General features: G+C 67.4%; 63 protein-coding genes and 1 tRNA gene (1 of these 64 running past the window's edge). 44 read left to right on the top strand and 20 right to left on the bottom strand.

Translation table 11 applies throughout. The annotated features are described in order from the left end of the window. Positions 1-1,196, top strand: the 3' portion of a protein-coding gene (locus HPS01S_RS14255) for an FAD-dependent oxidoreductase (RefSeq protein WP_157576322.1). 379 nt of this gene lie to the left of the window's left edge; only the last 1,196 of its 1,575 coding nucleotides appear in the window; its start codon lies off the left edge, out of view; the stop codon is at positions 1,194-1,196. A 15-nt stretch (positions 1,197-1,211) separates the two neighbouring features. On the opposite strand, the gene HPS01S_RS14250 is transcribed toward HPS01S_RS14255, so the two are convergent. Genes HPS01S_RS14250 through HPS01S_RS14235 form a run of 4 tightly spaced genes read right to left on the bottom strand, consistent with a single transcriptional unit; the run spans position 1,212 to position 2,850 of the window. Then, positions 1,212-1,595, bottom strand: a complete 384-nt coding sequence (locus HPS01S_RS14250; RefSeq protein WP_066157345.1) for an S-adenosylmethionine decarboxylase family protein — start codon at positions 1,593-1,595, stop codon at positions 1,212-1,214. A gap of 5 nt (positions 1,596-1,600) precedes the next feature. Further along, positions 1,601-2,035, bottom strand: a complete 435-nt coding sequence (locus HPS01S_RS14245; RefSeq protein WP_066157342.1) for a VOC family protein — start codon at positions 2,033-2,035, stop codon at positions 1,601-1,603. Between the two features lie 12 nt (positions 2,036-2,047). Then, entirely contained in the window at positions 2,048-2,425 is a 378-nt protein-coding gene (locus HPS01S_RS14240; protein WP_066157339.1) for a hypothetical protein, read from the bottom strand. Between the two features lie 38 nt (positions 2,426-2,463). Further along, positions 2,464-2,850 (bottom strand): TraR/DksA family transcriptional regulator, encoded by a 387-nt coding sequence (locus HPS01S_RS14235; RefSeq protein ID WP_066157336.1) that lies wholly within the window; start codon positions 2,848-2,850, stop codon positions 2,464-2,466. A gap of 205 nt (positions 2,851-3,055) precedes the next feature. Between HPS01S_RS14235 and HPS01S_RS14230 the strand changes: the two genes are divergently transcribed. Genes HPS01S_RS14230 through HPS01S_RS14220 form a run of 3 tightly spaced genes read left to right on the top strand, consistent with a single transcriptional unit; the run spans position 3,056 to position 6,279 of the window. Next, positions 3,056-3,895 carry an enoyl-CoA hydratase/isomerase family protein gene (locus tag HPS01S_RS14230; protein ID WP_066157332.1) on the top strand — a complete coding sequence of 280 codons (840 nt, stop codon included), beginning with the start codon at positions 3,056-3,058 and terminating at the stop codon, positions 3,893-3,895. A gap of 23 nt (positions 3,896-3,918) precedes the next feature. Further along, the gene (locus HPS01S_RS14225) at positions 3,919-4,971 is read left to right on the top strand and encodes a PhaM family polyhydroxyalkanoate granule multifunctional regulatory protein (protein WP_079364293.1); all 1,053 of its coding nucleotides are present in this window, start codon (positions 3,919-3,921) and stop codon (positions 4,969-4,971) included. A gap of 24 nt (positions 4,972-4,995) precedes the next feature. After that, positions 4,996-6,279, top strand: a complete 1,284-nt coding sequence (locus tag HPS01S_RS14220) for an FIST signal transduction protein (protein ID WP_066157328.1) — start codon at positions 4,996-4,998, stop codon at positions 6,277-6,279. Here the strand turns inward: HPS01S_RS14220 and HPS01S_RS14215 are convergent. Both HPS01S_RS14215 and HPS01S_RS14210 read right to left on the bottom strand, forming a co-directional pair. Continuing rightward, entirely contained in the window at positions 6,260-7,087 is an 828-nt protein-coding gene (locus HPS01S_RS14215) for a ProQ/FINO family protein (protein WP_066157325.1), read from the bottom strand. The two genes, HPS01S_RS14220 and HPS01S_RS14215, sit on opposite strands and share 20 nt — an antisense overlap. A gap of 72 nt (positions 7,088-7,159) precedes the next feature. Continuing rightward, positions 7,160-7,891 carry a helix-turn-helix domain-containing protein gene (locus HPS01S_RS14210; RefSeq protein WP_066157731.1) on the bottom strand — a complete coding sequence of 244 codons (732 nt, stop codon included), beginning with the start codon at positions 7,889-7,891 and terminating at the stop codon, positions 7,160-7,162. 129 nt (positions 7,892-8,020) lie between these two features. On the opposite strand from HPS01S_RS14210, the gene HPS01S_RS21835 reads away from it, so the two are divergent. Together HPS01S_RS21835 and HPS01S_RS14200 are read left to right on the top strand one after the other, a co-directional pair. Further along, positions 8,021-8,863 carry a hypothetical protein gene (locus HPS01S_RS21835; RefSeq protein WP_066157323.1) on the top strand — a complete coding sequence of 281 codons (843 nt, stop codon included), beginning with the start codon at positions 8,021-8,023 and terminating at the stop codon, positions 8,861-8,863. Between the two features lie 35 nt (positions 8,864-8,898). Further along, positions 8,899-10,857 carry an MFS transporter gene (locus HPS01S_RS14200; RefSeq protein WP_066157320.1) on the top strand — a complete coding sequence of 653 codons (1,959 nt, stop codon included), beginning with the start codon at positions 8,899-8,901 and terminating at the stop codon, positions 10,855-10,857. A 32-nt stretch (positions 10,858-10,889) separates the two neighbouring features. On the opposite strand, the gene HPS01S_RS14195 is transcribed toward HPS01S_RS14200, so the two are convergent. Beyond that, positions 10,890-11,339 carry a hypothetical protein gene (locus tag HPS01S_RS14195; protein WP_066157317.1) on the bottom strand — a complete coding sequence of 150 codons (450 nt, stop codon included), beginning with the start codon at positions 11,337-11,339 and terminating at the stop codon, positions 10,890-10,892. A gap of 189 nt (positions 11,340-11,528) precedes the next feature. On the opposite strand from HPS01S_RS14195, the gene HPS01S_RS14190 reads away from it, so the two are divergent. The 4 genes from HPS01S_RS14190 to HPS01S_RS14175 are packed head-to-tail and all read left to right on the top strand — an operon-like array spanning position 11,529 to position 14,461. Beyond that, positions 11,529-11,966 (top strand): YiaA/YiaB family inner membrane protein, encoded by a 438-nt coding sequence (locus tag HPS01S_RS14190; protein WP_307174025.1) that lies wholly within the window; start codon positions 11,529-11,531, stop codon positions 11,964-11,966. Between the two features lies 1 nt (position 11,967). After that, on the top strand, positions 11,968-12,438 hold the full coding sequence (locus HPS01S_RS14185) for a hypothetical protein (protein ID WP_066157311.1): 471 nt from the start codon (positions 11,968-11,970) through the stop codon (positions 12,436-12,438). A 9-nt stretch (positions 12,439-12,447) separates the two neighbouring features. Further along, on the top strand, positions 12,448-13,257 hold the full coding sequence (locus tag HPS01S_RS14180) for a DUF2145 domain-containing protein (protein WP_066157308.1): 810 nt from the start codon (positions 12,448-12,450) through the stop codon (positions 13,255-13,257). A 46-nt stretch (positions 13,258-13,303) separates the two neighbouring features. After that, a complete protein-coding gene (locus tag HPS01S_RS14175) occupies positions 13,304-14,461 on the top strand; it encodes a zinc ribbon domain-containing protein (protein WP_066157305.1) in 1,158 nt (385 codons plus the stop codon). Here the strand turns inward: HPS01S_RS14175 and HPS01S_RS14170 are convergent. After that, a complete protein-coding gene (locus HPS01S_RS14170) occupies positions 14,361-15,536 on the bottom strand; it encodes an MFS transporter (RefSeq protein ID WP_066157302.1) in 1,176 nt (391 codons plus the stop codon). The two genes, HPS01S_RS14175 and HPS01S_RS14170, sit on opposite strands and share 101 nt — an antisense overlap. 111 nt (positions 15,537-15,647) lie before the next feature. Between HPS01S_RS14170 and HPS01S_RS14165 the strand changes: the two genes are divergently transcribed. Further along, complete coding sequence (locus HPS01S_RS14165; RefSeq protein ID WP_255284217.1) at positions 15,648-16,115, top strand: hypothetical protein; 468 nt, start codon at positions 15,648-15,650, stop codon at positions 16,113-16,115. Positions 16,116-16,215: 100 nt separating this feature from the next. Here HPS01S_RS14165 and HPS01S_RS14160 read toward each other — a convergent pair whose 3' ends face one another. From HPS01S_RS14160 to HPS01S_RS14140, 6 genes are all read right to left on the bottom strand, one after another. Further along, the gene (locus HPS01S_RS14160) at positions 16,216-17,007 is read right to left on the bottom strand and encodes a YiiX/YebB-like N1pC/P60 family cysteine hydrolase (protein WP_066157298.1); all 792 of its coding nucleotides are present in this window, start codon (positions 17,005-17,007) and stop codon (positions 16,216-16,218) included. A gap of 13 nt (positions 17,008-17,020) precedes the next feature. Beyond that, positions 17,021-18,187 (bottom strand): tRNA guanosine(34) transglycosylase Tgt, encoded by a 1,167-nt coding sequence (tgt, locus tag HPS01S_RS14155; protein ID WP_066157295.1) that lies wholly within the window; start codon positions 18,185-18,187, stop codon positions 17,021-17,023. A 32-nt stretch (positions 18,188-18,219) separates the two neighbouring features. Next, entirely contained in the window at positions 18,220-18,600 is a 381-nt protein-coding gene (locus tag HPS01S_RS14150; protein WP_066157293.1) for a c-type cytochrome, read from the bottom strand. Positions 18,601-18,740: 140 nt separating this feature from the next. Beyond that, positions 18,741-20,009 carry a PQQ-dependent sugar dehydrogenase gene (locus HPS01S_RS14145; RefSeq protein ID WP_066157289.1) on the bottom strand — a complete coding sequence of 423 codons (1,269 nt, stop codon included), beginning with the start codon at positions 20,007-20,009 and terminating at the stop codon, positions 18,741-18,743. A 46-nt stretch (positions 20,010-20,055) separates the two neighbouring features. Next, on the bottom strand, positions 20,056-20,211 hold the full coding sequence (locus HPS01S_RS21830; RefSeq protein WP_157576319.1) for a hypothetical protein: 156 nt from the start codon (positions 20,209-20,211) through the stop codon (positions 20,056-20,058). A 161-nt stretch (positions 20,212-20,372) separates the two neighbouring features. Continuing rightward, a complete protein-coding gene (locus HPS01S_RS14140; RefSeq protein ID WP_066157286.1) occupies positions 20,373-21,305 on the bottom strand; it encodes a LysR family transcriptional regulator in 933 nt (310 codons plus the stop codon). A gap of 107 nt (positions 21,306-21,412) precedes the next feature. Here HPS01S_RS14140 and HPS01S_RS14135 point away from each other — a divergent pair, with 107 nt between their 5' ends. From HPS01S_RS14135 to HPS01S_RS14125, 3 genes are all read left to right on the top strand, one after another. Further along, positions 21,413-22,711: an aromatic ring-hydroxylating dioxygenase subunit alpha gene (locus HPS01S_RS14135; RefSeq protein ID WP_066157281.1), complete on the top strand. Its 1,299-nt coding sequence runs from the start codon at positions 21,413-21,415 to the stop codon at positions 22,709-22,711. Next, complete coding sequence (locus HPS01S_RS14130; protein ID WP_066157278.1) at positions 22,708-23,190, top strand: aromatic-ring-hydroxylating dioxygenase subunit beta; 483 nt, start codon at positions 22,708-22,710, stop codon at positions 23,188-23,190. The genes HPS01S_RS14135 and HPS01S_RS14130 overlap by 4 nt, the downstream gene beginning before the upstream one ends. Positions 23,191-23,322: 132 nt before the next feature. Next, a complete protein-coding gene (locus HPS01S_RS14125) occupies positions 23,323-23,637 on the top strand; it encodes a non-heme iron oxygenase ferredoxin subunit (protein ID WP_066157727.1) in 315 nt (104 codons plus the stop codon). Between the two features lie 3 nt (positions 23,638-23,640). Here HPS01S_RS14125 and queA read toward each other — a convergent pair whose 3' ends face one another. Then, on the bottom strand, positions 23,641-24,747 hold the full coding sequence (gene queA / locus HPS01S_RS14120; protein WP_066157274.1) for a tRNA preQ1(34) S-adenosylmethionine ribosyltransferase-isomerase QueA: 1,107 nt from the start codon (positions 24,745-24,747) through the stop codon (positions 23,641-23,643). Between the two features lie 69 nt (positions 24,748-24,816). Here queA and recG point away from each other — a divergent pair, with 69 nt between their 5' ends. After that, on the top strand, positions 24,817-26,928 hold the full coding sequence (gene recG, locus HPS01S_RS14115; protein WP_066157271.1) for an ATP-dependent DNA helicase RecG: 2,112 nt from the start codon (positions 24,817-24,819) through the stop codon (positions 26,926-26,928). On the opposite strand, the gene HPS01S_RS14110 is transcribed toward recG, so the two are convergent. Continuing rightward, the gene (locus HPS01S_RS14110; protein WP_066157268.1) at positions 26,917-28,152 is read right to left on the bottom strand and encodes an MFS transporter; all 1,236 of its coding nucleotides are present in this window, start codon (positions 28,150-28,152) and stop codon (positions 26,917-26,919) included. The two genes, recG and HPS01S_RS14110, sit on opposite strands and share 12 nt — an antisense overlap. Positions 28,153-28,291: 139 nt before the next feature. Between HPS01S_RS14110 and HPS01S_RS14105 the strand changes: the two genes are divergently transcribed. Genes HPS01S_RS14105 through ubiA form a run of 3 tightly spaced genes read left to right on the top strand, consistent with a single transcriptional unit; the run spans position 28,292 to position 31,121 of the window. Beyond that, the gene (locus HPS01S_RS14105) at positions 28,292-29,290 is read left to right on the top strand and encodes a LysR family transcriptional regulator (protein ID WP_084397400.1); all 999 of its coding nucleotides are present in this window, start codon (positions 28,292-28,294) and stop codon (positions 29,288-29,290) included. Beyond that, positions 29,287-30,246, top strand: a complete 960-nt coding sequence (locus HPS01S_RS14100; RefSeq protein ID WP_066157265.1) for a hydrogen peroxide-inducible genes activator — start codon at positions 29,287-29,289, stop codon at positions 30,244-30,246. The genes HPS01S_RS14105 and HPS01S_RS14100 overlap by 4 nt, the downstream gene beginning before the upstream one ends. Further along, the gene (ubiA, locus tag HPS01S_RS14095) at positions 30,243-31,121 is read left to right on the top strand and encodes a 4-hydroxybenzoate octaprenyltransferase (protein ID WP_066157262.1); all 879 of its coding nucleotides are present in this window, start codon (positions 30,243-30,245) and stop codon (positions 31,119-31,121) included. Before HPS01S_RS14100 ends, ubiA begins: the two co-directional genes overlap by 4 nt. Before the next feature lie 756 nt (positions 31,122-31,877). On the opposite strand, the gene proC is transcribed toward ubiA, so the two are convergent. Genes proC through HPS01S_RS14080 form a run of 3 tightly spaced genes read right to left on the bottom strand, consistent with a single transcriptional unit; the run spans position 31,878 to position 35,036 of the window. Next, positions 31,878-32,705 (bottom strand): pyrroline-5-carboxylate reductase, encoded by an 828-nt coding sequence (proC, locus tag HPS01S_RS14090; protein ID WP_066157260.1) that lies wholly within the window; start codon positions 32,703-32,705, stop codon positions 31,878-31,880. A gap of 29 nt (positions 32,706-32,734) precedes the next feature. Beyond that, the gene (glpK, locus tag HPS01S_RS14085; RefSeq protein ID WP_066157257.1) at positions 32,735-34,228 is read right to left on the bottom strand and encodes a glycerol kinase GlpK; all 1,494 of its coding nucleotides are present in this window, start codon (positions 34,226-34,228) and stop codon (positions 32,735-32,737) included. Positions 34,229-34,259: 31 nt separating this feature from the next. Further along, a complete protein-coding gene (locus tag HPS01S_RS14080; RefSeq protein WP_066157256.1) occupies positions 34,260-35,036 on the bottom strand; it encodes a DeoR/GlpR family DNA-binding transcription regulator in 777 nt (258 codons plus the stop codon). A 159-nt stretch (positions 35,037-35,195) separates the two neighbouring features. Here HPS01S_RS14080 and HPS01S_RS14075 point away from each other — a divergent pair, with 159 nt between their 5' ends. The 26 genes from HPS01S_RS14075 (at position 35,196) to HPS01S_RS13950 (ending at position 52,103) form a co-directional block, all read left to right on the top strand. Then, entirely contained in the window at positions 35,196-36,275 is a 1,080-nt protein-coding gene (locus HPS01S_RS14075; RefSeq protein WP_066157254.1) for an ABC transporter ATP-binding protein, read from the top strand. Between the two features lies 1 nt (position 36,276). Next, on the top strand, positions 36,277-37,347 hold the full coding sequence (locus HPS01S_RS14070) for an ABC transporter ATP-binding protein (protein WP_066157251.1): 1,071 nt from the start codon (positions 36,277-36,279) through the stop codon (positions 37,345-37,347). Continuing rightward, entirely contained in the window at positions 37,344-38,234 is an 891-nt protein-coding gene (locus HPS01S_RS14065) for a carbohydrate ABC transporter permease (protein ID WP_066157248.1), read from the top strand. Before HPS01S_RS14070 ends, HPS01S_RS14065 begins: the two co-directional genes overlap by 4 nt. Next, positions 38,231-39,043 (top strand): carbohydrate ABC transporter permease, encoded by an 813-nt coding sequence (locus HPS01S_RS14060; protein WP_066157245.1) that lies wholly within the window; start codon positions 38,231-38,233, stop codon positions 39,041-39,043. The genes HPS01S_RS14065 and HPS01S_RS14060 overlap by 4 nt, the downstream gene beginning before the upstream one ends. Further along, positions 39,043-39,351, top strand: coding sequence for a DUF2160 domain-containing protein (locus HPS01S_RS14055; protein ID WP_066157242.1), 309 nt, complete (start codon positions 39,043-39,045; stop codon positions 39,349-39,351). Before HPS01S_RS14060 ends, HPS01S_RS14055 begins: the two co-directional genes overlap by 1 nt. A 98-nt stretch (positions 39,352-39,449) precedes the next feature. Next, complete coding sequence (locus HPS01S_RS14050; protein WP_066157238.1) at positions 39,450-41,183, top strand: ABC transporter substrate-binding protein; 1,734 nt, start codon at positions 39,450-39,452, stop codon at positions 41,181-41,183. 76 nt (positions 41,184-41,259) lie between these two features. After that, the gene (locus HPS01S_RS14045) at positions 41,260-42,831 is read left to right on the top strand and encodes a glycerol-3-phosphate dehydrogenase/oxidase (protein ID WP_066157236.1); all 1,572 of its coding nucleotides are present in this window, start codon (positions 41,260-41,262) and stop codon (positions 42,829-42,831) included. Between the two features lie 191 nt (positions 42,832-43,022). Then, positions 43,023-43,391 carry a 50S ribosomal protein L14 gene (gene rplN / locus HPS01S_RS14040; RefSeq protein ID WP_009514936.1) on the top strand — a complete coding sequence of 123 codons (369 nt, stop codon included), beginning with the start codon at positions 43,023-43,025 and terminating at the stop codon, positions 43,389-43,391. Between the two features lie 9 nt (positions 43,392-43,400). Then, positions 43,401-43,721 carry a 50S ribosomal protein L24 gene (gene rplX / locus HPS01S_RS14035; RefSeq protein ID WP_066157232.1) on the top strand — a complete coding sequence of 107 codons (321 nt, stop codon included), beginning with the start codon at positions 43,401-43,403 and terminating at the stop codon, positions 43,719-43,721. 2 nt (positions 43,722-43,723) lie between these two features. Beyond that, entirely contained in the window at positions 43,724-44,263 is a 540-nt protein-coding gene (gene rplE / locus HPS01S_RS14030; protein ID WP_066157723.1) for a 50S ribosomal protein L5, read from the top strand. An 8-nt stretch (positions 44,264-44,271) separates the two neighbouring features. After that, a complete protein-coding gene (gene rpsN / locus HPS01S_RS14025; RefSeq protein WP_066157231.1) occupies positions 44,272-44,577 on the top strand; it encodes a 30S ribosomal protein S14 in 306 nt (101 codons plus the stop codon). Positions 44,578-44,595: 18 nt separating this feature from the next. Then, positions 44,596-44,991 (top strand): 30S ribosomal protein S8, encoded by a 396-nt coding sequence (gene rpsH, locus HPS01S_RS14020; RefSeq protein ID WP_066157229.1) that lies wholly within the window; start codon positions 44,596-44,598, stop codon positions 44,989-44,991. Positions 44,992-45,015: 24 nt separating this feature from the next. Continuing rightward, the gene (gene rplF / locus HPS01S_RS14015; protein WP_066157226.1) at positions 45,016-45,549 is read left to right on the top strand and encodes a 50S ribosomal protein L6; all 534 of its coding nucleotides are present in this window, start codon (positions 45,016-45,018) and stop codon (positions 45,547-45,549) included. An 11-nt stretch (positions 45,550-45,560) separates the two neighbouring features. Continuing rightward, positions 45,561-45,926, top strand: coding sequence for a 50S ribosomal protein L18 (gene rplR, locus HPS01S_RS14010; RefSeq protein WP_066157223.1), 366 nt, complete (start codon positions 45,561-45,563; stop codon positions 45,924-45,926). An 18-nt stretch (positions 45,927-45,944) separates the two neighbouring features. After that, on the top strand, positions 45,945-46,463 hold the full coding sequence (gene rpsE, locus HPS01S_RS14005; RefSeq protein ID WP_066157220.1) for a 30S ribosomal protein S5: 519 nt from the start codon (positions 45,945-45,947) through the stop codon (positions 46,461-46,463). Positions 46,464-46,474: 11 nt separating this feature from the next. Further along, complete coding sequence (gene rpmD, locus HPS01S_RS14000) at positions 46,475-46,657, top strand: 50S ribosomal protein L30 (RefSeq protein ID WP_066157720.1); 183 nt, start codon at positions 46,475-46,477, stop codon at positions 46,655-46,657. Positions 46,658-46,685: 28 nt separating this feature from the next. Continuing rightward, on the top strand, positions 46,686-47,117 hold the full coding sequence (rplO, locus tag HPS01S_RS13995) for a 50S ribosomal protein L15 (RefSeq protein ID WP_066157216.1): 432 nt from the start codon (positions 46,686-46,688) through the stop codon (positions 47,115-47,117). A 26-nt stretch (positions 47,118-47,143) separates the two neighbouring features. Next, positions 47,144-48,451, top strand: coding sequence for a preprotein translocase subunit SecY (secY, locus tag HPS01S_RS13990; protein WP_066157213.1), 1,308 nt, complete (start codon positions 47,144-47,146; stop codon positions 48,449-48,451). A gap of 15 nt (positions 48,452-48,466) precedes the next feature. Beyond that, positions 48,467-48,685 (top strand): translation initiation factor IF-1, encoded by a 219-nt coding sequence (gene infA, locus HPS01S_RS13985; protein WP_009514918.1) that lies wholly within the window; start codon positions 48,467-48,469, stop codon positions 48,683-48,685. 41 nt (positions 48,686-48,726) lie between these two features. Then, on the top strand, positions 48,727-48,840 hold the full coding sequence (gene rpmJ, locus HPS01S_RS13980) for a 50S ribosomal protein L36 (protein ID WP_066157211.1): 114 nt from the start codon (positions 48,727-48,729) through the stop codon (positions 48,838-48,840). Positions 48,841-48,863: 23 nt separating this feature from the next. Then, positions 48,864-49,229 carry a 30S ribosomal protein S13 gene (gene rpsM, locus HPS01S_RS13975; RefSeq protein WP_066157205.1) on the top strand — a complete coding sequence of 122 codons (366 nt, stop codon included), beginning with the start codon at positions 48,864-48,866 and terminating at the stop codon, positions 49,227-49,229. 17 nt (positions 49,230-49,246) lie between these two features. Next, the gene (gene rpsK / locus HPS01S_RS13970; RefSeq protein WP_066157204.1) at positions 49,247-49,651 is read left to right on the top strand and encodes a 30S ribosomal protein S11; all 405 of its coding nucleotides are present in this window, start codon (positions 49,247-49,249) and stop codon (positions 49,649-49,651) included. 186 nt (positions 49,652-49,837) lie between these two features. After that, positions 49,838-50,461, top strand: coding sequence for a 30S ribosomal protein S4 (gene rpsD / locus HPS01S_RS13965; RefSeq protein WP_066157718.1), 624 nt, complete (start codon positions 49,838-49,840; stop codon positions 50,459-50,461). A gap of 94 nt (positions 50,462-50,555) precedes the next feature. Continuing rightward, positions 50,556-51,542, top strand: coding sequence for a DNA-directed RNA polymerase subunit alpha (locus tag HPS01S_RS13960; RefSeq protein WP_066157201.1), 987 nt, complete (start codon positions 50,556-50,558; stop codon positions 51,540-51,542). Between the two features lie 71 nt (positions 51,543-51,613). Continuing rightward, positions 51,614-52,009, top strand: a complete 396-nt coding sequence (gene rplQ, locus HPS01S_RS13955; protein ID WP_066157198.1) for a 50S ribosomal protein L17 — start codon at positions 51,614-51,616, stop codon at positions 52,007-52,009. Between the two features lie 17 nt (positions 52,010-52,026). Then, positions 52,027-52,103, top strand: a tRNA-Met gene (locus HPS01S_RS13950). 229 nt (positions 52,104-52,332) lie between these two features. Here the strand turns inward: HPS01S_RS13950 and HPS01S_RS13945 are convergent. Next, positions 52,333-52,547: DUF4113 domain-containing protein (locus HPS01S_RS13945; RefSeq protein ID WP_157576316.1), on the bottom strand; the 215-nt coding region annotated here is incomplete at its 5' end.

Below are 52,547 nucleotides of genomic sequence, written 5' to 3'. Positions count from 1 at the left end.
GCTGGCTGGAGCAGATCGGCCTGCGCCAGCGCGTGGCTGGCCGCTGGGTCTACGACGAGCGCCACCTCTGCCACAGCCCGCAGGAGCGTCTGTACTGGAACGGCGCCTGGCACGACGGCCTGCTGCCGCTGGACGGCGTGGCGGCGTCCACGCTGGAGCAGTACCGGCGCCTGAGCCGCCTGATCGACGAGGCCCGGCGCGCGCAGCGCTACGCCATGCCGGCCGTGCGCCTGCCCGTGACCGACGCCGTGCGCGCGCTCTGGGCGCAGAGCTTTGCGCAGTGGCTCGACGGTCATGGCCTGAACGACCCGCACCTGCGCTGGTACCTCGACTACGCCTGCCGCGACGACTACGGCGCCGGCGCCTCGGCGGTGTCGGCCTGGGCCGGCATCCACTACTTCGCCAGCCGCCACGGCTTTCCCGCGCCGGGCGAGGAGGGCGGGGCCGAGCCGCTGCTGACCTGGCCCGAGGGCAACGCCTGGCTGGTGCAGCGGCTGGCCGCGGAGCTGGGGGAACGTCTGCATGCAGGGCAGGGCGTGCTGCGCGTGCGCCCGGGGCGCGAGGGCGTGACGGTCGACAGCCTGTCGATGGCCGACGGGCGGATCACCCGCTGGCAGTCGCGCGCCGTGGTGGTGGCGCTGCCGGTGTTCATCGCCCGACGCGTGATCGATCCGCTGCCGCCGGTGGTGGCGGCGCGCGCGGCGGGTCTGCAGCTCGCGCCCTGGGCCGTGGTCAACCTGCTGCTCCAGGAGGCGCCGAAGGACCGCGGCGGCGCGCACCCGGGCTGGGACAACGTGACCTACGGCAGCGCCGGTCTGGGCTACGTCGACGCCAGCCACCAGTCGCTGCAACGCGTGGCTGGGCCGCGCGTGTGGACCTGGTACCTGCCCCTGGGTGACGAGCCGCAGGCGCGACAGGCGCTGCTGGACCTGCCCTGGACCCACTGGCGCGACCGCGCGCTGGCCGAGCTGTCGCAGCCGCACCCGGACCTGCCGGCGCTGGTGCGCGAGGTGGCGGTGACGCGCTATGGCCACGCCATGGCCATGCCGGCGCCAGGCTCGCTGTACGAGGGGCCGTGGCACGACGACCGGCTGGCGTTCGCCCACGCCGACTGGGCGGGCTATTCGGTGTTTGAAGAGGCCTTCACGCGCGGCCACCTGGCCGGGCAACACATCGCACGCCGCCTGCGCGGCTGATCGGTCCTGGGCGGGTCAGGCCGGGGGCGCCGCGCCGCGTTCGACCGCACGCCGCAGCGCCTCGTCCGGCTCGAACAGCGCCAGCAGCGCATCCATCAGCTGCTGCGCACGCGCCGAGTGGTCGGCGCCGAAGTTGCAGACGTACACGTCCAGGCTCACGCTGCGCGACTCGGGCCAGGTGTGCACGCACAGGTGCGACTCGGCCAGCAGCACGGTGGCGGTGACGCCGCCCGGGCCCTGTAGCGTGTCAGGAAAGCGGTGGCCCAGCTGCGCCACGGCCTGCAGGCCGCTGGCCTGCACCCGCTGCACACAGGCGGCCAGCAGCCGGTCGGCGTCGGTCAGCCAGGCTTGTTCACAGCGGCAGCCGCGCAGATCGGCGGTCAGGTGCAGGCCGTTCACGTCGCTCAGGCGGCGAAGATGGCCTCGGTGCAGGCGAAGCCCTTGACTTCGATCGGGTTGCCGAAGGGGTCGCAGAAGAACATGGTCCACTGCTCGCCGGGCTGGCCCTCGAAGCGCACCTGCGGCGGCAGCACGAAGTCCACGCCGGCGGCGGTCAGGCGCTCGGCCAGCGCGCGCCACTCGGGCAGCAGCAGCACCAGGCCGAAGTGCGGCATGGGCACCAGGTGCTCACCCACCCGGCCGGTGCGCGTGGTCTTGAAGGGCTCGCCCAGGTGCAGCGAGATCTGGTGGCTGAAGAAGTCGAAGTCGACCCAGGTATCGGTGCTGCGCCCTTCGGTGCAGCCGAGCACGCCGCCGTAGAAGCGCCGGGCCTCGTCCAGGTCGGTGACGTGGAAGGCGAAGTGGAACAGGCTTCGGGCGGGCAGCGTGCTGGAGGTCATCCGCGCAGGATATCAGCGCTGTGTCGGGTCGGCGGCCTTCTGGTCGAACTTCAGGAAATACTGGCGCGCCATCGCGACGAGCTGGGCATCGCTGGGGTGGTCGCTGTTGACCACATCGACCACGGCCTTGTCCGTCGCGTGCGCGTTGTGCTTGCACCAGTCGCGGAACTCGATCTTGGCGCTGGCCGGACCGGTCAGCAGCACCTCGGACACACCCTCCAGCGAGTCCGCGATGGCCTTGAAGAAGTCCTTGTCGGCGCCGACGTGCCCGTGCTTGGGCGTGTGCTGCTGGCGCGCCTTGACGCGCTGCGCCTCGATGTGCTCCTTGTCGAACATCAGCACGTGGGCCTGGCTGTGGTCCATCCAGACGACGGCGTGGAATGTGGTCATGCAAAGTTCTCCTGAAAAAAGTGAGGAAAGAAAAAAGATCAGTAGCCGGCCGGCTTGGTGGCGCCGCTGGCCTGTTCGGCCTTGTCCTGGCAGGCCACACAGCGCAGGGCCACCGGGTTGGCGTGCAGGCGGGCGGTGGCGATCGCATCGCCGCAGTCCACGCACAGGCCGTAGCTGCCGTCGGCCACGCGCTGCAGCGCCTCGTCGATGGCGACCAGCTCGGCCGACTCGCGCTCTTCCATGGCAAACGCCAGGTCGCGTTCGGCATCGGCCTGCGCCCAGTCGTCGCTTTCGGTCTCGCGCGCGTTGGCCGCGGCCTCGGCGCGGCCGATCTTGCCGCCACGCTGCGCCCGCAACTGCGCCAGCACGTCGGCGCGCATGGCCTGCAGCTGCTGCCGGAAGGTGTCGGAAATGGGGGTGTTCATGGGTTCTCCTCGTGTGTGGGTTCTGGGTCGAGTGGGTCCTGCGACCACGGTTTCATGGTGCGCCCGACTGTGTGTGACTGCCTTGATCGACGTCAAGCCCGCCACCGTTCGGGCCGGTTGCCAAAGGGAAATCCCCGGCGGAAAACGCCGCGTTCCCCCGCAGAATCGACGCTTTCATTCTCAAAAATCTGCAGGAGAAAGAACGATGTCCGCTGTCGACTACAGCCGCTACCAGACCCTCGACATCACGCGCCGCGGCCCGACCGTGGACGGCGTGCCCTCGGTGCTGGACATCCGCATGAAGGCCGACGGCCCCGGCGGCAACGGCAAGCTGCCCACCGCCGGCCACGAGGGTCACTGGGAACTGAGCGAGATCTGGCGCGACGTGGGCCGCGACGACAGCGTGCGCTGCGCCGTACTGCGCGGCAGTGGCATGGGCTTCTCGGGCGGTGGCGACCTCGCGCTGGTGCAGGACATGGCGACCGACTTCGAGGTCCGCACGCGGGTCTGGAAGGAGGCGCGCGACCTGGTCTACAACGTCATCAACTGCGACAAGCCCATCGTCAGCGCCATGCACGGCCCGGCCGTGGGCGCCGGCCTGGTGGCGGGCCTGCTGGCGGACATCTCGATTGCCGCGAAAAGCGCGAAGATCGTCGACGGCCACACCCGCCTGGGCGTGGCAGCGGGCGACCACGCCGCCATCGTCTGGCCGCTGCTGTGCGGCCTGGCCAAGGCCAAGTACTACCTGATGCTGTGCGACCCGATCAGCGGCGAGGAGGCCGAGCGCATCGGCCTGGTGTCGCTGGCCGTCGACGACGACGCGCTGCTGGACAAGGCCTGGGAGGTCGCGGATCGCCTCGCCTCGGGCAGCCAGACCGCCATCCGCTGGACCAAGTACTCGCTGAACAACTGGCTGCGCCAGGCCGGCCCGGCCTTCGACACCTCGCTGGCGCTCGAATTCATGGGTTTTGCCGGACCGGATGTGCGCGAAGGTGTGGCATCCTTGCGCGAGCGCCGTGCGCCGCGTTACGGTGCCGACACCTGACCATGTTCCACCAGGAGACCGCCATGAGCGACACCAGCGGATTCGGCAAGTTCGTCCCCGGTTTCGAGTTCCTGCAGAACCTCGCGGGGCAGGCCGCCGGCGGCGTCGCGGAGGGCCTGGGCAAGAGCCTGCCGCAGATGCCCAACCTGGGCCACTGGGTGGCGCCGACCTTCAACGTCGAGGACCTGGAAAAGCGCATCGAGGAATTGAAGGCGGTGCAGTTCTGGCTGGACCAGAACGCCAAGGCCCTGGGCGCGACCGTCCAGGCGCTGGAGGTGCAGAAGATGTCGCTGGCCACGCTCAAGGCGATGAACTTCAACCTCGGCGATGTGGCCAACGCGCTCAAGCTCAAGGCGGCCGACACGGTGTCGGGCCTTACCGGCAAGGTGCCGACACAGTTCGCGGGGCTTGAGATTCCCGAGCGCACCTACGGTAACCCCGGCGCCCCGTCCGAGGCGGCCGAACCGGCTCCGGGGCCCGCCGCGCAGCCCAAACCCCGCAAACCCGCCGCCAAGGCTGCGCCGCCAGCCGATGCTGCGCCGGGCGTGGTCGATCCCATGGCCTGGTGGGGCGCGCTGTCGCAGCAGTTCCAGCAGATCGCCAGCACCGCGATGAAGGACATGGCCAAGCAGGGCGCACTGGACGCCACGCGCAACGTGGCCAGCGGGTTGACCGAGCAGGCGGTCAAGACCGCCACGGGCATGGCCGCCAAGGCGGGCCGCTCGGTGGGCGACACCGTCGGCCGCGCGGCCGGCATGGGCTCGGCGGCGGTGCGCGCCGTCACTGGTGGCTCGTCGGCGGCGGACAAACCGGCGGCCGCCAGAAAGCCCGCACCGAAGGCCCGCCGCGCCGCACCCAAGAAGGTTGCCGCGAAGAAACCAGCCACGAAGGCTGCACCTGCCGCGCCCACACAGCCCCTGGGTGCGGGCGACTGGCCCATGCCCACCGCGTTCTTCCCTGGCTTCCTGCCGGCGTCCGGTGCGGCCGCGAAAAAATCGCCCGCCGCCAAGGCCCCTGCGACCAAGAAGACCGCTGTCCGCAAGACCGCGGCCAAGAAGGCCCCGCGCCGTCGCTGAACTCCGGGAAGGTCTGCCACCGCCATGAAGCTGTTTCCCTACGCCCACGCGACCCACCCGCAGTGGCGCATGGCCGCGGCCCTGGTGCTGGCCCAGCTGCGCGCGCAGATGGCCCTGCCAGCCTACGCCGCCACGCCGTCGCTCGGTCTGCTCTACATCACCGACCACTACGCCGGCCAGGCGCAGGCCATCCTCGACCACCTGAGTGCCGAGCTGCCAGAAGTCACCGACTGGTCCGGCACCGTGGGGGTCGGCATCGCGGCCAACAACGTCGAGTACTTCGACGAGCCTGCGCTGGCGGTCATGCTGTGCGACCTCAGCCCCGACCAGTACCGCGTCTTCAGCGGTGTCGCGCCGCTGCCGGCCAGCGGCAGCGAGCCGTCGGGCTTCGTCGCACACACGGCGCTGCTGCACGCCGACCCGGGCGCGCACGACCTGGGTGAGCTGGTGGCCGAGGTCGCCGACCGCACGCAGTCGGGTTACGTCTTCGGTGGCCTGGTGGGCAGCCGCTCGGCCAGCGTGCAGTTCGCCGCCAGCAGCGCCGGCCACCTGCGGGGGCAGGGGGCGGTGGGCGGGGTGTTCAGCGGCGGCATCAGCGGTGTGGCTTTCGGTCCGGAGGTGGAGCTGATCTCGCGCGTGACCCAGGGCGCGCAGCCGATCGACCGCGAACGCACGATCACCGCGGTCGAGGGCAACCTGGTGCTGGAACTCGACGGCGAACCCGCGCTGGACGTGCTGCTGCGCGAGCTGGGAGTGTCGCTGGCGCAGCCGCAGCAGGCGATGGAGCGGCTGCGCCGCACCCTGGTCGGTCTCACGCTGCCGCAGCACCTGCTGGCCGATGCGCCCGCGCAGCGCCATGCGCGCGGCCAGTTCGGCCCGGAGGTCATGGTGCGCCACATCATCGGGCTGGACCCGGCCCGCCACGGCGTGGCGGTGGCCGAGCACCCGCCGCTGGGCGCGCGGCTGGCCTTCTGTGAGCGCCACATGCAGGCAGCGCGCGCCGACCTGATCCGCGTCTGCAGCGAGATCCGCGAAGAACTGGAGCCCGAGACCCTGGGCATGGGCTCCAGCATGGTGGCGGCCGACCCCGAACCGGTGGCGGCGCGCCACATCGTCGGCGCCCTCTACGTCAGCTGCTCGGGCCGTGGGGGGCTGCACTTCGGGGCGCCCAGCGCCGAGCTGCAGATCGTGCGCCGCGCGCTGGGCGACGTGCCGCTGGTGGGCTTCTTCGCCGGCGGCGAGATCGCACACCAGCAGCTCTACGGTTACACCGGTGTGCTGACGGTGTTCACGGCGCCGGCGGTTTAGCGGCTGCCTGACGCGCCCGCGCGCGTTCGAGCGAGCGGTTGGCATCCAGCACGTGCAGGCCGTACATGTCGGCAAACTCGTTGATGCCCTTGCCACTGGCCTCGAAGGCGCGCAGCAGGGCGTCTTCGCGGGCAGCGCGGGCGCTGACCTCGGCCAGCGCGTCGCGGCTGATCTGGTTCACCTCTTCGTCGCGGCCATGCACGCGCTGCAGGTACTCGTCGGGTGAGAGGCCCGAGGCCTCGTAGGCCTTGAGGATGCGCTGGCGCAGCTTGGGGCGCAGGTCCTCGCGACTGCGCGCGCCGCGGCGGCGGAACACCTCGATCAGCGCGTGGTGCACCTGCTCGGGCGTCAGCGCCTCCACCGGCTGGCCGCTGAGATCGTGGCGCTGCTGGCCCGAGGCGATCACCGTGAGGTAGCGGGTGGAGCGCGCGTGCAGCGCCAGCGCGGCCTTCAGGCTGTCCTTCTCCAGCACCCCGGGGTGGGCGGCCAGCAGGTCTTCAAAGATGCCGCGCTTGAGGGGCAGCGGTGTCTCGCCGAACAGCACCGGGCAGAGCGAGGCCAGCTGGTCCAGCACGGGGTGCTGGCGCGCAGGTGCCGCCTGGGCGGGACGCTCGGCACTGGCCGCTCCTGGGGCCTGCGGGCGCCGGCCACCGCCGTTGCGGCCGCCTTGATTGCCACCATTGCGGCCGCCGCGTGGCCGATCGTTGCGGCGCGGCGGGCGGGCGTCACTGGGGGGCTGGGTGGCAGGGCTTTCTGCGGGCGCCGCAGCGGCGTTGTCGGGCGTGTCGTGGTCGGCGGAAGCGGTCATGTCGAAGCAGAAATGAAACAGCCCGGGTTCCGGGCAAGCCCGACATCATGCCAGCACGGGCAAAGACAGCCTTCACCGTCGCAGCCGACTGAAGGCCTCGAACTCCCAGCTGCGCATCGCCAGCACCAGCGTGTAGCCCTCGCGGTCCTTCTGCGCCAGCTTCTGGTCGGTCTGGTGCTGCTGCGCGAAGTCCTGCGCCACCTTCTGCAGTCTTTCAAGGAACACCGGCGCCAGTGCGCGGCTGACCGAGCCGTGCACCAGCATCACGCCCTCGCCCGCGCCGTCGAAGCCGCCTGCGAAATAGTCCAGCAGGGCATGCTCGCGGAAGTAGTTCATCACCGGGCCGTGCGGGCGCCAGCGGAAGGTCTTGGCCAGCTTGAGGCGGTAGCGGTTGAGCGGGCGCAGCTCGATGATGCCGATGCGGTCCAGCTGCGCGAGGTACTTCACGCACTCGGCCTCGCTCAGCCGGTAGGCCGCGGTGATCTGCTCCAGCGTCCACTGGCTGAGCACGCAGATCGCCACCAGCAGCAGCTTCTTGTCGGCCACCACGGCGCGCTCCTGCTCGGCCGTCATCTCCTTGAGCAGCGGCTGCGCATCGGCCACGCGGCGCGCCAGTTCGGCGAAGTCGATCTTGAGCGCGCGGCAGATCTCGTCCACCCGCGAGAGCGACATGTCGCCCTTGGCCAGCATGCGCTTGACGCTCGACTCGGCCATGCCGAGGGCCTGCGCCAGGTCGGCGTAGGTCATCTGCGCGGCCTTGAGTTCCTTCTTGATGGTGGCGACGAGGTCGAGGGTGGTGCTCATGCGGTGCGGGTACCGCATGGCGATACCGGTGGTGAAGAGGACGGCCACTGTATCGCACGGTGCGCCCTGATCTGAGGGGTCGGCCGGGACACTGCGCCCGCCGTTCCACCGACCCACGAGTGTCCTTCCATGCGCCTTCCCGCCGTTGCTCCCTCTCCCGCCTTCGGGCGCTGGGCCGCCGCCCTGCTGCTGCTCTGGCTGATTGCGCTGACCGCCGGCCCTGCGCTGGCCGAGGCGCTGGGCCTCGCGCTCAACGCCCACGGCCATGCGCAGCTGCACGCACACGGCCACCCCTTCGTCGATGCGCGCATCCTGCTGGGTGTTCCGAACGCGATGGACGTGCTGACCAACGCCCCGCTGGCGCTGGCGGGCCTCTGGGGCCTGCTGGTCATGCGGCGCCGCGCGCGGCCCGCCGCAACGCGGCAGGCAGCCCGGGTGTTCTTCGTGGGTCTGCTGGTCACCGGCCTTGGCTCGGCTTGGTACCACTGGGCGCCCGACCCCGCTGGCCTGGTCTGGGACCGCCTCGGCATGGCGGTGACCTTTGCCGGTGCGCTCGCGATGGCGGTGGCCGAACGCGTGGGCCAGGTGCCGGCGCGGCAGGCGCTGCGCGTGCTGCTGCCGCTGGCGCTGCTCTCGGCCATCCTGCCAGCGTCCAACGGCAACGTCCTGCCCTGGGCCGTGCTGCAGTTCGGCGGCATGGCGCTCATCGTCCGGCTGGCGCTGCTCACGCCGGTCGCGGGCGCCATCGGCATCCGCCTGGGCGCCCTGATCGGCCTGTACGCGCTGGCCAAGCTGCTGGAGCTGGGCGACGAAGCCATGTTCCGTGCGACCGCCGGCGCGGTTTCTGGCCACAGCCTCAAGCACCTGGTCGCGGCCCTGGCGGCCTGGCCCGTCATCGCCGCGCTGGTGCCTGGACGCGAGGGCGGATCTCCGGACGGCCTGCGGCAGAATGCAGCGGGCCGCGCCGCGTGAACCCCACCCGCAGGACCCCACAGGAGGAGACCCGAATGTCCACCCCGCAAGCGGCGATGAGCGCCGACACCGGCGCACACGCCGCACACAGCAACCAGTTCGCCCTGCTCACGCAACGCCGATTCGGCCCCTTCTTCTGGGTGCAGTTCCTGGGCGCGGGCAACGACAACGTCTTCAAGTTCGCCTTCACCGTGCTGGTGACCTACCAGCTGCAGGTGCAGTGGCTGCCGGCCTCGATGGCCGGCCTGGTCATCGGCGCACTCTTCATCCTGCCCTTCCTGCTGTTCTCCGCCACCAGCGGCCAGCTGGCGGACAAGTACCCCAAGGAGGTGCTGATCCGCTTCGTGAAGAACCTGGAGATCGCCATCATGCTGCTGGCCGGCTGGGGCTTCATGCAGCAGAACGTGCCGGTGCTGCTGGGCTGCGTCTTCCTCATGGGCCTGCACTCCACGCTGTTCGGTCCGGTCAAGTTCGCCTACCTGCCGCAGCACCTGAACGAGCGCGAACTCACGGGCGGCAACGGCATGGTCGAGATGGGCACCTTCGTCGCCATCCTGCTGGGCAACGTCGCGGGCGGCCTGCTGATCGCGCTGCCCCTGGTCGGCCCGAGCTATGTGGCCGCGGCCTGCCTGCTGCTGGCCCTGCTGGGGCGTGTGCTGGCGCAGGCCGTGCCGGTCTCGCCCGCCACCGACCCGGCGCTGCGGATCAACTGGAACCCGTTCACCGAAACCTGGCGCAACCTCAAGCTCGCGCACGGCAACGTGGTCGTGTTCCGTTCGCTGCTGGGCATCAGCTGGATGTGGTTCTTTGGCGCGGTGTTCCTGGCCAACTTCCCGGCCTTCGCGCGCGACACGCTGCACGGCAACGAACAGGTCGCCTCGCTGCTGCTGGTGGTGTTCTCGGTGGGCATCGGCGTGGGCGCACTGCTGTGCGAGATCCTGAGCCGCCGCCATGTGGAGATCGGCCTGGTGCCGATGGGCGCGATCGGCATGACCGTGTTCTCGGTCGACCTCTACTTCGCCTCGCGCGGCCTGCCACCGCACACCGTGTCGCTCACGCTCGGCCAGTTCCTGGGCGAAGCGGCGCACTGGCGCGTGCTGGCCGACCTGGCGCTGCTCTCGCTGTTCGCGGGCATCTACAGCGTGCCGATGTACGCGCTGATCCAGATGCGCAGCCAGCCCACGCACCGCGCCCGCATCATCGCGGCCAACAACATCCTCAACGCGCTGTTCATGATCGCCAGCTCGCTGCTGGCCGGCGCGCTGCTGAGCGCGGGCTTTTCCATCAGCGAGCTGTTCCTCATCATCGGCCTGGCCAACGCGGTGGTGGCGTTCTACATCTTCATGCTGGTGCCCGAGTACCTGCTGCGCTTCGTGGCCTGGATCGCCTCGCGCTTCGTCTACCGCTTCAAGGTCACCGGCGACCTGAACATCCCGACCGAAGGCGCTGCGGTGCTGGTGTGCAACCACGTCAGCTTCGTCGACGCCGTGCTGCTCATGGCCGCCAGCCCGCGCCCGATCCGCTTCGTGATGGACCACCGCATCTTCAAGGTGCCGGTGCTGGGCTGGCTGTTCAAGCTGGCCAAGGCCATCCCCGTCGCGCCGCAGAAGGAGGACCCGGCTGCCTACGAAGCCGCGTTCCGAGAGTCGGCCCAGGTGCTGCGCGAAGGCGACCTGCTGGGCATCTTCCCCGAAGGCGCGATCACCAAAGACGGCACGCTGCAACCCTTCAAGGGCGGGATCATGAAGATCCTCGAAACGGCGCAGGCGGATGGCGTGCAGGACGTGAAGGTGATCCCCATGGCGCTCACCAACCTATGGGGCTCCTACTTCAGCCGCATCGAACTCAGCGGCGGCCAGCCGACCGCGATGGTCAAACCGTTCCGGCGCGGGCTGTTCAACCGGGTGGGGCTGAACGTGGGGGATGCGGTGCCGGCGGAGCGGGTGACGCCGGAGGGGTTGCGGGAGCGGGTGGCGGGGTTGATGCGGGTTTGAGACGAACGCGGGTTAGCCCAGACCTACTCTGGCTACCCGCTCGTTGCTGCCTCGATCTCGATGACCACAGGTCCGAGCCTTGAGAAGATGGAAACGCACTCCTGGTAGCCAGCGATCAGAAACTCCCGAGTCGGGGCTTCATGCTTTGTGTAGAAGTCGTCGCGCTGAGCCTCCAGATCAAACCAGCCACCCGCTCGCACTTCAAACAGCCAGGTGGTTTTCAGCGTGGCAGGGTCAGTACCCAACCAAAATCCGGCCAGATCGAGCTCTCCAAGAATCCGGACGCCCTCCGCGTCCTGAAACTCGACCGTTGCCTGGCGACCGGATCGTCGCGAATGCACTGCGATGTGCGTAGGAGCGTTGTCGCACCAATGAACGCCAGTGACTTTCACAGCGTCGTCCCGAAAGGGGACTGGGAGGGGAATCAGTTCGATGGCGCGCATCGGCAAGGCATTCGTCGTTGATCGGTAGAGGATACCCATCTCTTCACCATTCTTTGCGTGGCACTCACAGGTCCACGGGTATCGATGGGCAGTACCCACAGGACCTTGCATTGATGCCGCGGATCAAATGCAGAGCCCAACCCAGAAGCCCGCCCCACCATCCGCCCCGTGTTCAACAACCCACCGAGGTTTCACATGGTCAGCGGTTCCCGTTCTCCCCTCATCGTGATGCGCGACACCCGCGCCTGGCAGCTCCAGGTCTGGGTCTCGTTCGGGCTGGCAGTCTTTCTCTGCGCCACGGGTCTGGCGTACCTGCCGGGCCAGGCGCTGGACCGGGCGTTCATGGTGATGGGCTATGTGTTCTGCCTGTCGACTGTGTTCGTGCTGGCCAAGGCCGTGCGCGACCAGCAGAAGGCCCAGCGGACCGGTGAGGCCGAGACGCCGATGTGGCGCTTCGTGGTCTGGGGCGGTTTTGCCGTGGCGATGGGCCTGACGCTCTGGGGCCTGCTGCGCATGCAGATCGACGAGACCTACAAGGCCTACCTGGGCGTGAGCTGGCTCTACCTGGTGACCTCGGCGTTCACGCTGGCCAAGACGCTGCGCGACCGCCACGAGGCCGACCTGATCGAAACCCGCCGTGTCACGGCCGCTGCCGAGGAGCAATGAGATGAGCCGCGTTTTCTTCAAACAGTTGCTGCTGGCCGCCAGCCTGAGCGCGGCCCTGGTGAGCGCCCCGGCGCGGGCGCAGAGCGAGGCCTCGCTGGTGCTGTCGGCCCTGCCGGTGGCGTCGGTGGTGGGTGCCGGGGCGGCGGTCGCGGGCAGTGCGGTGGCCGGTGCGGCGGCGGTGAGTGCCGTGCCGGCGGCGCTGGCCGTCAGTGGCGCGGTGCTGGTGGTGAAGGCGGTCGAGGTGTCGGCGCGCGGTACGGTGATCGTGCTGGAGCGGGCGTCCGACGGTGCGCGGGTCAGTCTGGAGCTGAGCGGGCGAGCGGCCTCGGGTGTGGTGGCTGGTGTGGGCGCGGCGGTGGCCGTGAGCGTGATCGGCGCGGGCGTGGTGCTGTCGGCAGCGGGTGAGGTGCTGTGCTTCATCCCGAACGAGCTGGGCCGCGCGTTGTTGCACAACGAACGGCTGACTTACTGAGGCCCGACCATGAAGAAGACACTGAATGTGGCTCCCCATGCGCTGGCCATCGCCGTGCTGCTGCTCGGCGCCACCACCGCCCACGCCGGCCGCTCCTGCGAGCAGCGCCCGCTGACGCCGCAGACGCTGACCCAGGGTCTGGAGCTGGCCCAGCGCACGGCGCAGGCGCTGGACGCAGAGTTCGCGCGCAGTGGCGCGCGGGTCGTGGTGCTGGGCCGCGCGGGGCAGGACCTCTCCAAGTACCAGCTGCGCTACTCGCACCTGGGCTGGGCCTACAAGACACCGGAGGGGCCGTGGCGGGTGCTGCACAGGCTCAACCAGTGCGGCACGGCCACCGGCTCGATCTACCGCCAGGGCCTGGGCGAGTTCTTCCTGGACGACCTCTGGCGCCACGAGGCGGTGTGGTCGGTGCCGGCGCCCCAGCTGCAGGCGCCGCTGTACGCGCTGCTGAACGACCGAGGCCGCAGCCTGCGCCTGCACGAGCGCGACTACAACATGGTGGCCTACGCCTGGGGCACGCGCTACCAGCAGTCCAACCAGTGGGCGATTGAAACCATGGCCATGGCCGCCGAGCCGGGTGTCACCACCCGTGCGCAGGCGCAGGCCTGGCTGGGCTTCAAGGGCTACCAGCCGAGCACGCTGCGCCTGGGGCCGCTGAAGCGGCTGGGCGCGAGCGCCGGTTCGGCCCACATCCGCTTCGACGACCACCCGAACGAGAAGCGCTTTTCTGACCGCATCGAGACCGTGACGGTGGACTCGGTGCTCGACTGGCTGGCGCGCAGCGGCCTGGGCTCGGCGCCGCAGCGGCTCGCGCTGTGAGCGGGTCCACAATCACCTTCAACACAAAACCATCGAGGGAAACACCATGAGCAAATCCTTGCGCCTGTCCGAAAAATGGTTCCGCCGCGGCCTCTGGCTGGTGGCCTTCCTGTTCGCCTGGTTCCTCACCGGCCTGGGCAGCACCATCGTCGGCGACCTGCCGCAGGTGGAGCAGACGCGCTCGCTGGAAGACTTCATGGACCCGCAGCGCACGCCTGTGCTCAAGGAGTCCATCAAGACCGCCGAGAAGGCCGCCGAAGAGGCGCAGGCCGCGCTGGAGCAGGCGCAGCTGAAGCTGCAGACCGCGCGTGCCGACAACCGCGCCGCGCGCGAGACCTTTGACAACTGGCTGGCCACGCGCAGCGTGACGCAGCGCGCCGAACAGGACGAGGAGGTGCTGCAGCGCACGCGCGAGCTCGATGGCCTGCGCAAGGCCGAGCGCGATGCGTTCGCGGCGGTGGAGAAGCAGCAGCAGGTGGCGCTGGACGCGCGCCAGGCGCAGCAGCGTGCGCAGGCCGAGCTGAGCAGCCTGGAAGATGCGGCGCGGGACACCTACATGGAGGAACAGCGCGCGCAGGAGCTGCGCGTGTTCGGCTACCGGTTGGCGCTCACGCTGCCGCTGCTGGCGGTGGCCGGCTGGCTGTTCAAGAAGCACCGCAAGGGATCGTCCTGGCCCTTCGTCTGGGGCTTCATCTTCTTCGCGCTGTTCGCGTTCTTCGTCGAGCTGGTGCCCTACCTGCCGAGCTACGGCGGCTATGTGCGCTACATCGTGGGCATCGTGCTCACGGTGATCGGCGGGCGCTACGCCATCGCTGCGCTGCAGCGTTACCTGGAGCGGCAGAAGGCGGTGGAGGCGCTGCCGGACACGCAGCGCCGCAAGGAGATGGACTACGACCTGGCACAGGCGCGGCTGGCCAAGAACGTCTGCCCCGGCTGCGAGCGCGCGGTCGACCTCAAGGACGGCAAGACCGACTTCTGTCCGCACTGCGGCCTGTGCCTGTTCGACCGCTGCGGCCACTGCAGCACGCGCAAGAGCGCGTTCGCGCGCTACTGCTTCGCCTGCGGCACCGAGGCCCGCCGGGGCGACGCGCCGGATGCCGGTCTCACGCCCGCTCCCGCAGCAGCGGCCGCAGCGCCCACAGGCCCAGCGCCGGACCCAGCGCCAGCCCTGTCAGCAGCCAGCCCAGCGGCACCGTCCGCGTGAGTTCGACGAACAGCAGGATGCTGGCGATGCTGATGGCAAAACCGATGCTGTTGGTCAGCGTCAGCACGCTGCCCACCGCCTGCGGCGGCGCGTTGCGCGCGGTCAGTGTGGAGAACTGCGGCGAGTCGCCCGAGACGGTGATGCCCCAGACCAGCAGCCAGCCGTAGAACAGCGCATCGGGCGCGCCGATCAGCACCGGCGCCAGGACACAGCACAGGCCGCTGATGGCCAGTTGCACGCCGGCCACGCGGGCGCTGCCGAAGCGCGGCGCCAGCCAGCCGCCACCGACGCAGCCCAGCACGCCGGCGCCCAGCATGGCGAAGGCGGTCCACGACAGCGTGGTGCCTTGCAGCCGCGTCGCGAGGATCAACGGCATCAGCACCCACAGCGTGTACAGCTCCCACATGTGGCCGAAATAGCCGAGCACCGAACTGCGCACCCGCGCGTCGGTGACGATGGTGGCGAGCGCGCGCCACTGCAGCGTGGTCACACGCGCCACCGCGCCGGGCGGGTCGGGCAGCAGCGTGTAGAGCGACACCCCACCCGCGGCCGCCAGCGCCGCCACGCCCAGCATCAGCGTGGGCCAGGGCAGCGTGTCGCCGAGCGCGCGCAGCGCGTGGGCGCTGGCCGAGCCGAGCACAAGCGCGCCGATCAGCAGGCCCAGCGCCGGCCCGAGGCCGCGCGTGTACCACTGCGCGGCGATCTTCATGCCGACCGGGTAGATGCCCGCGAGGAAGAAGCCGGTGGCAAAGCGCCAGGCCAGCAGCGCGCCGAAGTCCGAGACCATGGCCCACGCGCCGACGGTGCAGCCCGCGCCGGCCAGCGCGCAGACCAGGAACACGCGGCGCGGCGGAAAGCGGTCGGCAATCGCCAGCAGCGCGAACACCAGGGTGCCGGCGATGAAGCCGGCCTGCAGCGCCGATGTCAGGGTGCCGACGGCGGTGGCGGGCCAGCCGAAGGCGCGCTGCAGGTCGGGCATGACCGCATTGACCGCGAACCAGAGCGAGGTGCCGGCGAATTGCGCCAGCACCAGCACGGGCAGGACGTGACGGGGAACGAAGGACTGGGTATTCATGGGTGATGCCGCCGGTGCCGGTTCACGGTTCTTCACCGGAAGACAGTGGTTTCTTGACAGTGGTCACGCAGGATCGCCGCACAAGCATGTGCTTGGGCCTGAAGGATCCACATGGATATCTCCTCTGTTGTTCGTTCGTGGCGCCGCCCGGCCGGTTGGCTGGGCGCCGTTGCCGCCGTGTCCACACTCGCCGCCTGCTACGTGGTGCCCATCGATCCGCGCACCGGGCAAGCGGTGCCGCCACCCCAGGCGGCCGCCGCGGTGGCGCCCGCGTTGCCCCTTAGCTTCCAGGCCCGACTCTATCCGGCCAACGAGCTGGCCAGCGGTCACGGGGTCATCAGCGCGACCGTCACCAACGATCTGCAGGGCCGTGGCACCTTTTCCACGGTGATCGGCGGTGAGTCGTTCTCGGGCGAGGCCACCCGCAAGGCTGGCTCCAGCCGCGAAGGGCTGGCGAACGGTGCCGGTAACCGTGGCGGCTACATCACCTGCGCCTACACCATGAACTCGGCCACGCTGGGCTCAGGCACCTGTCGCCTGTCCAGCGGCGCACTTTTCAGCATGCATATTGGTTCGTGAGCCCTCACGCTCCACCGCTTCGCGGGTCGCTGCCCCCCGAGGGGGCTGATCCGCCTTGGGGCGGCCCGGCGGCGGCTCGCCACTGACCGCCTGGAGGCGCTCAGTCGGCCAGGCCGACGGCCATCTCATCGGACGGCATGGGCGCTGTCTTGAGGTGGCCGACGTATTGCAGCGCCTGCTCGGTGCGCACCGAGGGCACGTCGCCCTCGCGCATGTGCAGCAGGTCGGCCGGGCTGATCAGGCGCGGGTCGGCGGTGGTCAGCGGCAGCCTGGCGTGGCGGTAGGCTTCGAGCACGAACTGCGAGCAGAAGAAGCGGTCGTTCTTGACGGCGCCGAGCTGGATCGCCGCCAGCCCGCGGATGCAGTAGTCGCGCACCAGGCCGGGAATCAGCGGCAGTTCGCAGTACTGCCGTCCGATGCTGAAGGGCGCCTGCAGCACGATGCCGGCGGTGTTGTACTTCTTGCCGGCGTGCTGCCGGGCGAAGGCGTTGAGGGCAGCGACCTGTTCGTCGCCAACGCCTGGATGGCGGAAGGCGACGATGGTCGATTCGCCGTCCATGTACTCCTGGGTGCTGCGCAGTCGCACGCCCGAGCCGACCGCCTCGACGAACTGGCCGTCGCCCAGATAGAGCGCGGCGTGGCTGACCGGCGCCACGGTGATCAGGCGCACGCCCATCGAGACGATGCTGTGGGTCGAGCTGAGCACGATGTCGCCCGCGCGCAGGTCGTCGGGCGTGATCTGCAGGCCGCCGTTGCTGGGTGTGAGCGCCAGCCGCTGCTGCACGCGCAGCGCGGGCTGGCCTTCGTCGGGCGCCAGGTCGACGTGGGTGGCGCAGCCGGCCAGGACCAGGGCCAGCGCAGTGGAGAGGACCCGAAGCAGACGGTGCGTCATGGATGGCGACGGGTCAGACGCCGCGCGCGCGGTCGGACTTGAACTGCTGGCGGAAGGCCTCGAAGCGGCCGGCGTCCAGCGAGGCGCGCACCTCCTGCATCAGGTTCAGGTAGTAGTGCAGGTTGTGGATGGTGGAGAGCATGGGGCCCAGCATCTCGCCGCAGCGGTCGAGGTGGTGCAGGTAGGCGCGGCTGAAGCCGTCGCGCCCGCCGTCGGCCCAGCTCACGCCGGCCTTGCCGGCGCAGGCGTAGCAGGTGCAGGTCGCGTCCAGCGGCTGGTGGTCGGTCTTGTGGCGCGCGTTGCGGATCTTCAGGTCGCCGTAGCGGGTGAACAGGGTGCCGTTGCGCGCGTTGCGCGTGGGCATGACGCAGTCGAACATGTCGACGCCGCAGGCCACGCCTTCGACCAGGTCCTCCGGCGTGCCCACGCCCATCAGGTAGCGCGGCTTGTTGGCCGGCAGGCGGTGCGGCGTGTGCGCCATGATCTGCAGCATCTGCTCCTTGGGCTCGCCCACGCTCACGCCACCGATGGCGTAGCCGGGGAAGTCCATCTCCACCAGCGCTTCGAGCGACTCCTGGCGCAGGTGTTCGAACATGCCGCCCTGCACGATGCCGAACAGCGCGTTGGGGTTCTCCAGCCGCGCGAATTCATCCTTGGAGCGCACGGCCCAGCGCCGGCTCATCTCCATGCTCTTGCGGGCTTCGGCCTCGGTGGTCAGGTGGCCGTTGGTCTCGTAGGGCGTGCATTCGTCGAGCTGCATGACGATGTCGCTGTTCAGCCCGGTCTGGATCTGCATGCTGACCTCGGGCGACATGAACAGCTTGTCACCGTTCACAGGGCTGGCGAAATGCACGCCTTCTTCGGTGATCTTGCGCATCGCGCCCAGGCTCCAGACCTGGAAGCCGCCCGAGTCGGTGAGGATGGGCTTGTGCCACTTCTCGAACGCGTGCAGGCCGCCGAAGCTGGCCATGACCTCGCGGCCGGGGCGCATCCAGAGGTGGAAGGTGTTGCCCAGGATGATCTGGGCGCCCATGTCTTCCAGGCTCGCGGGCGTGACACCCTTGACGGTGCCATAGGTGCCCACGGGCATGAAGATGGGGGTCTCAACCACGCCGTGGTTGAGGCTGAGGCGGCCACGGCGCGCGTGGCCCTCGGTCTTGAGAACGTCGAACTGGAGCATCCGGCGATTGTCGCCGAGCGTTCCAGAAGTCTTTACTTCTTCACCTCGAGAGCAAGGATCCAGGACACCAGCTTGGCCGCGTCGGCTTCGGCGATCGCGACCTTGTTGGGCGGCATCGCCAGGCCGGACACCTTGTCCTTCCAGTGGCTCTCGTAGGGGCTGGAGCCGGCCATCACGGTGGCGGTCAGCTGCTGCTGGGCGCCTTTGACGCTCTTGTACTTGGCGGCGACATCGCGCCAGGCCGGGCCGATGGGCGCCATGCCGTTCGGGCCCTTGGCTCCGGGCTCGATGTTGTGGCAGGTCATGCAGCCGGCGCCGGTGGCGAGCTTGAGGGCGGCCTGGTCTTCGGCCGGGCCGGCCCAGGCGGTGGCGGCCAGCAGGGTGGCCGAGAGGGCGATCAGGGTGCGTTTCATGGGAGGACTCCGTGGGTTTCTGGGGGGAACGTCCTCAGGCTATCAGCGCTCCCGGGCCGCGGATTGATCCTTGTCAAGGCGCCGGGGCTCCGTCTCAGGATGAGACGGGCGGTGGCTGCGGCGCCACAGGTGTTGCTGTCTCAGGAACCGCCGCTGCTTCGCGTCTCGGGCGCCACCACCAGCACGGTGCGGTTGCGGTCCTCGACGATCCACAGCCAGCCCCGGTGATCGACCGTGGCACCGGCCGGGTTGCCCTGCGGGCGGATGCCGGGCATGACCCGCCAGCCGGAGACGATGTTCTCGCGCGCGCCGGTCGGGCGGCCGTCGGGGCCGAGGCGCCAGGCCACGATGCGGTGGCCCTGGGCGCGGTAGCCGTGCCAGACCGCCAGCAGCCGTCCGCTCCACGGGTGTTCGGGCTGGCCGGCGGCCGCGGGTGGCACGGCCAGCAGCTGCAGCGGCGCCACATGGGCCGGCCAGGCCTGGAACGGTGGGCGGTGGGCCTGTCGGCGGGCGCACTGCGCGCGCTGCTCGTAGCCGCGCGCCACCACGCTGCGGCCCTGCGCATCGCTGACGCAGTAGGGCCAGCCGTGGTGCGCGCCGCGTTCGAGTTCGTTGAGCTCCTCGGCCGGGGCTTTGGCGTCGCTGTAGTCGACCGAGTTCTCTGCCTGCCAGATGCGTTCGGTCCTGCCCGCCGCGTCCTGGGTGAGCGCCAGGCCCAGCGAGTTGCGCAGGCCGGTGGCAAAGGGCTTCGGTGTCTGCGGTTTCAGGTCCGGGCCGACCAGGGTGGTTTCGTACACCGCGGCCCGGGGAAGGGGTCCCGCGGTTTCCGGGCAGGGCAGGGGCTGCTGCTGGTGCTCGTCCCGGCAGGCGTCGCTGGCCGACCCCATATTGATATAGAGGCGCCCCTTGCGGCCGAAGGCCAGCTCCTTGAGCGGGTGCGCGCCGTCGGCGGGCAGGTCCTTGAGCAGGTCTTCGCGGGCGAACACGGCGGTGGGCGTGCGCCAGACCGTGCCGGCCTCGCCCACATAGACCTTGCCATCGGGGCCGCGCGCGAGCCCGTGCGGGCGGTCCAGCCCTCGGGCCAGCACCGTCACCCGGTCCGCGTCGCCCGGCTGTCCGTCCACCCGCAGCTCCAGCAGGCGCCCGCGGCGGGGCTCCCAGTTGCCCATGTCGGTGATCCAGAAGCGGCCGGGGGACACCTCGACCAGGCGGCGCGGCATCTGCAGGCCGTCGCGCGCGTCGGCCACCAGGCCCACGCACCAGCCCTTGGGTGCGGTCAGTGCAATGCGGGGATAGCCGGCGCAGCGGCCCTGGGTGGCGTAGCGGGAGGCCTCGGGCTCCGCCCGTCCCGCGACGGGCAGGGCGATGAGGCCAGCCAGCGCCAGCGGGAGGCAGCGACGTCGTTTCATCGGGCCATTGTGAACCGCGTGGCGGCTCGCCCAGCCCACGCCCAGGTCAGTGAGCCGGTGTGGAGGATTCGGCCGAGGGCTCGACTGTGACCGCCGCCGACTCGGTGCGTTCGTCCGAACTGGACCAGCCCCAGGCCAGCAGCAGGGCCAGGCTCACGGACAGCAGCAGGGCGATACCCAGGCGGAACAGCATTTCGATCACGGACAGACTTTCGGCGGCGGGAAGGTGGGCGGTATTGTGCCCGTGCGACCGGGTCCTGCAGTCGGGCGTGTTCACGGCTGCTGCACAAAAGTCACATCCGAAGGCCGGGTTGTAGCACTTTTGTAGCGAAGCCTGTGACCACTGGATACCTTGTCGCCGCTTCAGGGGCTGTCCACGGCCCCGGCGGCGGTGCCGAAGTGCTGCGCCACCAGGCCGCGCAGCCACTGGTGGCCAGCGTCGCGGTGCAGGTGGGCGTGCCAGAGCTGGGCGATGGTGCTGGCCGGCAGGCGCAGCGTCAGCGGGCGCGCCACCAGCGCGTGCGGGCCGGCCAGGCGCTCGGCCAGCCGCTCGGGCACGGTGGCCACCAGGTCGGTGCTGCCCAGCACCTGGCCCAGCGCCACGTAGTGCGGCACGGTCAGCTGCACCTGCCGCGCCACGCCCAGGCGCTGCAGGGCCTCGTCGACCTGGCCGTGGCCGGTGCCGGCCGAGACCACGCGCACGTGGGCGGCCTGCCGGTACTGGGTGGCGTTCAGCGGCGCGTCGCCCGCCGCCAGCGGGTGGCCGGCGCGCATCAGCGCCACGTAGCGCTGGCGGAACAGCGCCTGCTGGAAGAAGCCGGCCTGCAGCTGCGGCAGCGAGCCCAGCGCCAGATCGACCCGGCCGGCCGCCATGTCCTCGCGCAGCGCCGCGTCGGCCACCGGCACGCAGCGCAGCGTCACGCCCGGCGCCTCGCGCGCCAGCGCGTCCATCAGCACCGGCAGGAAGTAGATCTCGCCCACGTCGGTCATGGCCAGGGTGAAGCAGCGTTCGCTGGTGGCCGGGTCGAAGCTGGCGCGCACGTTCAGCGCGCCCTGCAGCCCCCGCAGCGCCTGCGCCACCGGTTCGGCCAGCTGCAGCGCGTAGGGTGTGGGCGCCATGCCGCTGGGCGTGCGCAGGAACAGCTCGTCGTCCAGCAGGTCGCGCAGCCGCCGCAGCGCGTTGCTCACCGCCGGCTGGCTCAGGCCCAGCGACTCGGCCACGCGGGAGACCCGGCCGTCCTGCACCAGGCGGTCAAACACCACCAGCAGGTTGAGGTCGATGTCGGTGAGCTTCATGGGTCTGAATATTCAGGTGGTGAATACAGCGTATCACGCCGATTCCCTTGCCGGATGGCCGGCCGGCCGCGATCATGCGGCTCACAAGAACACCTCCGGAGACAGCCATGTCCGTTTCCCCCGACGCCCTGCACTGGGAGGCCGGCGGCACCAGCCGCATCCCGTTCGCCGTCTACACCGACGAGCAACGCCACCAGCGCGAACTCGAACGCCTCTTCTACCAAGGCCACTGGTGCTACGTCGGCCTCGAAGCCGAGATCCCGAACCCCGGTGATTTCAAGCGCACCGTGGTCGGCGAGCGCTCGGTGATCATGACCCGCGCGGCCGACGGCCAGATCCACGTGGTGGAGAACGTCTGCGCGCACCGCGGCATGCGCTTCTGCCGCAAGCGCCACGGCAACGCCACCGAGTTCGTCTGCCCCTACCACCAGTGGAGCTACCAGCCCGACGGCACGCTGCAGGGTGTGCCGTTCCGGCGCGGCGTGCGCCAGGACGGCAAGGTCAACGGCGGCATGCCGGCCGACTTCAACCCCAAGGACCACGGCCTGACGCGGCTGAAGGTGGCCGTGCGCGGCGGCGTGGTGTTCGCGAGCTTCGACCACGACGTGGAGTCGCTCGAGGACTACATGGGGCCGACCGTCCTCCAGTACTTCGACCGCCTGTTCAATGGTCGCAAGCTCACCATCCTCGGCTACAACCGCCAGCGCATCCCGGGCAACTGGAAGCTGATGCAGGAGAACATCAAGGACCCGTACCACCCGGGCCTGCTGCACACCTGGTTCGTCACCTTCGGCCTCTGGCGCGCCGACAACAAGAGCGAGCTGCGAATGGACGCACACCACCGCCACGCGGCCATGGTCTCCACCCGGGGCAGCATGGGCCAGGCCAGTGGCCAGGCGGCGCAGGTGACCCAGGTGTCGAGCTTCAAGGAGAGCATGCAGCTGGAAGATCCGCGCTTCCTGGACATCGTGCCCGAGCCCTGGTGGCAGATGGACGACCAGATGCCGACCGCGGTGATGACGACACTCTTTCCGAGCGTCATCTTCCAGCAGCAGGTCAACAGTGTGAGCACGCGCCACATCCAGCCCGACGGCCACGGCGCCTTCGACTTCGTCTGGACGCACTTCGGCTTCGAGGACGACACGCCCGAGATGACGCAGCGCCGCCTGCGCCAGGCCAATCTCTTCGGCCCGGCCGGTTTCGTCAGCGCCGACGACGGCGAGGTGATCGAGTTCTCGCAGCAGGCCTTCGACAGCAAGCCGCAGCACCGGGCACTGGCCGAGCTGGGCGGGCGCGAGGTGGGCGAGACCGACCACATGGTGACGGAGACGCTGATCCGCGGGATGTACGAGTACTGGCGGAAAGTCATGGAAGCGCCTGAAAAATGCGATGGAGGTGCCGCATGAGCACCCTCGACTTCGAGACCTTCCAGGCCCTGCAGGCGCTCTACAGCGACTACGCCTCGGCCGTCGACAGCGGCGACTGGGACCTCTGGCCGACCTTCTTCACGACGGACTGCGTCTACAAGCTGCAGCCGCGCGAGAACCACGAGCGCGGCTTTCCGCTGTCCACACTGGCCTTCGACAGCCAGGCCATGCTGCGCGACCGTGTCTACGGCATCAAGGAAACGCTGTTCCACGACCCGTACTACCAGCGCCACGTGGTGGGCGCACCCGTCGTCCGTCAGATTGACGAGCAGGGCCGCCTGCACTGCGAGGCCAACTACGCGGTGTTCCGCACCAAGCTCGACGGCCCCAGCACGGTGTTCAACGTCGGGCGCTACCTGGACATCGTGGCGAAGACGCCCGACGGACTGAAGTTCGCGCAACGTCTCTGCGTCTACGACAGCGAGATGATCCCGAACTCGATCATCTACCCGATATAGGCCCACCCCTGCGCCGCCTGCGGCGTCACCCCCTCAAGGGGGCGATGCGAGTGGCCCGGCAGAGCCGGTTCCACCGCATCCCCGAACAGGCATTTCGCGCTGGACATGACTTTGACAATGCAGGAGCACTTCATGAGCAACTGGACCGACGTGGCCGCCGAGGCCGATCTGTTCGAAGGCGCGGGCATCCCGGTGGCGCCGGGCGGGCGCGACATCGCGCTGTTCTCGGTGGAGGGCGAGGTGTTCGCCACCGACAACCTCTGCACCCACGGCAACGCCAAGCTGTGCGACGGCTTCGTGGAGGGGCACGAGATCGAGTGCCCGTTCCACCAGGGCCGTTTCGACCTGCGCACGGGCGACGCCACGCTGCCGCCCTGCACCCAGCCGATCAAGGTCTGGCCAGCGAAGGTCGAGGGCGGACGCGTCTACTTGAATCTCGGCGCCTGACCCTCAGGCGGTGCGCCGCGCCAGCAGCATCGCGTCGCCGTAGCTGAAGAAGCGGTAGCCCTGCGCCACGGCGTGGCGGTAGAGCGCCATCACATGGTCGTAGCCCGCGAAGGCGCTGACCAGCATCATCAGCGTGCTCTTGGGCAGGTGGAAGTTGGTCACCAGCACATCGACCACGAGGAACTCGAAACCCGGCGTGATGAAGATGTTGGTGTCGCCCTGCAGCTCGCCGGTCTTCGCCCAGCTCTCCAGCGTGCGCACCGTGGTCGTTCCCACGGCGACCACGCGGCCGCCGCGCGCGCGGCAGTCTTCGATCGCCTGAACGGTGGCGGGCGGGATGGCGTAGCGCTCGTGGTGCATCACGTGCTCTTCGATGCGCTCGGTCTTCATGGGCGCGAAGGTGCCGGCGCCCACGTGCAGCGTCACGTTGGCGCGCCGCACGCCGCGCGCCTCCAGGGCGGACAACACGCCCTCGTCGAAGTGCAGCGCAGCGGTGGGCGCGGCGACGGCGCCGGGCACGCGCGCGAACACGGTCTGGTAGCGGCGTTCGTCGTCGGCTTCGTCGGCGTGGGTGATGTAGGGCGGCAGCGGCACATGGCCGTGGCGCGCCATCAGCGTGTACGGGTCTTCGCCCGCCGGGCCTTCGAGCCGCAGGCGGAACAGCTGGCCGTGTTCGTCGGGCCAGCGGCCGATGAACACCGCGTCGAAGCCGCCGCCTTTCAAACCGCCCGCCAGGTGCAGCCGCCCGCCGGGCAAGGGCTTCTTGCTCACGCGCAGGTGGCCGACGACCTCGTTGGGCGAGCCGTCCAGTGCCTCGTGCGGCAGCAGCACGCGCTCGATCAGCAACTCCAGCTTGCCGCCGCTGGCCTTCTCGCCGAACAGCCGAGCCTTGACCACCTGGGTGTCGTTGAACACCAGCAGGTCGCCCGGCTGCAGCAGGCCGGGCAGCTCGCGGAAGATGCGGTCCACCGGCAGTTCGCCGGTGCCGTCGAGCAGGCGCGAGGCGCTGCGTTCGGCGGCCGGGTGCTGGGCAATCAGGTGTTCGGGGAGGGAGAAATCGAAGTCGGCGACGGTGAAGTGGCGGGCCGAAGAGGACGAAGAAGAAGTCATGCTGCTTGAGGGCCGGACAGGGCCCGTTCCAAGTGGGGATATGGATGGAAGTACAGGCAGAATTGTCCCATGCCCGACGCCCCGTCCACCGTACCGCGCAAGGAACTCTCTGCTCCGCAGAAAGCCATGCACAAGCTCGGCCTGGTGCGCGACATCGACCTGGCGCTGCACCTGCCGCTGCGCTACGAGGACGAGACCCGCATCGTCGCCCTGCACGACGCGCGCGACGGCGAGGTGGTGCAGGTCGAGGGCACCGTCACGAAGCAGGACATCCAGTACCGGCCGCGCCGCCAGCTGCTGGTCACTCTGGACGACGGGTCCGACACCTGCACCCTGCGCTTCTTCAGCTTCTATCCCTCGCACCAGAAGACGCTGGCGGTCGGCGCACGGGTGCGCGTGCGGGGCGAGGTGCGCGGCGGCTTCATGGGCAAGACCATGATGCACCCGGCCTTTCACGTGGCCGGCGGCGAACTGCCCGAGGCGCTGACCCCCGTCTACCCCACCAGCGCCCAGCTCCCGCAGGTCTACCTGCGCAAGGCCGTGGTGTCGGGCCTCAAGCGCGCCGACCTCAGCGAGACCCTGCCGCAGCCGGTGCTGACCTCGCTGCAGGAGACGCTGCGGGGCCTGCGCGCGCCGCTGATGTCGCTGCGCCAGGCGCTGGAATACCTGCACCACCCGGGGCCGGACGTGTCGCTCGGGGCGCTGGAAGACCGCAGCCACCCGGCCTGGCAGCGGCTCAAGGCCGAAGAGTTGCTGGCCCAGCAGCTCTCGCAGCTGCAGGCCAAGCGTGAGCGCGACGCCTTGCGCGCGCCGGGTCTGTCGGCCAAGGTGGGTGGTCTGCACGAGCAGTTGCTGACCGTGCTGCCGTTCGCGCTGACGGCCGCGCAGCGCCGCGTCGGCGAAGAGATCGCGCGCGACCTGCAGCGCCAGGTGCCCATGCACCGGCTGCTGCAGGGCGACGTGGGCTCGGGCAAGACCGTGGTGGCCGCGCTGGCCGCCGCCATCGCCATCGACAGCGGCTGGCAGTGCGCGCTGATGGCGCCGACCGAGATCCTGGCCGAGCAGCATTTCGCCAAGCTCATCGGCTGGCTGAAACCGCTGCTCGAACCGCTGGGCAAGCGCGTGGCCTGGCTCACCGGCAGCCAGAAGAAAAAGCAGCGCACGGAGATGCTGGCGCTCATCGCCAGCGGCGAGGCCGCGCTGGTGGTCGGCACGCACGCGGTGATCCAGGACCAGGTGCAGTTCAAAAACCTGGCCCTGGCCATCATCGACGAGCAGCACCGCTTCGGCGTGGCGCAGCGGCTGGCGCTGCGGTCCAAGATGGGTGGCCCTGAACTGGGCGCGGGGGAGCCCCACCTGTTGATGATGAGCGCTACTCCGATCCCCCGAACGCTGGCGATGAGTTACTACGCCGACCTCGACGTTTCGACCATCGACGAGCTGCCGCCGGGCCGCACGCCCATCGTGACCAAGGTGGTGTCCGACAGCCGCCGCTACGAGGTGATCGAGCGCATCCGCGCACAGGTGGCCGAGGGCCGGCAGGTCTACTGGGTCTGCCCGCTGATCGAAGAGAGCGAAGCCATCGACCTGTCGAACGCCACCGAGACGCACGCCGAACTCTCCCAGCTGCTGCCGGGTGTGCTCGTCGGGCTCTTGCACTCGCGCATGCCGGTGGCCGAGAAGAAGGCGGTGATGGGCCTGTTCAGCGGTGGCCACATGGGGGTGCTGGTCTCGACCACGGTGATCGAGGTGGGCGTGGACGTGCCCAACGCCTCGCTGATGGTGATCGAACACGCCGAGCGCTTCGGGCTGTCGCAGCTGCACCAGCTGCGCGGGCGGGTGGGTCGCGGCGCGGCGGCCTCGGCCTGCGTGCTGCTCTACACACCCAACGAAGGCGGGCGCCTGGGCGAGACTGCGCGCGAACGGCTCAGGGCCATGGCCGAGACCAACGACGGCTTCGAGATCGCGCGCCGCGACCTGGAGATCCGCGGCCCCGGCGAGTTCCTCGGCGCCCGCCAGTCGGGCGCGCCGCTGCTGCGTTTTGCCGACCTGGCCACCGACACCCATCTGCTCGAATGGGCCCGCGAGGCGGCGGCGCAGATGCTCGTCAGGTTCCCCGAAGCCGCCGAGCGGCATGTGGGCCGCTGGCTCGGCACCAAGGCCGAGTATCTAAAGGCCTGACGCCGCCGGGCGGGGCGTGCGGCCCACGAACATGGACAGCACGAGCAGTCCGGCCGCGGCCCCGAACGTGACCTGCACACCGTGCAGCAGGGTCGCAGGCGATGCGGCGGCGGGCTCCGTGGTGACCCAGGCAAACACCCAGCCCATGACCGAGGCCCCGGCCATCAGGCCCAGGTTGCGCGCCAGGTTCAGCAGGCCGGAAACCTCGCCCCGGCGCGCCGCGGGCAGCCGGGTCAGGGTGGCCGTGTTGTTGGCGGCCTGGAACAGCTGGTAGCCCGGGGTCAGGACCGAGATGGCGAGCAGGTAGCCCGCCAGACCCCACGGACCGGGCAGCACCGCCAGCCCCAGCGCGCCGGCCAGCATGACCAGCAGGCCGATGCGCAGCGTGTGCGCCGCGCCCCAGCGGTCCACCAGTTTCCCGGCCACGAAGCCGAACACCATGGACATCATCGGTCCGGCCGACATCGCGGCCCCAACCCAGACTGTCTCCAGCCCCAGGCCACCGGACAGGAAGAACGGGCCGATCACCAGTGTGGCCATCATGACCGTGGCCACCAGCGCGTTCATGACCAGGCTGGCACCCAGCGCGGTCCCTTGCCAGAGCGCCGCGCCCCCCGCCGGCGTGCCGCTTCGGGACGCAGACACCGGGGCGGGCGCCGGCAGGTGCCGGTGGACCAGCCAGAGGGTCAGCAGGCTCAGGGGCAGCGTGGACAGGAACATGGCGCGCCAGCCCAGCCAGGCGATCAGCAGGCCGCCGACCGACGGCCCGAGCGCGGTGCCCACCGCCGACATGCTGGCCAGCCAGCCCATGGCGCTGCCGGTGCGCTCCTTGCCTACGGTCTCGCCCGTCATGGCCATGGCGAGCGTCATCATCGTCGCGGCCCCCAGGCCCTGGAGGGCACGGGCCGCCACCAGGGCTTCCAGGTTCGGCGCGCGGGCACACAGGACCGAGGCCAGGGTGAACAGTAGCAGACCCGCCATGAGCAGGCGGCGCCGGCCCAGGCGGTCGCCCAGCCGCCCGGCCACGACGACCAGCGCCGTCATGGCCAGCAGGTAGGACAGCACCACCCACTGCACCTGCTGGAACGATGCGCCGAACGCCTGCGTCAGGCTGGGCAGGCTCACATTGGCCATGCTGGTGCCCAGCGACGACAGCAGCACCGAGAGCGAAAGACCGGCCAGGGCGCCTGTGGGGCCGGGCCGGTGGGAAAGAAATTGGGACATGGTGGCGTTTCCTCAAAAGTCCTGCACAGCAGGCGTGAGGGCACTGTATTTTTTTGCATGACATGGCGGAAGACGCATGGGTTGCATTGATATGTTGCGTCTGACGCCATGTATGACGGGTTTGCGCTATGGTGCGGCCATGCCCACGCCCGATCTCAACCTGCTGTTCACGCTGGATGTCCTGCTGCAGGAAGGCAGCGTGGCGGGGGCGGCCCGCCGGCTGCGCCTGAGCGCCTCGGCCATGAGCCGGGCGCTGGCGCGGTTGCGGGCCACCACGGGAGATCCGCTGCTGGTCCGGGCCGGGCGCAGCCTGGTGCCCACGCCCCGTGCCCTGGCGTTGCGGGAGCAGGTCCGCCAACTGGTGCAGGACAGCGTGGAGGTGCTGCAACCCGCGGAGGTACTCGACCTTCAGCAGTTGCATCGGACCTTCACCCTGCGCAACCGCGAGGGCTTTGTCGAGAACTTCGGCGCTGCGCTGGTCGAGCGTGTGGCGGCGCAGGCGCCGGGCGTGCGCCTGTGCTTCGAGCAAAAGACCGATCGGGACAGCGCGGCCTTGCGGGAAGGTCTGGCCGATCTGGAAACTGCGGTGGTGGGGCCGGCGCTGGCGCCGGAGTTGCGGGCCCAGGCGCTGTTCAGCGACCGGTTTGTCTCGGTGGTGCGCCAGGGGCATCCGCTGGCCGGCCGGCTTCACGAGCCGCAGTCCTACGTCGCCGGCCGTCACATCGGCGTGGCCCATCGCACGGGCGGGCAGGAGGGTGTGGACCTGGCGCTGGAGCGTCTGGGGCTGCGGCGCCAGGTCGACCTGAGCGTGGGCAGCTTTTCCGCGGCACTGGCGCTGGCGCGTGCCACCGACTACATCGCCAACGTGCCCGAGCGCCACACCCACAGCCTGCGCGAGGGCATGCACAGCGCAGCCTTGCCGGTGCAGGTGCCGGCGTTCTCCGTGTCCCTGATCTGGCACCCGCGGTACAGCGCCGACCCGGCGCACCGATGGCTGAGGCACTGCGTGCGCGAGGTGGTGCTGGACCGCCTGGCGGACATGCCGGTGCTGGACGGGGGGCTCCCGGGCCTGTCCGGGTTGGACGACATGCCCATGGGCGCAGGCGGCGCGGCGTCCGAGAGCAAAATACAGCCATGACCCTGACGGAACTGAAATACATCGTGGCCGTGGCGCGCGAAAAGCACTTCGGCAAGGCCGCCGAGGCCTGTTTCGTGTCGCAGCCTACGCTGTCCGTGGCGATCAAGAAGCTAGAAGAAGAGCTGGAGCTCAAGATCTTCGAGCGCAACGCCAGCGAGATCGCCGTCACGCCGCTGGGCGAGCAGATCGTGCGCCAGGCGCAGACCGTGCTGGAGCAGGCCGCCGCGATCAAGGAGATCGCCAAGCGCGGCAAGGACCCGCTGGCCGGGCCGCTCAAGCTGGGCGTGATCTACACCATCGGCCCCTACCTGCTGCCCAACCTGGTGCGCCAGGTCATCGAGCGCACGCCGCAGATGCCGCTGATGCTGCAGGAGAACTTCACCGTCAAGCTGCTGGAGCAGCTGCGCCTGGGCGAGATCGACTGCGCCATCCTGGCCGAGCCGTTCCCGGACACCAACCTCGCCATCGCGCCGCTGTACGACGAGCCCTTCATGGCCGCCGTGCCGGCCAGCCACCCGCTGGCCAAGCGCAAGGCCATCACCACCGACGAGATCAAGAACGAGACCATGCTGCTGCTGGGCACGGGGCACTGCTTCCGCGACCACGTGCTGGAGGTCTGCCCCGAGTTCGCGCGCTTCTCCAGCGACACCGAGGGCATCCGCAAGAGCTTCGAGGGCTCGTCGCTGGAGACCATCAAGCACATGGTGGCCGCGGGCATGGGCGTGACCCTCGTGCCGCGCCTGTCGGTGCCGCGCTCGGCGCTCGACGGTTCGGCCGACAACTCGCAGGACCTGGGCGACGCCTCCTTCGTGCATTACCTGCCGTTCGACGGCGACCCGCCCACGCGGCGCGTGGTGCTGGCCTGGCGGCGCAGCTTCACCCGCTACGAAGCCATCGCCGAACTGCGCAACGCCGTGTATGCCTGCGAACTGCCGGGTGTGAAGAGACTGTCATGAGCTCCGCTGCATTGCCCGAACCGCGCCCGTCCAAGCTGGCGCTCTACCTCGACCTGATCCGCTGGAACCGGCCCGCCGGCTGGCTGCTGCTGCTCTGGCCTTCGCTCTCGGCGCTGTGGATTGCTGCGCAGGGCTTTCCGGGCTGGCACCTGCTGGTGGTGTTCGTGCTGGGCACCATCCTGATGCGCAGCGCCGGCTGCTGCGTCAACGACGTGGCCGACCGCGAGTTCGACAAACACGTCAAGCGCACCGCGCAGCGGCCCGTGACCAGCGGGCGCGTGGGCGTGAAGGAGGCGCTGGCGGTGGGTGGCGTGCTGGCCTTCGTGGCCTTCCTGCTGGTGCTGACCACCAACACCGCGACCATCGCCTGGTCGGTGCTCGGTCTGGTGCTGTCGCTGATCTATCCGTACGCCAAGCGCCACGTCTCCATGCCGCAGGCGGTGCTGGGTGTGGCCTTCAGCTTCGGCATCCCGATGGCGTTCGCCGCCGTGACCGAGGTCGTGCCCTGGCAGGCCTGGGCGCTGATGGCGGGCAACCTGTTCTGGGTGCTGGCTTACGACACCGAATACGCCATGGTGGACCGCGACGACGACCTGAAGATCGGCATGAAGACCTCGGCCATCACGCTCGGCGACGCCGACGTGCCGGCTGTGACGGCGTTCTATCTGGTGTTCCTGAGCGTCTGGACGGCCGTGCTCTGGGAGCAGGTGAACCCCGTGGTCTGGGGCGCCATGCTGGTGGTGGCGCTGGCCCAGGTGGCCTGGCACTGGCGGCTCATCAAGGACCGCACGCGCGACGGCTGCTTCAAGGCCTTCCGTCTGAACCACTGGCTAGGGTTCACGGTGTTTGTGGGGGTTGTGCTCGGGTTGGTTTGAGCGGCTAGCGTTTTAGTCGGGGCGCTGCTTTAGCCTGCACAAGCGGCGCGCTCTGCTCCGCGGCTGTCCTCCGGCCGGCTGCGCCTTCCTCCCCCTTTATGCCGCTGCGCAGAGCGCACCGCTTGTGCGAGTGAGGCGGGACTGTTTGGGGGCGGCTTTGTGACGGCTTGCGGCCAGAAGCGGACCTTTAATTTGGAGGTGGCCGGCCCGCAGCGACAAACTAGGGCTCATGCGGCGAAGCGCAACTTCCCGACCAATGAGGAAACTCACCGTTCTGTCTCCCAGAAGGAACGGCTCGCCTCTCGTTGAAGCTCGTTCGCCCGGAGTACAACGCATACGAGAACAACCAAAACACCGACCAGCGCTGTGGTCAGTGCCAAGATGATGCGAAGAGAGAACAGCAGTTCAGGGGCCGCTGGGAGGAACGACGGCGGCAAGAGAGATGGCAGGTTGTAGGCGCCTGCCACCGAGAGAAGTGTGAGTCCGGCGATCCGCCGAGCCCATTTAGTGGGTAGGAGATCTGCGAACCAAGCGTCAGTGGACATGAGCTGAGATTTGTTTAACCCGCAATTCGGCGGGGAGCACTTTTCGCAGTCTTTAAACAAAGTCGCATGACACCTCCTAAATTTCTTTGAAATCAGTCCTATAGCGCACTCAGCTGGATACACGGACAGGTACAGCCGAATCGACAAACCTGACTGGCCATGTTTGCGATCTGCGAAGCAGAGCGCACTGCGTCCGTGAGCCGAGCGACGACTACTTGCCGAACTCCGCGCCCAGTTCGGCGGCGCGAATCTGCGCGGCGACCAGAGCCTTTTCAAACAGCGCCTTCATGTCCGACGCATCCATCGAGGTGATGGCGGCGTAGGTCGTGCCGCCCTTGGACGTGACGCGCTCGCGCAGGGTCTGCAGCGGATCGTTTGAGCGCTGGGCGAGGGTGGCGGCGCCGATGAAGGTGCCGATGGCCAGTTGCTGCGCCACCTCGGGCGCCAGGCCCATGCGGGCGCCCGCGTCGCGCATGGCTTCGAGAAAATAGAACACGTAGGCGGGGCCGGAGCCCGAGAGCGCGGTCACGGCGTCCAGGTCGGCTTCCACATTCACCCATACCAGCTCGCCCGTGGTGCGCACCACGCGCTCGACCAGCGCCTTGTCGTCGGCGCTCACGGCGGCGCGCGCCATCAGGCCGGTCATGCCCAGGCCGACCAGGGCCGGGGTGTTGGGCATGGCGCGCACGATGCGCTCGGTGCCGAGCCAGGTGGCGATGCTCTCGCTGGTGATGCCGGCGGCCACGCTCAGGTGCAGCGCGCCGTCCACATGGTCGCGGGCGGCCGCGGCGGCGTCCTTGAAGGTCTGCGGCTTGACCGCCCAGACCACCAGGTCGGACGGTTTCAGCTCGGCGCTGGCGGCGGGCAGCACGGTCATGCCGGGGAACTGCTGCGTCAGCTTCGCGCGCTGCTCGTCCCAGGGCTCGACCACCTGCAGGGCGCTGGTCGGGTGGCCCTGGCGGACCAGGCCGCCGATGATGGCGCTGGCCATGTTGCCGCCGCCGATGAAGGTGATGAGGGGGTGGGTGGAGGTGTTCATGCCGCCATTGTCCCCGAGGCGTTGAGCGCTCAGGGCGCGGTGGTCTGCCGCACCGCGTGTTCCCATTCGGCCATCTTTTCCGCCGCCCGCTCGCGCGAGAGCGTGGGGTGGAACACGCGCTCGGCGCGCCACTGTTTCGACAGTTCGTCCAGCCCGGCGTACACACCGCACTGCAGACCCGCGAGGTAGGCGGCGCCCAGGGCGGTGGTCTCGATCACGGCCGGCCGCACCACGGGAATGCCCAGCAGGTCGGCCTGGATCTGCATCAGCAGGTCGTTGACGCAGGCGCCGCCGTCCACGCGCAGCTCGGCCACCGGCACGCCGCCACTGGCCACGGCATCGCGGCTCATGGCGTCGAGCAGGGCGGCGCTCTGGAAGGCGATGCTCTCCAGCGCGGCGCGCGCGATGTGGGCGATGGTGCTGCCGCGCGTGAGGCCGACGATGGCGCCGCGGCTCTCGGGTTGCCAGTAGGGCGCGCCCAGGCCGGTGAAGGCTGGCACCATGATCACGCCGCCGGCGTCGGGCACGCTCTCGGCCAGCGCCTGCACCTCGCTGCTGGACGGGATGGCGCGCAGCCCGTCGCGCAGCCACTGCACCACGGCGCCACCGATGAACACGCTGCCCTCGAAGGCGTATTGGGGCGGACCGGGCGGCTGTGCGGCGGCGGTGGTGATCAGGCCGTTCTGGCTGGTCTGGAAGCGCTCGCCGTTGTGCATCAGCATGAAGCAGCCGGTGCCGTAGGTGTTCTTGGCCATGCCGGCGGAGAAGCAGGCCTGGCCGAACAGCGCGCTCTGCTGGTCGCCGGCCACGCCGCCGATCACCAGCGGGCCGCCCAGCCACTCGGGCCGCACCTCGCCGAAGTGGGCGCTGGAGGGCAGGGCGGTGGGCATCATGGCCGCGGGGATGGTCATGGCCGCCAGCAGTTCCTCGTCCCAGCGCTGGGTGTGCACGTTGAACAGCATGGTGCGCGCGGCGTTGCTGTGGTCGGTCACGTGGGCCGCGCCGCCGGTGAGCTGCCAGATCAGCCAGCTGTCGACGGTGCCGAAGGCCAGCTCGCCGGCCTCGGCCTGCGCGCGCGCGCCGGGCACGTGGTCCAGGATCCACTGCAGCTTGGTGCCCGAGAAATAGGCGTCGATGCGCAGGCCGGTTTTCTGCAGCACGGGCTCGGACAGGCCACGTTCGCGCAGCGCGGCGCAGGTGGATTCGGCGCGGCGGTCCTGCCAGACGATGGCGTTGTAGACCGGCTCGCCCGTCTTGCGGTTCCACACCACCGTGGTCTCGCGCTGGTTGGTGATGCCGACGGCGCGGATGTCGGCGGCCTTCAGGCCGGCCTTGGCCAGGGCTTCGCGCGCCGTCTCCAGCTGCGTGGTCCAGAGGTCGCGCGGGTCGTGTTCGACCCAGCCCGGCTGCGGGTAGATCTGGCGGAACTCGCGCTGCGCCATCGCGACCACATGGCCGGCCTGGTCGAACACGATGCTGCGCGAACTGGAGGTGCCCTGGTCCAGGGCCAGCAGGTAAGTCATGGGGTGTCTCGTCTCTGATTCTTCGAAGGTGTCAGCTGGCCTCGCGACCCGCGACGACGCATTCCACGTCGCCCTGGGTCAGCAGGGTGTCGAAAGGCGGTGGCGGCGGTTCGTCGGTGAACAGCACGTCCACCTCGTCCAGCCGCGCCAGTTCCACCATCGCCGGGCGGTTGAACTTGCTGTGGTCGGCCGCCAGCCAGACCTCGCGCGACTGGCCAATGATGGTGCGCGCGACCTTGACTTCGCGGTAGTCGAAGTCGCGCAGCGTGCCGTCGGCCTCGATGCCGCTGATGCCGATCAGGCCGATGTCGACCTTGAACTGGCGCATGAAGTCCACCGTGGCCTCGCCGACGATGCCCTGGTCGGCGCCGCGCACCTGTCCGCCGGCCACGATCACCTCGCAGCTGGGGTTGGCGCTGAGCAGGGCGGCCACGTGCAGGTTGTTGGTGATGACACGCAGGCCGCGGTGCTGCATCAGCTCGCGCGCCACGGCCTCGATGGTGGTGCCGATGTTCAGGATCAGCGAGCAGCCGTTGGGCACGCGCTGGGCGATGGACCGGGCGATGCGGGTCTTGGCCTCGGACTCCATGGCCTGGCGCTGCCGGTAGGCGATGTTTTCGGTGGTCGAGCCGGGCAGGCGCACGCCGCCATGAAAGCGCGAGAGCAGGCCGGCTTCGGCCAGGCGCTGCACGTCGCGGCGCACGGTCTGCAGGGTGACGCCAAAGCGCTCGGCCAGGGCTTCGATGGTCTGCGGGCCGTGGGTGCGCACCACGTCCAGCAGGTGGGTGTGTCGGGGGGCCAGGTTCATGGACATCGTGCGGTCGGGGATCGGGGTGCTCCGAACATAACGGAAAAGGATATGCGACTGTTAAGGGTAAATACCGAATCAAGAAGAACAAAAACGAACAATAGAATCGGCGAAACGAAAATAAAACAACAGGCCCGCGGGCCCTCTTCTGGACATCGAATGCAGCTATCCCTGGAGCAGGTGGGCAAGACGGTCGGGCCTTCGGTCCACCTCCACCCGATGAGTCTGAGTCCGGCGCCGGACGCCGTCACGGTGCTGCTGGGCGCCACGCAGGCGGGCAAGACCAGCCTGATGCGCCTCATGGCCGGCCTGGACGTGCCGACCTCGGGCCGTGTGCTGGTGGACGGGCGCGACGTCACGGGCACCCCGGTGCGCGAGCGCAACGTGGCCATGGTCTACCAGCAGTTCATCAACTACCCGTCGATGACGGTGTTCGACAACATCGCCTCGCCGCTCAAGCTCGGTGGCCGGCCGCGGGCCGAGATCGACCGGCGCGTGCGCGAGCTGGCCGCGCGGCTGCACATCGAGGTGTTCCTCGAACGCCTGCCGGCGGAGCTCTCGGGCGGGCAGCAGCAGCGCGTGGCGCTGGCGCGCGCGCTGGCCAAGAACGCGCCCCTGATGCTGCTGGACGAGCCGCTGGTGAACCTGGACTACAAGCTGCGCGAGGAGCTGCGCGAAGAGCTGACCCAGCTGTTCGCCGCTGGCGACTCCACCGTGGTCTACGCCACCACTGAACCGGGCGAGGCCCTGCTGCTGGGCGGCTACACCGCGGTGCTCGACCAGGGCGAGCTGCTGCAGTACGGCCCCACGGCCGAGGTGTTCCACCGCCCGAAGTCGCTGCGCGTGGCGCGCGCCTTCAGCGATCCGCCGATGAACCTGCTGGCCGCCGAGGTGGCCGAGGGCGGCGCGCAGCTCAAAGGCGGCCCGCTGCTGGCCGTGGAGCTGCCGCAGCGCGCCACCCGCGCGCTGACCCTGGGCGTGCGCGCCAGCGCCGTGCGCGTGGCGCCGCGCCCGGGCGACGTGGCGCTGGCCGGCCAGGTGGAACTGGCCGAGATCTCTGGCTCCGACACCTTTGTGCATGTGCACACGGCGGTCGGCGAGATCGTCGCCCAGCTCACCGGCGTGCACGACTTCGCCCTGGGCAGCGCGATCACCCTGCACGTGAACCCGGCGCAGGTGTACGCCTTCAACGAATCCGGCGACCTGCTGGTGGCGCCGCAACGCGCGAAGGGAGTCTGAGATGGCCCGCATCGATCTCGACCTTGCCCACTCCTACCGGCCGAACCCGAAGGAAGACAGCGACTACGCGCTGCTGCCGCTGAACATGAGCTTCGAGGACGGCGGCGCCTACGCGCTGCTCGGCCCCTCGGGCTGCGGCAAGACGACCATGCTCAACATCATGTCGGGCCTGCTGGTGCCGTCGCACGGCACAGTGAAGTTCGACGGACAGGACATGACGCGCGCCACGCCGCAGCAGCGCAACATCGCCCAGGTGTTCCAGTTCCCGGTCATCTACGACACCATGACCGTGGCTGAGAACCTGGCCTTTCCTCTGAAGAACCGCCATGTGCCGGCGCAGCAGATCAAGGCCAGGGTGGGCCAGATCGCCGAGATGCTGGAGATGAGCCACCAGCTGGACATGCGCGCCGCCGGGCTCAGTGCCGACCAGAAGCAGAAGATCTCGCTGGGCCGCGGCCTGGTGCGGCCCGATGTGTCGGCCGTGCTGTTCGACGAGCCGCTGACGGTGATCGACCCGCACCTGAAGTGGCAGCTGCGGCGCAAGCTCAAGCAGATCCACCACGAACTGAAGCTCACGCTGATCTACGTCACCCACGACCAGGTGGAGGCCCTGACCTTTGCCGACCAGGTGGTAGTGATGACACGCGGCAAGGTGGTGCAGCTGGGCACGCCCGACGCGCTGTTCGAGCGCCCCGCGCACACCTTTGTTGGCCACTTCATCGGCTCGCCGGGCATGAACTTCCTGGAGGTGCAGGCCATGGGCGGACAGCTGCAGCTCGGCGGCCGGCAGCTGGCGGCGCCGCAGGCGCTGCCCGAAGGCTCGCTGCGCCTGGGTATCCGCCCCGAGTACCTGGCGCTGGCGCCCGCCGGTGCCGCGGCCACGCTGCCCGCGACGGTGCAGAAAGTGCAGGACATCGGCACCTACTTCCTGGTCACGCTGGACGCGGCCGGCCAGACCCTCAAAGCCCGCCTGGCGCCGGATGCGGCGCTGCCCGCCGTGGGCGACGAGGTCGGTGCGCAGGTGCTGGGTGAGCACACCTGTTTCTACAAAAACGAGGAGCTGGTGGCATGAGCACCACGACCAAACCCGTCAACCAGAAAGCCTGGTTCCTGATCCTGCCCGTCTTCATCTGCGTGGCCTTCTCGGCCATCCTGCCGCTGATGACGGTGGTGAACTACTCGGTGCAGGACATCATCTCGCCCGAGCGCCGCGTCTTCGTGGGCACCGAATGGTTCGCCAGTGTGATGCGCGACGAGGACCTGCACGCCGCTCTGTGGAACCAGATGAAGTTCTCCATGGCGGTGCTGGCGGTCGAGATCCCGCTGGGCATCGCGCTCGCGCTGGCCATGCCGGCCCAGGGCTGGAAGGCCTCGGCCACGCTGGTGATCGTCGCCCTCTCGCTGCTGATTCCCTGGAACGTGGTCGGCACCATCTGGCAAATCTTCGGCCGCGCCGACATCGGGCTGATGGGCCACGCCCTGCAGAACCTGGGCATCGAATACAGCTACACCGGCGACGCCACGCACGCCTGGCTCACGGTGCTGCTGATGGACGTGTGGCACTGGACGCCGCTGGTGGCGCTGCTGGCCTACGCCGGCCTGCGCAGCATCCCCGACGCCTACTACCAGGCGGCGCGCATCGACGGCGCCAGCAAGTTCGCCGTGTTCCGCTACATCCAGCTGCCCAAGATGCGCGGCGTGCTGATGATCGCGGTGCTGCTGCGCTTCATGGACTCTTTCATGATCTACACCGAGCCCTTCGTGCTCACCGGTGGCGGCCCCGGCAACGCCACCACCTTCCTCAGCCAGTACCTGACACAGAAGGCGGTCGGCCAGTTCGACCTCGGTCCCGCCGCTGCGTTCTCCCTGATCTATTTCCTCATCATCCTGCTGTTCTGCTTCGTGCTCTACAACTGGATGCAGAGCCTCGGCCAGACCGAGAAAGAGGTGCAATCGTGAACGAGCGTCGATTCAAGAAGAGGACGCTGTTCCTCATCGCCTACCTGGTCTTCGCCCTGTTGCCCATCTACTGGATGGTCAACATGAGCTTCAAGACCAACCAGGAAATCCTCAGCAGCTTCAGCCTCTGGCCCCAGGCGTTCACCTGGGACAACTACAAGCTCATCTTCACCGACGAGAGCTGGTACTCGGGCTACATCAACAGCCTGATCTACGTGTGCATCAACACGGTGATCTCGCTGACCGTGGCGCTGCCCGCGGCCTATGCCTTCAGCCGCTACAGCTTCCTGGGCGACAAGCACGTCTTCTTCTGGCTGCTGACCAACCGCATGACGCCGCCGGCGGTGTTCCTGCTGCCCTTCTTCCAGCTCTACACCACGGTGGGCCTGATGGACACGCACATCGCGGTGGCACTGGCGCACCTGCTGTTCAACGTGCCGCTGGCGGTGTGGATTCTGGAAGGCTTCATGTCGGGCATCCCGCGCGAGATCGACGAGACCGCCTACATCGACGGCTACAGCTTCCCGCGCTTCTTCATCACCATCTTTCTGCCGCTGATCAAGGCGGGTGTGGGCGTGGCGGCGTTCTTCTGTTTCATGTTCAGCTGGGTGGAACTGCTGATGGCACGCACGCTCACCAGCGTCAACGCCAAGCCCATCGTCGCCACCATGACGCGCACCGTCAGTGCCAGCGGCATGGACTGGGCCACGCTGGCCGCGGCGGGTGTGCTGACCATCGTGCCGGGGGCGATCGTGATCTGGTTCGTCCGGCACTACATCGCCAAAGGCTTTGCCATGGGGAGGGTGTGATGTTCGAGTGGATGGCATGGACCACGCCGGTGGCCGTCTTTTTTACCTGCATCGTGCTGATGCTGATCGGCATGACCGTGTGGGAGATCCGCTCTCCCACGACTTTGCGCAAGGGCTTCCTGCCGATGGCCACCACGCGCGGCGACCGGCTCTTCATCGGTCTGCTGCTGGCGGCCTACATCAACCTGGTGTTCGTCGGCGCGGCCGAGTGGATGGCCGAGCTGATGTCGCTGGAGGAGGAGCCCAGTGTGTGGATCAGCTTCGTGCTGTCCATGCTGGCCCTGGCGCTGGTGATGCGCAAGGGCTGAACCGTTTCGAGGGAATACGGCCCGGCGCTGCCCCGGGGCCGTGGTCACCCAGAACCATGAGGGGCAGCGTTCACATCAACCCGAGAGAAGGAGACACGATGAAATTGCGATACAACGCGCTCGCGCTGGCCGCGCTCTGCGCCCTGGGCAGCCACGCGGCCTGGGCCGACGAGGCCGCCGCCAAGAAGTGGATCGACAGCGAGTTCCAGCCTTCCACGCTGAGCAAGGACCAGCAGCTGGCCGAGATGAAATGGTTCATCGACGCCGCCAAGAAGCTGCAGGCCAAGGGCGTGAAGGAGATCTCGGTGGTGTCCGAGACCATCACCACCCACGAGTACGAATCGAAGACGCTGGCCAAGGCCTTCGAGGAAATCACCGGCATCAAGGTCAAGCACGACCTGATCCAGGAAGGCGACGTGGTCGAGAAGCTGCAGACCTCGATGCAGTCGGGCAAGTCCATCTACGACGGCTGGATTTCGGACTCGGACCTGATCGGTACCCACTACCGCTACGGCAAGATGATGAACCTGACCGATTACATGGCCGGCGCGGGCAAGGAGTGGACCAACCCCGGTCTCGACATCAAGGATTTCATCGGCACCAAGTTCACCACCGCGCCCGACGGCAAGCTGTACCAGCTGCCCGACCAGCAGTTCGCCAACCTGTACTGGTTCCGTGCCGACCTGTTCGAGCGCAAGGACCTCAAGGACAAGTTCAAGGCCAAGTACGGCTACGACCTGGGTGTGCCGCTGAACTGGTCCGCCTACGAGGACATCGCCGAGTTCTTCACCAACGACGTCAAGACCATCGACGGCAAGCCGATCTACGGCCACATGGACTACGGCAAGAAGGACCCGTCGCTGGGCTGGCGCTTCACCGACGCCTGGCTGTCCATGGCCGGTACCGCCGACATCGGCGCGCCCAACGGCCTGCCGATCGACGAATGGGGCATTCGCGTGGCGGCCGACAAGTGCACGCCGGTGGGCGCTTCGGTCGAGCGCGGTGGCGCCACCAACTCGCCCGCGGCCGTCTACGCGCTGACCAAGTACGTCGACTGGATGAAGAAGTACGCGCCCAAGGAAGCCACCGGCATGACCTTCGGCGAAGCCGGTCCCGTGCCGGCCCAGGGCCAGATCGCGCAGCAGATCTTCTGGTACACCGCCTTCACGGCGGACATGGTCAAGCCCGGCCTGCCCGTGGTGAACGCCGATGGCACGCCCAAGTGGCGCATGGCGCCAGGCCCGAACGGCCCCTACTGGAAGCAGGGCATGCAGAACGGCTACCAGGACGTGGGTTCGTGGTCCTTCTTCAAGGGACATGACGCCAACAAGACGGCCGCTGCCTGGCTCTACGCCCAGTTCGTGACCGCCAAGACCACCTCGCTCAAGAAGACCATCGTCGGCCTGACCCCGATCCGCGAGTCCGACATCCAGAGCAAGGCCATGACCGACATGGCGCCCAAGCTGGGTGGCCTGGTCGAGTTCTACCGCAGCCCGGCCCGCGTGGCCTGGTCGCCCACCGGCACCAACGTGCCCGACTACCCCAAGCTGGCCCAGCTGTGGTGGAAGAACGTGGCGCAGGCTGTCACGGGTGAGAAGACCCCGCAGGGTGCGATGGACAATCTGGCCAAGGAGATGGACGAGGTGCTCGCGCGCCTGGAGCGCGCCGGCATGGCGCAGTGCCCGCCCAAGCTGAACAAGAAGGAAAGCGCCGACAAGTGGCTTTCCGACAAGTCGGCGCCGTGGAAGAAGCTGGCCAACGAGAAGCCGAAGGGCGAGACCATCGCCTACCAGACCCTGCTGGACGCCTGGAAGGCCGGCAAGGCGCGTTGACCGGATGCTGTCTTCCGGTCTGATGTAAAACCTCCGCACGCACCCCTGGTGGGTGTGTGCGGTCACCCTCTGATTCATGAATCCCGTAGAACGCCTTCAGTCCCTGGCCCGCCAACCCCGGTTTGATCTGGTGGTGGTCGGCGGGGGCGCCACCGGCCTGGGTGTGGCGCTGGACGCGGCGCTGCGTGGGTTCTCCGTCGCCCTGTTCGAGTCGCACGACTTCGCGGGCGGCACCTCTTCGCGCTCCACCAAGCTGCTGCACGGTGGCGTGCGCTACCTCGCGCAAGGCAATGTGGCCCTGGTGCGTGAGGCGCTGGCGGAACGGGCCACCGTGCTGCGCATCGCGCCGCACCTGGCGCAGCCGCTGCCGTTCGTCATGCCTTCCTACGCCTGGTGGCAGACGCCGTTCTACGGCGCCGGGCTCAAACTGTACGACCTGATGGCAGGGCGCGCCGGCCTGGGGCGCACGGAGTTCCTCAGCCGGGCGCAGACCCTGCAGGCCCTGCCCGGCGTCAATCCCGAAGGGCTCAAGGGCGGTGTGCAGTACTGGGATGGCCAGTTCGACGACGCCCGGCTTGCGCTGGCGCTGGCCCGAACCGCTCAGAACGCCGGGGCGCAGCTGTTCAACTACGCCGAGGTGGAGGCGCTGGAGCGGACGGAGCCCGGTTTCTCCGTGACCGTCCGCGACCGCCTGTCCGGGCATTCTCGCCGGGTCGAGGCCGGATGCGTGATCAACGCCACCGGCGTCTGGGTCGATGCGCTGCGGGCCCGCGCCGGTCCGCCGGGCAGCGCGGGCGCCGACCGCATGGTCAGCCCCAGCCAGGGGGTGCACGTGGTCGTGGACCGCGAATTCCTGAACGGCCACCACGCATTGCTGGTGCCGAAGACGCGCGATGGCCGCGTCCTGTTTGCAGTGCCCTGGCTGGGCAAACTGGTGCTGGGCACCACCGACACCCCCCGCCAGGACCTGCCGCGTGAACCGCAGCCGTTCGCGGAAGAACTGGATTTCATCCTGGGTGAAGCGGCCCATGTGCTGCGCCGTCCGGTTCAGAGGCACGACATCCGCAGTGTGTGGGTCGGGTTGCGCCCCTTGGTGGCGCCGCCCAAGGACGACGGAGGAGGCACCAAGGTGCTGTCGCGGGAACACACCATCGTGGTGGAGCCCAGCGGGCTGCTGACGGTCACCGGCGGCAAATGGACCACCTACCGGGCCATGGCGGACGATGTCATGGAGCGCTGTTTTGCCGCGGGCCTGCTGACGCGCAGGCCGGGGGGGCAGACAGAACGCCATGCGCTGGACGGCGCGCCCGTCGCGGGGCGGGCGGTGGTGCCGCTGCATGCTGGCCCCGGTCTGCACCTGTACGGGCAGCACGCCGATGAGGTGCAGGCCTGCCCCGGCGCGGATCAAACCCTGGGGCTGGGGCTCACCGAGGCGATGGTGCGGTATGCTGTCAGAAGTGAGTATGCGCACACTGTTGAAGATGTGCTTGCCCGGCGCTGGCGCGCTTTGTTTCTGGATGCCCTCGCCGCCGCTGCCATGGCGCCGCGTGTGGCGGAGATCCTGGCAGAGGAGGGCTGTGACCGGCCTTCGCTGGCCGAGTTCGAGTCGCTGTGCGCCAGCTACTTGCCACCGGCCGCCGCGACCTGAGGCCGGCTGTGACCAAAGAACAGTTGACAGACTGATCTCGCAGTGCAATAATCCGCGGCTTCGCTGTAAAAGGCGAAGCTTTCTGCCCAGCGACGCGGGCCATCCTTTCGGGGTGGTTGGCTACGACGGGCCCAAGACTGATCACTTCCAGCCGTGGTGGCCGGAAGGATTCAAGTTGGGACTTAAATCAAATGATCCAAACGCAATCTCGACTCGATGTTGCTGACAACACGGGTGCCAAGTCCGTGATGTGCATCAAGGTGCTCGGTGGTTCCAAGCGCCGTTACGCCAGTGTGGGCGATGTCATCAAAGTCAGCATCAAGGAAGCAGCGCCCCGTGGCCGCGTCAAAAAAGGCGAGGTTTACAACGCTGTGGTGGTTCGCACCGCCAAGGGCATCCGTCGCCAGGATGGCGCCCTGATCAAATTCGACGGCAATGCCGCCGTGCTGCTCAACGCCAAGCTGGAGCCGATCGGCACCCGCATCTTCGGCCCGGTCACGCGTGAACTGCGTACCGAGAAGTTCATGAAGATCGTGTCCCTGGCCCCCGAGGTTCTCTGAGGATTCATCATGAACAAGATTCGTAAGGGCGACGAGGTCATCGTCATCGCCGGGCGCGACAAAGGCAAGCGCGGCAAGGTGCTTGAGCGCGCATCTGACGACCGTGTGGTCGTCGAGGGCGTCAACATCGTCAAGAAGCATGCCAAGCCCAACCCCATGAAGGGTGTGACCGGCGGCATCGTGGAAAAGACCATGTCCATCCACCAGTCCAACGTGGCCATCTTCAATGGCGCCACGGGCAAGGCTGACCGCGTGGGCATCAAGCAGCTGGCCGACGGCAACAAGGTGCGCGTCTACAAGTCCAGCGGCGAAGAAATCAAGGTGGCATGACCATGACACGCTTTCAAGAAATCTACCGCGACAAGGTTGCGCCCGAGCTGACCCAGAAGTTCGGCTACAAGTCCCCGATGCAGGTGCCCCGCATCACCAAGATCACCCTGAACATGGGTGTGAGCGAGGCGGTCGCCGACAAGAAGATCATGGACAACGCTGTTGGCGACCTGACCAAGATCGCTGGCCAGAAGCCCGTGGTGACCAAGGCCAAGAAAGCCATTGCTGGCTTCAAGATCCGCGAGCAACAGCCCATCGGCTGCATGGTGACCCTGCGTGGCGCCCGCATGTACGAATTCCTGGACCGTTTTGTCACTGTGGCTCTGCCGCGCGTGCGCGACTTCCGTGGTATTTCGGGCAAGGCATTTGACGGCCGTGGCAACTACAACATCGGCGTCAAAGAACAGATCATCTTCCCCGAGATCGAGTACGACAAGGTCGATGCCCTGCGCGGCCTGAACATCAGCATCACGACAACCGCCAAGACCGACGAAGAGTGCAAGGCACTGCTGGCTGGTTTCCGTTTCCCGTTCAAGAACTGAGGTGGCGCGTGGCTAAACAAGCACTACTCCAACGTGAACTCAAGCGCGAGAAGCTCGCCGCCAAGTTCGCCAAGAAATACGCCGAACTGAAGGCGACCGCCAACGACGCCAAGCAAAGCGACGAAGCGCGCGATGCGGCCCGTCTGGCGCTGCAGAAGCTGCCCCGCAACGCCAATCCGACCCGTCAGCGCAACCGCTGCGAGATCACCGGTCGTCCGCGTGGCACGTTTGCCTACTTCGGCCTGGCCCGTGCCAAGGTCCGCGAGATGGCCTTTGCCGGCGAGATCCCCGGCATCACCAAAGCCAGCTGGTAAGCCCTAGGAGAACCACAAATGAGCATGAGTGATCCTATCGCTGACATGTTGACCCGCATCCGCAACGCGCAGATGGTCGAAAAGACCACCGTGTCGATGCCGGCGTCCAAAGTCAAGGCGGCCATTGCCCAGGTCCTGAAGGACGAGGGTTACATCGACGGCTTCCAGGTGAAGACCGAAGGCGGCAAGAGCGAACTCGAAATCGCCCTGAAGTACTACGCCGGCCGTCCTGTGATCGAGCGCATCGAGCGCGTGAGCAAGCCTGGCCTGCGCATCTACCGCGGCCGTGACGCGCTGCCCCAAGTGCAGAACGGCCTGGGCGTCGCCATCGTCACCACTCCCAAGGGCGTGATGACCGATCGCAAGGCCCGCGCCACCGGTGTCGGTGGTGAAGTCCTGTGTTACGTCGCCTGATGCGGGCATTGAGGAGCAACTGAAATGTCGCGTATTGGTAAGCAGCCAGTCTCCGTCCCCGCAGGGGTCGAAGTGGCCATCAAGGACGACCTGATCAACGTCAAGGGCACGCTCGGTGCCCTGGCTCTGGCGCAAAACGCGCTGGTCAAGGTCGAGAACAACGCTGGCTCGCTGTCGTTCATCCCTACGAACGATTCGCGGGAAGCCAATGCCATGTCCGGCACCATGCGTCAGCTGGTGAACAACATGGTGGTCGGTGTGAGCAAGGGCTTCGAAAAGAAGCTGTCCCTGATCGGTGTGGGTTACAAGGCCCAAGCCCAGGGTGCCAAGCTCAACCTGAGCGTCGGTTATTCGCATCCGGTTGAGATTGAAATGCCTGCCGGCATCAAGGTTGAAACCCCGACGCCGACCGAAGTCGTCATCAAAGGCGCTGACCGTCAGCGCGTGGGCCAGATCGCTTCCGAAGTGCGCGCCGTGCGCCCGCCCGAGCCCTACAAGGGCAAGGGCATCCGCTATGCGGATGAGAAGGTCGTGATCAAGGAAACCAAGAAGAAATAAGGACCAGGATCATGTTGACCAAAAAAGAGCAACGTCTCCGTCGGGCCCGTCAGACGCGCATCCGCATTGCGCAGCAAGGCGCTGTTCGCCTGACCGTGAACCGCACCAACCTGCACATCTACGCCAACGTCATCTCCGGCGATGGTGCCAAGGTGCTGGCTTCCGCTTCGACCGCCGAGGCCGAAGTGCGCGCCCAGCTGGGCGCCGCCGGCAAAGGCGGCAATGCCGCCGCTGCGGCCCTGATCGGCAAGCGCATTGCCGAAAAGGCCAAGGCCGTTGGTATCGAAAAGGTGGCGTTCGATCGTTCCGGTTTTGCCTACCACGGCCGTGTCAAGGCCCTCGCCGATGCGGCTCGTGAAGCCGGTCTGCAGTTCTGATCAGACGGGATACACAAAATGGCTAAATTTCAGGCAAACGTAAAGAACGAAGGCAACGACGACGGTCTGCGCGAAAAGATGATCGCGATCAACCGCGTGACCAAGGTGGTCAAGGGTGGTCGTATTCTCGGTTTTGCTGCGCTGACCGTGGTTGGTGATGGCGACGGCCGTGTCGGTATGGGCAAGGGCAAGGCTCGCGAAGTGCCTGTGGCCGTCCAGAAGGCCATGGAGCAGGCTCGCCGCAACATGATCAAGGTGTCGCTCAAGAGCGGTTCACTGCACCATGCGGTGCATGGCGAGCACGGCGCCTCCAATGTCATGATGCTGCCCGCTGCCAAGGGTACCGGCATCATCGCCGGCGGTCCGATGCGTGCCGTATTCGAGGTGCTGGGTATCACTGACGTCGTGGCCAAGAGCCATGGTTCGAGCAACCCCTACAACTTGGTGCGTGCCACGCTGGACGCTCTGAAAAATTCCACGACTCCTGCCGACGTGGCCGCCAAGCGCGGCAAGTCGGTTGAAGAGATCCTGGGCTGATGGGAACGATCATGACCACTCAAAACACCGTCAAGGTTCAACTGGTGCGCAGCCCGATTGGCACCAAGCAGTCGCACCGCGACACCGTTCGTGGCCTGGGTCTGCGCAAGCTCAACAGCGTCAGCGAACTGCAGGACACGCCCGCCGTGCGCGGCATGATCAACAAGATCGCCTACCTGGTGAAGGTGCTCTGAGCACCCGACCGAAGAGGACTCATTCGTCATGGAACTCAACACCATTCAACCCGCAGCGGGTGCCAAGCACGCCAAGCGTCGCGTCGGCCGTGGCATTGGCTCCGGCCTGGGCAAGACGGCCGGTCGCGGCCACAAAGGTCAGAAATCGCGTTCTGGTGGCTATCACAAGGTCGGTTTCGAAGGCGGCCAGATGCCGCTGCAGCGTCGCCTGCCCAAGCGTGGTTTCAAGTCTGCGCAACTCCAGTTCAATGCCGAAGTGACCCTGGCAGACCTGAACACGGTGGATGCCGCCGAGATCGATCTTCTGGTGCTCAAGCAGGCTGGCCTGGTGGCTCAGCTGGCCAAGCGCGTCAAGGTCATCAAGACCGGTGAAATCAACCGCGCGGTCAAGCTCAAGGACATCGGCGCAACCGCCGGTGCCAAGGCTGCCATCGAGGCCGCTGGCGGCTCGCTGGCCTGATTCAGATCGCAAGCAAAAGGCAATCTGTGGCTACTGGCTCCACGACCCTGGCCAAGACAGGCAAGTTCGGCGACCTGCGTCGCCGGCTGGTGTTCCTGTTGCTGGCCTTGGTGGTTTACCGGATCGGCGCACACATCCCTGTGCCCGGGATCGACCCTGCCCAACTGGAACAGCTGTTCAAGGGCCAGCAGGGCGGCATCCTCAGCCTGTTCAACATGTTTTCGGGTGGCGCTCTCTCGCGCTTCACAGTCTTCGCTCTGGGGATCATGCCGTACATCTCGGCGTCGATCATCATGCAGTTGATGACCTATGTGGTCCCGACATTCGAGCAGCTGAAAAAGGAGGGTGAGGCCGGTCGTCGCAAGATCACCGCGTACACCCGATACGGAACGCTGGGTCTGGCTATATTCCAGGCTATGGGCATTGCCCTGGCGCTGGAAGGACAGGCGGGGCTGGTGATCGATCCGGGCATGGCGTTCCGCCTCACGGCGGTGGTGAGTCTGGTGGCTGGGACCATGTTCCTGATGTGGCTGGGCGAGCAAATCACCGAGCGCGGATTGGGCAATGGCATTTCCATCCTCATCTTTGCTGGTATTGCGGCGGGGCTGCCGAATGCGATCGGTGGGCTTCTCGAGCTCGTGCGCACGGGCGCCATGAACATCCTGGTTTCGCTCTTCATCATCGCGCTGGTGATTCTGGTCACCTATTTCGTGGTGTTCGTCGAACGCGGCCAGCGGAAGATTCTGGTGAACTATGCACGGCGTCAGGTCGGCAACAAGGTATACGGTGGTCAGTCTTCGCACCTGCCCCTGAAGCTGAACATGGCCGGTGTAATTCCGCCCATCTTCGCGTCGTCCATCATCCTGCTGCCGACCACGGTGGTGAGCTGGATCAGCACAGGGGATTCCACGCGCTGGCTGCGTGACATCGCGTCTGCTCTATCGCCAGGACAACCGATCTATGTTGCCTTGTACGCCGCAGCGATCGTGTTTTTCTGCTTCTTCTACACGGCGCTCGTGTTCAACAGCCGCGAAACGGCCGACAACCTGAAGAAGAGTGGCGCGTTCATTCCCGGGATTCGTCCCGGTGACCAGACAGCCCGCTACATCGACAAGATTCTGCTTCGTTTGACACTGGCTGGCGCTATCTACATCACTGCAGTCTGCTTGCTGCCGGAATTCCTGATCCTGAAGTACAACGTGCCGTTCTACTTCGGTGGTACTTCATTGCTGATCATCGTGGTGGTCACCATGGACTTCATGGCCCAGGTGCAGAACTACATGATGTCCCAGCAGTACGAATCACTGTTGAAAAAGGCCAACTTCAAATCCTGATGTCGGCGCTGTCGTATGGCCAAAGACGATGTGATTGAAATGCAGGGGGAGGTGGTTGAAAACCTCCCAAACGCAACCTTCCGGGTCAAACTGGAAAACGGACATGTGGTGCTCGGGCACATCTCCGGCAAGATGCGGATGCACTACATCCGGATCCTCCCCGGCGACAAGGTCAAGGTGGAGCTGACTCCCTATGACCTGACCAGAGCACGAATTGTGTTCCGGGCGAAGTGACCAGTCGGCATTGAATGTTTTGGAATATCTAGGAGAAGACTATGCGAGTTTCGGCTTCGGTCAAGAAAATGTGCCGCAACTGTAAGATCATCAAGCGCAAGGGTGTCGTGCGGGTCATCTGCACCGACCCGCGCCACAAGCAGCGTCAAGGCTGATTCGGAAGTTCAGAGGAACCAACATGGCTCGTATTGCAGGCATTAACATCCCGCCGCACAAACACGCCGAGATCGGCCTGACGGCAATCTTCGGTATCGGTCGTACCCGCGCTCGCAAGATCTGCGAAGCCTGTGGCATCGACTACAGCAAGAAGATCAAGGACCTGACCGACGCGGAACTCGAGAAGGTGCGCGATCAGGTCGGCACCTTCACCATTGAAGGGGACCTGCGTCGCGAGACCACGATGAACATCAAGCGTCTGATGGACATCGGTTGCTACCGTGGCTTCCGTCACCGCCGTGGTCTGCCGGTGCGCGGTCAACGCACCAAGACCAACGCCCGCACGCGCAAGGGTCCCCGCAAGGCTGCCCAGTCGCTCAAGAAATAATCGGTTGAAAGAGAAACATGGCTAAAGCTCCAAGCAGTTCGGCAGCGGCCCGCGTCCGCAAGAAAGTCCGCAAGAACGTGGCGGACGGCATTGCGCACGTGCACGCGTCCTTCAACAACACCATCATCACCATCACCGACCGTCAGGGCAACGCGCTGTCGTGGGCTTCGTCGGGAGGTCAGGGCTTCAAGGGCTCGCGCAAGTCCACCCCGTTCGCTGCTCAGGTGGCCTCGGAAGTGGCTGGTCGTGCCGCCATTGAGCAAGGCATCAAGAACCTGGATGTCGAGATCAAGGGGCCGGGTCCTGGCCGTGAATCGTCCGTGCGCGCCTTGGGTGCCTTGGGTATCCGCATCAATTCGATTTCCGATGTGACGCCCGTGCCGCACAACGGTTGCCGCCCTCAGAAGCGCCGCCGCATCTGATGGGGCGCTTCCTGCCTCTGTGACGGAGGACAGGAAAGCGTTACAATCAAAAGCTTTTTTTGAGCGCCACCGCAGTCGCCTGCGGTGGCATTTTTGCTAAGCCCACCGCTTCTCCCGTCAGGGAAGAGCTCCCGCAATGACACCGGCTGGTGTGGGTTGCGGCAGACTATCAACAAGGAAACCAACGTGGCACGTTACCTCGGCCCCAAGGCCAAACTTTCCCGCCGTGAAGGCGCCGACCTGTTGCTCAAGAGCGCACGCCGTTCCATCAGCGACAAGGCAAAGTTCGACTCCAAGCCCGGCCAGCACGGCCGTACCTCTGGCCAGCGCACCTCCGACTTCGGTCTGCAGCTGCGTGAAAAGCAGAAGGTCAAGCGCACCTACGGCGTGCTGGAGCGCCAGTTCCGCCGCTACTTTGCCGAGGCGGACCGCCGTCGTGGCAACACTGGCGCCAACCTGCTGTTCCTGCTGGAATCGCGCCTGGACAACGTGGTGTTCCGCATGGGTTTTGCATCGACCCGTGCCGAAGCACGCCAGATCGTGTCGCACAAGGCCATCACCGTCAATGGCAGCCCGGTGAACATTCCTTCCTACTCGGTCAAGCCCGGTGATGTGATCGCCGTGCGCGAGAAGTCGAAGAAGCAGGCCCGCGTGATCGAAGCCCTGGAGCTGGCCAAGCAGATTGGCTTCCCCGCATGGGTGGAAGTCTCGGCCGACAAGGTCGAAGGTGTCTTCAAGAAGACGCCGGACCGTGACGAGTTCGGTGCTGAGATCAACGAATCGCTGATCGTCGAACTGTACTCGCGTTAATTTCGTTCCCGGTCGTCGTCGTTTCTGGCGAGGCCGGGCCATGCTCCGTCTGCCTTATCGGTGTAACGAGCCGAGGGAACTGAAGGAAGTTTGAATGCTGAACAATCTGCTCAAGCCCAAAACCATCAATGTCGAGCAAGTCTCGACCAACCGCGCCAAGGTGACGCTGGAGCCTTTCGAGCGCGGATACGGCCACACCCTGGGCAACGCCCTGCGCCGTGTGCTGTTGTCGTCGATGGTGGGCCACGCGCCGACCGAAGTGACGATCGCTGGTGTGGTGCACGAGTACTCCTCCATCGATGGCGTCCAGGAAGACGTCGTCAACATGCTCCTGAACCTCAAGGGTGTGGTCTTCAAGCTGCACAACCGCGACGAAGTCACCCTGAGCCTGCGCAAGGACGGTGAAGGTGTGGTCACCGCCGCCGACATCCAGACCCCGCACGACGTCGAAATCGTCAACCCCGGCCATGTCATCGCGACGTTGTCGGCGGGAGCCAAGCTGGACATGCAGATCAAGGTCGAAAAGGGCCGCGGCTACGTGCCTGGCAGCCTGCGCCGCAACGACGACGCATCGCGTTCGCTGGGTCGTATCGTCCTCGACGCCTCGTTCTCCCCGGTCAAGCGTGTGAGCTACACCGTCGAGAGCGCCCGCGTTGAACAGCGCACCGACCTGGACAAACTGGTTCTGGAGATCGAGACCAATGGCTCCATCGGTCCCGAGGAAGCTGTGCGCGCATCGGCCAAGATTCTGGTCGAGCAGCTGGCGGTGTTTGCCCAGCTGGAAGGCGTGGAGTTGTCGGCGTTCGATCAGCCTGCACAACGCAGCTCGCAGCAGTTCGACCCCATCCTGTTGCGTCCTGTGGACGAACTCGAACTCACTGTTCGTTCGGCCAACTGCCTCAAGGCGGAGAACATCTACTACATCGGTGACCTGATCCAGCGCACCGAGAACGAGCTGCTCAAGACCCCCAACCTGGGCCGCAAGTCGCTCAACGAAATCAAGGAAGTGCTCGCTTCGCGCGGCCTGACCTTGGGCATGAAGCTCGAGAACTGGCCGCCGGCTGGTCTCGACAAGCACTGAACCGTCATCAACGTCTGACGAACCCCCAGTACCTGATCCGGCTGGGGGCAAAACACTGAAAGGAAATCACCATGCGTCACGGACACGGACTTCGCAAACTCAACCGCACCAGCGAGCACCGCCAGGCGATGCTGCGCAACATGATGAACTCGCTGCTCACGCACGAAGTCATCAAGACCACCCTGCCCAAGGCCAAGGAACTGCGCCGCGTGGTCGAGCCCATGATCACTCTGGCCAAGGAAGCCACCGTGGCCAACCGCCGCCTGGCCTTCAACCGCCTGCGCGACCGCGATGTGGTCGTCAAGCTGTTCGACGAACTGGGCCCGCGCTTCAAGGCCCGTCCTGGTGGCTACACCCGCATCCTGAAGATGGGCTTCCGCGTGGGCGACAACGCTCCCATGGCCTTGGTCGAACTGGTGGATCGTGCAGAAGATGCTGCACCTGCCGCCGACGACGCAAAAGCGTGATAGAATACAAGGCTTGACGCGGAGTGGAGCAGCCTGGTAGCTCGTTGGGCTCATAACCCAAAGGTCGCAAGTTCAAATCTTGCCTCCGCAACCAATAAAATCAAGCAATTAGCTTGTCTTAGAACCCGCCGCGAGGCGGGTTTTTTGTTTCTGTGTCGAGGTTTGTGACGAGGTCTGTGCCGTCACAAGATACCCGTTTTGGTTTGTGACCTTTGGGCAGATGGATACAGGTCGCAGATTTAGTGACCGTTGGGCATCTATTTTTGCGCTCAAGCTGTGTCGACCCTACCTCGTCACAAGGCCAATGGAGCTCATTGGCGTTCCTAAGCCCTGACCACCGGCACATCCTCCAGCCGCGTCGTGTACTGCGGCGTGCGCCTTTCCTGCTTCATGCCCCATGTCCGCGACGGTGCCGTCTGCCCGGTAGAGCCGACATGCAAGGTCCCTTTGCCGTAGCGCTGGTTGATGACATCCATGGCCACCATCAGCCGTGACCGGTCTCTTGGGGTCTCCAATTCCTGCACTGGCTCCATGTCCG

The organism is Hydrogenophaga pseudoflava NBRC 102511 (genome assembly GCF_001592285.1).
Taxonomy (GTDB): domain Bacteria; phylum Pseudomonadota; class Gammaproteobacteria; order Burkholderiales; family Burkholderiaceae_C; genus Hydrogenophaga; species Hydrogenophaga pseudoflava.
This window is presented reverse-complemented; position numbering and strand designations above follow the sequence as displayed.

What these genes read in the sequence shown, in the direction of transcription:
- HPS01S_RS14245 (WP_066157342.1), bottom strand. Translation starts at nt 2,035, where the DNA reads ATGACCTCCAGCACGCTGCCCGCCCGAAGCCTGTTCCACTTCGCCTTC.
- HPS01S_RS14240 (WP_066157339.1), bottom strand. Translation starts at nt 2,425, where the DNA reads ATGACCACATTCCACGCCGTCGTCTGGATGGACCACAGCCAGGCCCAC.
- HPS01S_RS14235 (WP_066157336.1), bottom strand. Translation starts at nt 2,850, where the DNA reads ATGAACACCCCCATTTCCGACACCTTCCGGCAGCAGCTGCAGGCCATG.
- HPS01S_RS14230 (WP_066157332.1), top strand. Translation starts at nt 3,056, where the DNA reads ATGTCCGCTGTCGACTACAGCCGCTACCAGACCCTCGACATCACGCGC.
- HPS01S_RS14225 (WP_079364293.1), top strand. Translation starts at nt 3,919, where the DNA reads ATGAGCGACACCAGCGGATTCGGCAAGTTCGTCCCCGGTTTCGAGTTC.
- HPS01S_RS14220 (WP_066157328.1), top strand. Translation starts at nt 4,996, where the DNA reads ATGAAGCTGTTTCCCTACGCCCACGCGACCCACCCGCAGTGGCGCATG.
- HPS01S_RS14215 (WP_066157325.1), bottom strand. Translation starts at nt 7,087, where the DNA reads ATGACCGCTTCCGCCGACCACGACACGCCCGACAACGCCGCTGCGGCG.
- HPS01S_RS14210 (WP_066157731.1), bottom strand. Translation starts at nt 7,891, where the DNA reads ATGAGCACCACCCTCGACCTCGTCGCCACCATCAAGAAGGAACTCAAG.
- HPS01S_RS21835 (WP_066157323.1), top strand. Translation starts at nt 8,021, where the DNA reads ATGCGCCTTCCCGCCGTTGCTCCCTCTCCCGCCTTCGGGCGCTGGGCC.
- HPS01S_RS14200 (WP_066157320.1), top strand. Translation starts at nt 8,899, where the DNA reads ATGTCCACCCCGCAAGCGGCGATGAGCGCCGACACCGGCGCACACGCC.
- HPS01S_RS14195 (WP_066157317.1), bottom strand. Translation starts at nt 11,339, where the DNA reads ATGGGTATCCTCTACCGATCAACGACGAATGCCTTGCCGATGCGCGCC.
- HPS01S_RS14190 (WP_307174025.1), top strand. Translation starts at nt 11,529, where the DNA reads ATGCGCGACACCCGCGCCTGGCAGCTCCAGGTCTGGGTCTCGTTCGGG.
- HPS01S_RS14185 (WP_066157311.1), top strand. Translation starts at nt 11,968, where the DNA reads ATGAGCCGCGTTTTCTTCAAACAGTTGCTGCTGGCCGCCAGCCTGAGC.
- HPS01S_RS14180 (WP_066157308.1), top strand. Translation starts at nt 12,448, where the DNA reads ATGAAGAAGACACTGAATGTGGCTCCCCATGCGCTGGCCATCGCCGTG.
- HPS01S_RS14175 (WP_066157305.1), top strand. Translation starts at nt 13,304, where the DNA reads ATGAGCAAATCCTTGCGCCTGTCCGAAAAATGGTTCCGCCGCGGCCTC.
- HPS01S_RS14170 (WP_066157302.1), bottom strand. Translation starts at nt 15,536, where the DNA reads ATGAATACCCAGTCCTTCGTTCCCCGTCACGTCCTGCCCGTGCTGGTG.
- HPS01S_RS14165 (WP_255284217.1), top strand. Translation starts at nt 15,648, where the DNA reads ATGGATATCTCCTCTGTTGTTCGTTCGTGGCGCCGCCCGGCCGGTTGG.
- HPS01S_RS14160 (WP_066157298.1), bottom strand. Translation starts at nt 17,007, where the DNA reads ATGACGCACCGTCTGCTTCGGGTCCTCTCCACTGCGCTGGCCCTGGTC.
- tgt (WP_066157295.1), bottom strand. Translation starts at nt 18,187, where the DNA reads ATGCTCCAGTTCGACGTTCTCAAGACCGAGGGCCACGCGCGCCGTGGC.
- HPS01S_RS14150 (WP_066157293.1), bottom strand. Translation starts at nt 18,600, where the DNA reads ATGAAACGCACCCTGATCGCCCTCTCGGCCACCCTGCTGGCCGCCACC.
- HPS01S_RS14145 (WP_066157289.1), bottom strand. Translation starts at nt 20,009, where the DNA reads ATGAAACGACGTCGCTGCCTCCCGCTGGCGCTGGCTGGCCTCATCGCC.
- HPS01S_RS14140 (WP_066157286.1), bottom strand. Translation starts at nt 21,305, where the DNA reads ATGAAGCTCACCGACATCGACCTCAACCTGCTGGTGGTGTTTGACCGC.
- HPS01S_RS14135 (WP_066157281.1), top strand. Translation starts at nt 21,413, where the DNA reads ATGTCCGTTTCCCCCGACGCCCTGCACTGGGAGGCCGGCGGCACCAGC.
- HPS01S_RS14130 (WP_066157278.1), top strand. Translation starts at nt 22,708, where the DNA reads ATGAGCACCCTCGACTTCGAGACCTTCCAGGCCCTGCAGGCGCTCTAC.
- HPS01S_RS14125 (WP_066157727.1), top strand. Translation starts at nt 23,323, where the DNA reads ATGAGCAACTGGACCGACGTGGCCGCCGAGGCCGATCTGTTCGAAGGC.
- queA (WP_066157274.1), bottom strand. Translation starts at nt 24,747, where the DNA reads ATGACTTCTTCTTCGTCCTCTTCGGCCCGCCACTTCACCGTCGCCGAC.
- recG (WP_066157271.1), top strand. Translation starts at nt 24,817, where the DNA reads ATGCCCGACGCCCCGTCCACCGTACCGCGCAAGGAACTCTCTGCTCCG.
- HPS01S_RS14110 (WP_066157268.1), bottom strand. Translation starts at nt 28,152, where the DNA reads ATGTCCCAATTTCTTTCCCACCGGCCCGGCCCCACAGGCGCCCTGGCC.
- HPS01S_RS14105 (WP_084397400.1), top strand. Translation starts at nt 28,292, where the DNA reads ATGCCCACGCCCGATCTCAACCTGCTGTTCACGCTGGATGTCCTGCTG.
- HPS01S_RS14100 (WP_066157265.1), top strand. Translation starts at nt 29,287, where the DNA reads ATGACCCTGACGGAACTGAAATACATCGTGGCCGTGGCGCGCGAAAAG.
- ubiA (WP_066157262.1), top strand. Translation starts at nt 30,243, where the DNA reads ATGAGCTCCGCTGCATTGCCCGAACCGCGCCCGTCCAAGCTGGCGCTC.
- proC (WP_066157260.1), bottom strand. Translation starts at nt 32,705, where the DNA reads ATGAACACCTCCACCCACCCCCTCATCACCTTCATCGGCGGCGGCAAC.
- glpK (WP_066157257.1), bottom strand. Translation starts at nt 34,228, where the DNA reads ATGACTTACCTGCTGGCCCTGGACCAGGGCACCTCCAGTTCGCGCAGC.
- HPS01S_RS14080 (WP_066157256.1), bottom strand. Translation starts at nt 35,036, where the DNA reads ATGAACCTGGCCCCCCGACACACCCACCTGCTGGACGTGGTGCGCACC.
- HPS01S_RS14075 (WP_066157254.1), top strand. Translation starts at nt 35,196, where the DNA reads ATGCAGCTATCCCTGGAGCAGGTGGGCAAGACGGTCGGGCCTTCGGTC.
- HPS01S_RS14070 (WP_066157251.1), top strand. Translation starts at nt 36,277, where the DNA reads ATGGCCCGCATCGATCTCGACCTTGCCCACTCCTACCGGCCGAACCCG.
- HPS01S_RS14065 (WP_066157248.1), top strand. Translation starts at nt 37,344, where the DNA reads ATGAGCACCACGACCAAACCCGTCAACCAGAAAGCCTGGTTCCTGATC.
- HPS01S_RS14055 (WP_066157242.1), top strand. Translation starts at nt 39,043, where the DNA reads ATGTTCGAGTGGATGGCATGGACCACGCCGGTGGCCGTCTTTTTTACC.
- HPS01S_RS14050 (WP_066157238.1), top strand. Translation starts at nt 39,450, where the DNA reads ATGAAATTGCGATACAACGCGCTCGCGCTGGCCGCGCTCTGCGCCCTG.
- HPS01S_RS14045 (WP_066157236.1), top strand. Translation starts at nt 41,260, where the DNA reads ATGAATCCCGTAGAACGCCTTCAGTCCCTGGCCCGCCAACCCCGGTTT.
- rplN (WP_009514936.1), top strand. Translation starts at nt 43,023, where the DNA reads ATGATCCAAACGCAATCTCGACTCGATGTTGCTGACAACACGGGTGCC.
- rplX (WP_066157232.1), top strand. Translation starts at nt 43,401, where the DNA reads ATGAACAAGATTCGTAAGGGCGACGAGGTCATCGTCATCGCCGGGCGC.
- rplE (WP_066157723.1), top strand. Translation starts at nt 43,724, where the DNA reads ATGACACGCTTTCAAGAAATCTACCGCGACAAGGTTGCGCCCGAGCTG.
- rpsH (WP_066157229.1), top strand. Translation starts at nt 44,596, where the DNA reads ATGAGCATGAGTGATCCTATCGCTGACATGTTGACCCGCATCCGCAAC.
- rplF (WP_066157226.1), top strand. Translation starts at nt 45,016, where the DNA reads ATGTCGCGTATTGGTAAGCAGCCAGTCTCCGTCCCCGCAGGGGTCGAA.
- rplR (WP_066157223.1), top strand. Translation starts at nt 45,561, where the DNA reads ATGTTGACCAAAAAAGAGCAACGTCTCCGTCGGGCCCGTCAGACGCGC.
- rpsE (WP_066157220.1), top strand. Translation starts at nt 45,945, where the DNA reads ATGGCTAAATTTCAGGCAAACGTAAAGAACGAAGGCAACGACGACGGT.
- rpmD (WP_066157720.1), top strand. Translation starts at nt 46,475, where the DNA reads ATGACCACTCAAAACACCGTCAAGGTTCAACTGGTGCGCAGCCCGATT.
- rplO (WP_066157216.1), top strand. Translation starts at nt 46,686, where the DNA reads ATGGAACTCAACACCATTCAACCCGCAGCGGGTGCCAAGCACGCCAAG.
- infA (WP_009514918.1), top strand. Translation starts at nt 48,467, where the DNA reads ATGGCCAAAGACGATGTGATTGAAATGCAGGGGGAGGTGGTTGAAAAC.
- rpmJ (WP_066157211.1), top strand. Translation starts at nt 48,727, where the DNA reads ATGCGAGTTTCGGCTTCGGTCAAGAAAATGTGCCGCAACTGTAAGATC.
- rpsM (WP_066157205.1), top strand. Translation starts at nt 48,864, where the DNA reads ATGGCTCGTATTGCAGGCATTAACATCCCGCCGCACAAACACGCCGAG.
- rpsK (WP_066157204.1), top strand. Translation starts at nt 49,247, where the DNA reads ATGGCTAAAGCTCCAAGCAGTTCGGCAGCGGCCCGCGTCCGCAAGAAA.
- HPS01S_RS13960 (WP_066157201.1), top strand. Translation starts at nt 50,556, where the DNA reads ATGCTGAACAATCTGCTCAAGCCCAAAACCATCAATGTCGAGCAAGTC.
- rplQ (WP_066157198.1), top strand. Translation starts at nt 51,614, where the DNA reads ATGCGTCACGGACACGGACTTCGCAAACTCAACCGCACCAGCGAGCAC.